At 61.6% G+C, this 57,671-nt stretch carries 47 protein-coding genes and 1 other RNA gene (2 of these 48 running past the window's edge); 29 read left to right on the top strand and 19 right to left on the bottom strand.

Annotated features, from left to right (window positions below; all coding sequences use genetic code 11):
* Positions 1 to 102, bottom strand: partial view of a hypothetical protein gene (locus JFN90_RS07225; protein WP_199394442.1) — the beginning only. Its footprint begins 198 nt before the window's first position; 102 of the gene's 300 nt are visible here — the first part of the coding sequence; the start codon lies at positions 100 to 102; its stop codon lies beyond the left edge, outside the window.
* 538 nt (positions 103 to 640) lie between these two features.
* Between JFN90_RS07225 and acuR the strand changes: the two genes are divergently transcribed.
* The 8 genes from acuR to JFN90_RS07185 all read left to right on the top strand — a co-directional run bounded on the left by acuR (position 641) and on the right by JFN90_RS07185 (position 6,802).
* Entirely contained in the window at positions 641 to 1,276 is a 636-nt protein-coding gene (acuR, locus tag JFN90_RS07220) for an acrylate utilization transcriptional regulator AcuR (protein ID WP_199394441.1), read from the top strand.
* Between the two features lie 144 nt (positions 1,277 to 1,420).
* Positions 1,421 to 2,425, top strand: a complete 1,005-nt coding sequence (locus JFN90_RS07215; protein ID WP_199394440.1) for a YhdH/YhfP family quinone oxidoreductase — start codon at positions 1,421 to 1,423, stop codon at positions 2,423 to 2,425.
* 90 nt (positions 2,426 to 2,515) lie between these two features.
* Complete coding sequence (gene smpB / locus JFN90_RS07210) at positions 2,516 to 2,989, top strand: SsrA-binding protein SmpB (protein ID WP_199394439.1); 474 nt, start codon at positions 2,516 to 2,518, stop codon at positions 2,987 to 2,989.
* Positions 2,990 to 3,009: 20 nt separating this feature from the next.
* Positions 3,010 to 3,360, top strand: a transfer-messenger RNA (tmRNA) gene (gene ssrA, locus JFN90_RS07205).
* A gap of 321 nt (positions 3,361 to 3,681) precedes the next feature.
* Positions 3,682 to 3,921 (top strand): GIY-YIG nuclease family protein, encoded by a 240-nt coding sequence (locus JFN90_RS07200; protein ID WP_199394438.1) that lies wholly within the window; start codon positions 3,682 to 3,684, stop codon positions 3,919 to 3,921.
* A 104-nt stretch (positions 3,922 to 4,025) separates the two neighbouring features.
* On the top strand, positions 4,026 to 4,943 hold the full coding sequence (locus tag JFN90_RS07195; protein WP_199394437.1) for a DMT family transporter: 918 nt from the start codon (positions 4,026 to 4,028) through the stop codon (positions 4,941 to 4,943).
* Positions 4,944 to 4,984: 41 nt separating this feature from the next.
* Positions 4,985 to 6,319: a chloride channel protein gene (locus JFN90_RS07190; RefSeq protein ID WP_199394436.1), complete on the top strand. Its 1,335-nt coding sequence runs from the start codon at positions 4,985 to 4,987 to the stop codon at positions 6,317 to 6,319.
* A 39-nt stretch (positions 6,320 to 6,358) separates the two neighbouring features.
* Positions 6,359 to 6,802, top strand: a complete 444-nt coding sequence (locus JFN90_RS07185) for a hypothetical protein (RefSeq protein WP_199394435.1) — start codon at positions 6,359 to 6,361, stop codon at positions 6,800 to 6,802.
* Between the two features lie 90 nt (positions 6,803 to 6,892).
* Here the strand turns inward: JFN90_RS07185 and JFN90_RS07180 are convergent, their stop codons facing one another.
* On the bottom strand, positions 6,893 to 7,180 hold the full coding sequence (locus JFN90_RS07180) for a TFIIB-type zinc ribbon-containing protein (protein ID WP_199394434.1): 288 nt from the start codon (positions 7,178 to 7,180) through the stop codon (positions 6,893 to 6,895).
* Positions 7,181 to 8,062: 882 nt separating this feature from the next.
* Between JFN90_RS07180 and JFN90_RS07175 the strand changes: the two genes are divergently transcribed.
* Entirely contained in the window at positions 8,063 to 8,563 is a 501-nt protein-coding gene (locus JFN90_RS07175; protein ID WP_199394433.1) for a hypothetical protein, read from the top strand.
* Between the two features lie 855 nt (positions 8,564 to 9,418).
* Here the strand turns inward: JFN90_RS07175 and JFN90_RS07170 are convergent.
* A complete protein-coding gene (locus JFN90_RS07170) occupies positions 9,419 to 11,038 on the bottom strand; it encodes a methyl-accepting chemotaxis protein (protein WP_199394432.1) in 1,620 nt (539 codons plus the stop codon).
* 454 nt (positions 11,039 to 11,492) lie between these two features.
* Here JFN90_RS07170 and JFN90_RS07165 point away from each other — a divergent pair, with 454 nt between their 5' ends.
* Positions 11,493 to 12,023: a hypothetical protein gene (locus JFN90_RS07165; protein WP_199394431.1), complete on the top strand. Its 531-nt coding sequence runs from the start codon at positions 11,493 to 11,495 to the stop codon at positions 12,021 to 12,023.
* 267 nt (positions 12,024 to 12,290) lie between these two features.
* Here the strand turns inward: JFN90_RS07165 and JFN90_RS07160 are convergent, their stop codons facing one another.
* Entirely contained in the window at positions 12,291 to 13,190 is a 900-nt protein-coding gene (locus JFN90_RS07160) for a YceI family protein (RefSeq protein ID WP_199394430.1), read from the bottom strand.
* A 366-nt stretch (positions 13,191 to 13,556) separates the two neighbouring features.
* Between JFN90_RS07160 and JFN90_RS07155 the strand changes: the two genes are divergently transcribed.
* The 3 genes from JFN90_RS07155 to JFN90_RS07145 all read left to right on the top strand — a co-directional run bounded on the left by JFN90_RS07155 (position 13,557) and on the right by JFN90_RS07145 (position 20,379).
* Positions 13,557 to 14,051 (top strand): cytochrome P460 family protein, encoded by a 495-nt coding sequence (locus tag JFN90_RS07155; RefSeq protein WP_199394429.1) that lies wholly within the window; start codon positions 13,557 to 13,559, stop codon positions 14,049 to 14,051.
* A 203-nt stretch (positions 14,052 to 14,254) separates the two neighbouring features.
* Entirely contained in the window at positions 14,255 to 16,942 is a 2,688-nt protein-coding gene (locus JFN90_RS22510) for a putative bifunctional diguanylate cyclase/phosphodiesterase (RefSeq protein WP_199394428.1), read from the top strand.
* 272 nt (positions 16,943 to 17,214) lie between these two features.
* Positions 17,215 to 20,379: a PocR ligand-binding domain-containing protein gene (locus JFN90_RS07145; protein WP_199394427.1), complete on the top strand. Its 3,165-nt coding sequence runs from the start codon at positions 17,215 to 17,217 to the stop codon at positions 20,377 to 20,379.
* A gap of 23 nt (positions 20,380 to 20,402) precedes the next feature.
* On the opposite strand, the gene JFN90_RS07140 is transcribed toward JFN90_RS07145, so the two are convergent.
* Positions 20,403 to 20,732: a hypothetical protein gene (locus JFN90_RS07140; protein WP_199394426.1), complete on the bottom strand. Its 330-nt coding sequence runs from the start codon at positions 20,730 to 20,732 to the stop codon at positions 20,403 to 20,405.
* Positions 20,733 to 20,908: 176 nt separating this feature from the next.
* Between JFN90_RS07140 and JFN90_RS07135 the strand changes: the two genes are divergently transcribed.
* Both JFN90_RS07135 and JFN90_RS07130 read left to right on the top strand, forming a co-directional pair.
* Complete coding sequence (locus JFN90_RS07135) at positions 20,909 to 21,457, top strand: flavodoxin family protein (protein WP_199394425.1); 549 nt, start codon at positions 20,909 to 20,911, stop codon at positions 21,455 to 21,457.
* A 302-nt stretch (positions 21,458 to 21,759) separates the two neighbouring features.
* Complete coding sequence (locus JFN90_RS07130) at positions 21,760 to 22,482, top strand: YkgJ family cysteine cluster protein (protein WP_199394424.1); 723 nt, start codon at positions 21,760 to 21,762, stop codon at positions 22,480 to 22,482.
* Positions 22,483 to 22,601: 119 nt separating this feature from the next.
* On the opposite strand, the gene JFN90_RS07125 is transcribed toward JFN90_RS07130, so the two are convergent.
* Positions 22,602 to 25,223 carry a CHASE domain-containing protein gene (locus JFN90_RS07125; RefSeq protein ID WP_199394423.1) on the bottom strand — a complete coding sequence of 874 codons (2,622 nt, stop codon included), beginning with the start codon at positions 25,221 to 25,223 and terminating at the stop codon, positions 22,602 to 22,604.
* Positions 25,224 to 25,452: 229 nt separating this feature from the next.
* On the opposite strand from JFN90_RS07125, the gene JFN90_RS07120 reads away from it, so the two are divergent.
* The 3 genes from JFN90_RS07120 to JFN90_RS07110 all read left to right on the top strand — a co-directional run bounded on the left by JFN90_RS07120 (position 25,453) and on the right by JFN90_RS07110 (position 27,180).
* Positions 25,453 to 25,935, top strand: a complete 483-nt coding sequence (locus JFN90_RS07120; RefSeq protein ID WP_199394422.1) for a VOC family protein — start codon at positions 25,453 to 25,455, stop codon at positions 25,933 to 25,935.
* A 69-nt stretch (positions 25,936 to 26,004) separates the two neighbouring features.
* Positions 26,005 to 26,310 (top strand): hypothetical protein, encoded by a 306-nt coding sequence (locus JFN90_RS07115; protein WP_199394421.1) that lies wholly within the window; start codon positions 26,005 to 26,007, stop codon positions 26,308 to 26,310.
* A 30-nt stretch (positions 26,311 to 26,340) separates the two neighbouring features.
* Positions 26,341 to 27,180, top strand: a complete 840-nt coding sequence (locus JFN90_RS07110; RefSeq protein WP_199394420.1) for an SDR family NAD(P)-dependent oxidoreductase — start codon at positions 26,341 to 26,343, stop codon at positions 27,178 to 27,180.
* Between the two features lie 133 nt (positions 27,181 to 27,313).
* Here JFN90_RS07110 and JFN90_RS07105 read toward each other — a convergent pair whose 3' ends face one another.
* From JFN90_RS07105 to JFN90_RS07055, 11 genes are all read right to left on the bottom strand, one after another.
* Entirely contained in the window at positions 27,314 to 27,568 is a 255-nt protein-coding gene (locus JFN90_RS07105; RefSeq protein WP_199394419.1) for a DUF6504 family protein, read from the bottom strand.
* Positions 27,569 to 27,571: 3 nt separating this feature from the next.
* Positions 27,572 to 28,009, bottom strand: coding sequence for a phosphate-starvation-inducible PsiE family protein (locus tag JFN90_RS07100; RefSeq protein WP_199394418.1), 438 nt, complete (start codon positions 28,007 to 28,009; stop codon positions 27,572 to 27,574).
* Between the two features lie 70 nt (positions 28,010 to 28,079).
* Entirely contained in the window at positions 28,080 to 28,583 is a 504-nt protein-coding gene (locus JFN90_RS07095; RefSeq protein ID WP_199394417.1) for a peroxiredoxin family protein, read from the bottom strand.
* A 133-nt stretch (positions 28,584 to 28,716) separates the two neighbouring features.
* On the bottom strand, positions 28,717 to 29,298 hold the full coding sequence (locus JFN90_RS07090; RefSeq protein ID WP_199394416.1) for a PEP-CTERM sorting domain-containing protein: 582 nt from the start codon (positions 29,296 to 29,298) through the stop codon (positions 28,717 to 28,719).
* 83 nt (positions 29,299 to 29,381) lie between these two features.
* A complete protein-coding gene (locus JFN90_RS07085) occupies positions 29,382 to 29,522 on the bottom strand; it encodes a hypothetical protein (protein WP_199394415.1) in 141 nt (46 codons plus the stop codon).
* A 169-nt stretch (positions 29,523 to 29,691) separates the two neighbouring features.
* A complete protein-coding gene (locus JFN90_RS07080; RefSeq protein WP_236018905.1) occupies positions 29,692 to 31,098 on the bottom strand; it encodes a phytoene desaturase family protein in 1,407 nt (468 codons plus the stop codon).
* A 284-nt stretch (positions 31,099 to 31,382) separates the two neighbouring features.
* Positions 31,383 to 32,315: a methyltransferase domain-containing protein gene (locus JFN90_RS07075; RefSeq protein WP_199394413.1), complete on the bottom strand. Its 933-nt coding sequence runs from the start codon at positions 32,313 to 32,315 to the stop codon at positions 31,383 to 31,385.
* Positions 32,316 to 32,563: 248 nt separating this feature from the next.
* Positions 32,564 to 32,857, bottom strand: coding sequence for a MoaD/ThiS family protein (locus JFN90_RS07070; protein WP_199394412.1), 294 nt, complete (start codon positions 32,855 to 32,857; stop codon positions 32,564 to 32,566).
* 192 nt (positions 32,858 to 33,049) lie between these two features.
* The gene (locus tag JFN90_RS07065; RefSeq protein ID WP_199394411.1) at positions 33,050 to 35,947 is read right to left on the bottom strand and encodes an FAD-binding and (Fe-S)-binding domain-containing protein; all 2,898 of its coding nucleotides are present in this window, start codon (positions 35,945 to 35,947) and stop codon (positions 33,050 to 33,052) included.
* Between the two features lie 13 nt (positions 35,948 to 35,960).
* Positions 35,961 to 37,049 carry an enolase C-terminal domain-like protein gene (locus tag JFN90_RS07060; protein WP_199394410.1) on the bottom strand — a complete coding sequence of 363 codons (1,089 nt, stop codon included), beginning with the start codon at positions 37,047 to 37,049 and terminating at the stop codon, positions 35,961 to 35,963.
* Between the two features lie 58 nt (positions 37,050 to 37,107).
* Complete coding sequence (locus JFN90_RS07055; RefSeq protein WP_199394409.1) at positions 37,108 to 39,723, bottom strand: glycoside hydrolase family 15 protein; 2,616 nt, start codon at positions 39,721 to 39,723, stop codon at positions 37,108 to 37,110.
* A 258-nt stretch (positions 39,724 to 39,981) separates the two neighbouring features.
* Between JFN90_RS07055 and JFN90_RS07050 the strand changes: the two genes are divergently transcribed.
* The 3 genes from JFN90_RS07050 to JFN90_RS07040 are packed head-to-tail and all read left to right on the top strand — an operon-like array spanning position 39,982 to position 44,139.
* Positions 39,982 to 42,807: a cation-translocating P-type ATPase gene (locus JFN90_RS07050; RefSeq protein ID WP_199394408.1), complete on the top strand. Its 2,826-nt coding sequence runs from the start codon at positions 39,982 to 39,984 to the stop codon at positions 42,805 to 42,807.
* Entirely contained in the window at positions 42,804 to 43,454 is a 651-nt protein-coding gene (locus JFN90_RS07045; RefSeq protein ID WP_199394407.1) for a potassium channel family protein, read from the top strand. Before JFN90_RS07050 ends, JFN90_RS07045 begins: the two co-directional genes overlap by 4 nt.
* Before the next feature lie 10 nt (positions 43,455 to 43,464).
* Positions 43,465 to 44,139 (top strand): potassium channel family protein, encoded by a 675-nt coding sequence (locus JFN90_RS07040; protein WP_199394406.1) that lies wholly within the window; start codon positions 43,465 to 43,467, stop codon positions 44,137 to 44,139.
* Here the strand turns inward: JFN90_RS07040 and JFN90_RS07035 are convergent.
* A complete protein-coding gene (locus JFN90_RS07035) occupies positions 44,136 to 47,162 on the bottom strand; it encodes an ABC transporter substrate-binding protein (RefSeq protein ID WP_199394405.1) in 3,027 nt (1,008 codons plus the stop codon). The two genes, JFN90_RS07040 and JFN90_RS07035, sit on opposite strands and share 4 nt — an antisense overlap.
* 39 nt (positions 47,163 to 47,201) lie before the next feature.
* On the bottom strand, positions 47,202 to 47,594 hold the full coding sequence (locus JFN90_RS07030; RefSeq protein WP_199394404.1) for a PilZ domain-containing protein: 393 nt from the start codon (positions 47,592 to 47,594) through the stop codon (positions 47,202 to 47,204).
* Positions 47,595 to 48,038: 444 nt separating this feature from the next.
* Here JFN90_RS07030 and JFN90_RS07025 point away from each other — a divergent pair, with 444 nt between their 5' ends.
* From JFN90_RS07025 to JFN90_RS06990, 8 genes are all read left to right on the top strand, one after another.
* The gene (locus JFN90_RS07025; protein ID WP_199394403.1) at positions 48,039 to 48,416 is read left to right on the top strand and encodes a DUF1294 domain-containing protein; all 378 of its coding nucleotides are present in this window, start codon (positions 48,039 to 48,041) and stop codon (positions 48,414 to 48,416) included.
* An 86-nt stretch (positions 48,417 to 48,502) separates the two neighbouring features.
* The gene (locus JFN90_RS07020; protein WP_328755404.1) at positions 48,503 to 50,119 is read left to right on the top strand and encodes a PAS domain-containing sensor histidine kinase; all 1,617 of its coding nucleotides are present in this window, start codon (positions 48,503 to 48,505) and stop codon (positions 50,117 to 50,119) included.
* A 394-nt stretch (positions 50,120 to 50,513) separates the two neighbouring features.
* Positions 50,514 to 52,127, top strand: coding sequence for an ammonia-forming cytochrome c nitrite reductase subunit c552 (locus JFN90_RS07015; protein WP_199394402.1), 1,614 nt, complete (start codon positions 50,514 to 50,516; stop codon positions 52,125 to 52,127).
* A gap of 284 nt (positions 52,128 to 52,411) precedes the next feature.
* A complete protein-coding gene (locus JFN90_RS07010) occupies positions 52,412 to 53,020 on the top strand; it encodes a CheR family methyltransferase (RefSeq protein ID WP_199394401.1) in 609 nt (202 codons plus the stop codon).
* 3 nt (positions 53,021 to 53,023) lie between these two features.
* Entirely contained in the window at positions 53,024 to 53,620 is a 597-nt protein-coding gene (locus JFN90_RS07005; protein WP_199394400.1) for an MBL fold metallo-hydrolase, read from the top strand.
* Positions 53,621 to 53,685: 65 nt separating this feature from the next.
* Entirely contained in the window at positions 53,686 to 57,117 is a 3,432-nt protein-coding gene (locus JFN90_RS07000; RefSeq protein ID WP_199394399.1) for an MCP four helix bundle domain-containing protein, read from the top strand.
* Between the two features lie 53 nt (positions 57,118 to 57,170).
* Positions 57,171 to 57,527 carry an STAS domain-containing protein gene (locus JFN90_RS06995; RefSeq protein WP_199394398.1) on the top strand — a complete coding sequence of 119 codons (357 nt, stop codon included), beginning with the start codon at positions 57,171 to 57,173 and terminating at the stop codon, positions 57,525 to 57,527.
* Positions 57,524 to 57,671, top strand: the 5' portion of a protein-coding gene (locus tag JFN90_RS06990) for a chemotaxis protein CheA (protein ID WP_199394397.1). It continues 1,961 nt past the right edge of the window; 148 of the gene's 2,109 nt are visible here — the first part of the coding sequence; the start codon lies at positions 57,524 to 57,526; the stop codon falls past the right edge of the window. The genes JFN90_RS06995 and JFN90_RS06990 overlap by 4 nt, the downstream gene beginning before the upstream one ends.

Here is a 57,671-nt window from a genome sequence, read left to right as displayed (position 1 = left end):
CTCAATGTTTTGGGGTGCGGTGAGCACAGGAGGCAAATCCGCTGCGAAAGCGGTAGTGGTGGAGAGGATGACTGCGACGACCAGCAGAGTTATCTTGCCCATGTTTTCTCCTCAATGGGAAACGTTCACTGTCACAGCAAATTAGCTGCAACGGTTAAGGCACTATAACTCAGCTGATAGTTCAATAAAAGTCTTTTTGTGAACTACTTAATTATTGGGTATTATTGACGGCAGTGCTTTTGGCCAGGGTAGGGCGGAGCTGCTGTGACTTGACTGCAGGGCGGGATTCAGTTGGAAGGGGACGCAGCTGGGTTTCTGAGATTCATCGAATCTAGGAAGTTCTGGGGGCACGCTTGCAATGTTGCAAACTTAACGGCAAGAACATCAGGGATCGCAACTTTGTAAGTCTGGCCCCAGATATCACTAAATATCAAAGTGGCAGTTCCGTAGATAACTTAATTTTCTGCTTAGGGACTTCAGTTTTTACGCTTTGGACGCCCTTGATCCTCGTCAAATGTTCAATCTGAAAGCGCCGATACACGGCACGCTGCCTAAGGCGCAGAAGACGATATTGAAAACTGGGGCATCGATTTTATTTTCAAGTTGACATTTAGTAGACGGTCGGTCTATATAATTAAGCATGGAAACTATGGAGAAACAAACACGTCGTCGCGGTCGCCCTCCCAAGGAAGGTGGAGGTTTCAGCGAAACACGGGAATTACTGCTCCAGGCTGGAGTGGAAGTTTTAACCGAAAAGGGTTTTTCTTCAGCAGGAATTGATGAAATCCTCCGTCGCGTTGGCGTACCCAAAGGATCCTTTTATCATTTTTTCGGCAGCAAAGAAGCCTTCGGAACAGAATTGCTTACGCGCTATGCCGCCTATTTTGCACGAAAGCTGGATCGCTTTCTTCTTGATACCACTATGCAGCCGTTGCAACGGTTGCAAGCCTTCATCGATGGTGCGCGCAACGGCATGGCACGTTATGAGTATAAACGGGGCTGCCTGGTTGGAAATATGGGGCAGGAGATGGGGGCATTACCTGAATCTTTCCGAGGAGAATTGCGAGAGGTTTTCCAGGACTGGCAGGATCGTGTCGCCCATTGCCTCGGAGAAGCAAAAGAACTCGGGGAAATTCCCGAAAATTCGGACTGTCATCAATTGGCAGCTGTTTTTTGGATCGGATGGGAAGGAGCGGTTTTGCGGACCAAATTGGAGGGTGCTCCCGATGCGCTTGACCTCTTCACGGATTTTTTCTTCGCTGCGCTGCGACGCTGATTTTTTTTGCCAATAAATAGACGATCGGTCTAATTATTGGCTCTGCACGTTCGTTTAAAACAAGCCCCTTTGCTGGTGAAGCAATCGGCAAACAACCTCCACTTTCTTGGCGGGGGTACCTACAAATAGAGGAGAGACAAGGACATGGCAACGCCAACAAAGTTCAAAGCGCTCGTAGTCGAAAAAACAGATGATGGGCAGTTCGTGCGGAAAATAAGGGCGCGGTGCATTGACGACCTGCCGCAGGGAGACCTTGTGGTGCGAGTCAGCTACTCCTCCCTCAACTACAAAGATGCCCTCTCGGCTACGGGGCACCCGGGGGTCACGCGCCTGTTCCCGCACACTCCCGGCATAGACGCTGTCGGCGAAGTGCTCTCGTGTGAAAGTGGCGCTTTTGCCGTCGGAGACACGGTTGTTATCACCGGTTACGACCTGGGAATGGAGACGGACGGTGGTTGGGGGGAGCTGATCCGCATACCGTCGAGCTGGGCGGTGCGACTTCCTGATGGTTTGACCCAAGCGGAAGCCATGGCGCTTGGCACCGCCGGATTTACTGCCGCACTATCGGTATTGAAGCTTGAGCGGGCCGGAGTCACCCGCTCAGACGGCGATGTCCTTGTCACCGGCGCAACAGGTGGAGTCGGCACCATCGCTGTGGCAATCCTGGCCCGCGCAGGATACCGGGTAGTGGCCTCTACAGGAAAAAGTGCCGATGAGCAGTTTCTTCGTAACCTCGGAGCGGCGGAGATCATACCCCGCGATCAGGTTTTAGCAGGTTCGGAGCGGCCGATGATGAAGGAGCGATGGGCTGGATGTGTGGATGTCGTTGGAGGTGATACCCTGGCGGCAGTTGTCAAGTCAACCCGCTACGGCGGCGCTGTTACCTGTTGCGGCCTGGTGGGATCAACAGAACTCCCCGTAAATGTCTATCCCTTCATATTGCGCGGGGTCAGTCTCATCGGCATCGATTCGGTCAAATGCCCGGCGGATATCAGATTACAGGTATGGGAAAAGCTTGCCGAGGAGTGGAAGCCGGCTCACTTGCAAGAGATGGTAACCGAAGTAAATCTGGATGGACTGGAGGAAAAGATTGCAGCGATCCTCAAAGGTGAAATCAGCGGCCGGGTGGTGGTCAGGATGACGGCATAACCCGCAAGTCTACCCCGGAACTCGAGGCCCTAGATCCCTTATGTTTTTCCTCCTGTCCTTTTGCAGGCGATTCTGGTACTATGGATCGTTATGGGCGAGAAGCTGATTTGCAACAACAAGAAGGCCTTCCATGACTACTTCATCGAGGAACGTTTCGAGGCGGGCATGGTGCTGCAGGGGACCGAGGTTAAGTCCCTGCGCAACGGCAAGGCTAACCTGAACGACTCTTTCGCCATGGTGAAGAACGGCGAAGCTTTCCTGCACAACTTCCACATCAACCCGTATGATTTCGGGAACCGGGAGAACCATGATCCGGACCGGATGAGGAAGCTGTTGTTGCACAAGAAGGAGATCGTCAAACTCTTCTCCAAGATCAGGGAGCAAGGCTACACCCTGATCCCGCTTCGGGTGTACTTCAAGGACGGCAAGGTGAAGACCGAGTTGGGGCTCGCCAAGGGCAAAAAGAACTACGACAAGCGCGAAGTAATGAAGGAGAAGGACATGCGGCGTGACGTTGTGGTCGCGCTAAAAGAAAGAAACCGCGGATCCAGGGACAGAGACTAACTTAGAAATTCAGGTTTTACGGGGGTGTAAAGGTTTCGACGGGGGTAAGAAGCTAAGGTTGCATGCCGAGGTCCGGGTGGCTCGTTAAACAATCCGGGACGCTTTAAGCGCCGACAATTACGATTACGCTTTAGCAGCTTAATAACCTGCTAACGTTCTACCCCGTTTCTCCCACGGGTGGGGATAGAACGTCATTTAGTGGGATAGTTTCAGGGAGAGTCCGTGGCCCTGCGGCGAAATTTAGCGGAATCGGCAATCGGGAATCCCGGCCTGTGGAGTCCCGAGCGGCTAAAGTAAAAACAGGTATAAGCATGTAGACGCCTTATGTGTACGATTCTCGGACGCGGGTTCGATTCCCGCCACCTCCACCAACCTTCGCCAAGGCTTCGGTTGGCACGCCATTAAGTGTGCCGGCCGAAGCCTTTGGTTTTTTGGCGAAGGTTGTCCACCGTAGCTGTCCGCCGCAGTGAAGCGAAGGCAGACGTTTAGCGAAGGCGGACCCTTGCCACGAAGTGACCCAGCCGCACGTCACATCCCCAAGGCTTCGATTGCACGCCAGTGTCAATTGAAGCCTTTTGCTTTTGCGAAGGTTGCCGAGCGAAGCAAAGGCACCCCCCACAATCCCATCTGGACGTTCAAGCTAGATCGGTTAAACTTCCCCCGCCCCCCCCAAAAAAACCCGGAGGCCGCCCATGAAATACGTCTACCTCCTCCAAAGCCTCTCCCACCCCAATGAGCACTACGTCGGCCTCACGAAAAACCTAAAATCCCGTCTCGCCTCCCACAACGCCGGCCAATCCCCCCACACCTCCAAGTACCTCCCCTGGAAGTTAATCACCTATCTCGGCTTCACCGATGACGCCAAGGCAGCAGCCTTCGAGAAATATCTGAAAACCGGCTCCGGCCTCGCCTTCAGAAAAAAGCACTTCTGATTCCCGCGACGTCTTTCCCTGTCACCCCTTGACTTTGCAAGCAAAAGCAGGGACACTAGCCGGCCGCGACCGCGCCGCGACACTTTTACCGCTTAAGGAACAGCATGCAGCCCAAAACCATCAAGTCCGACCTCTTACTCCTTCTTATTGCCGCCATCTGGGGCGGCGGTTTCGTCGCGCAACGCAAAGGACTCGACTTCCTGGGCCCATTTTCCTACAACGGCGTCCGCTTTGCGCTCGGGAGTCTTTCGTTGCTCCCCCTGGTATTTCTGAATCGCCGCCGGCAGGGACCTTACCACGGCAGCCTGCCGCAAGCCGGTAACCGCGCGCTGCTTTACGGCGGCCTGATGGCCGGGGGCGCTCTCTTCATGGGCGCTTCGCTGCAGCAGGTCGGCATCGCTTACACCACGGCGGGCAACGCCGGTTTCATCACCGGTCTCTACGTCGTCCTCGTTCCGTTGCTGGGAACTTTCTGGGGGCAGCGGCCCGGCGTCGGAACATGGCTCGGCGCCTTCCTCGCTGCCGTCGGCCTTTTCTTTCTCAGCGTCACCGACCACTTCACCATCGGCATCGGCGACCTGTTGGAGCTGATCGGCGCCGTTTTCTGGGCGATGCACGTGCTCCTGATCGGCTGGCTCTCGCCACGCCTGGACCCTTTCAAACTTTCAGCACTGCAGTTCGCAGTCTGCTCGGTGCTTAGCCTGATCACCGCGTTCATCTTCGAGTCGATGACGCTTACCGCAGTCTTTGCCGCCTGGCGTCCCATCCTTTACGGTGGCCTCATCTCCGTGGGCTTTGCCTACACCATGCAGGTGGTGGCGCAACGCGATGCACATCCCGCCCACACCGCGGTGATCCTGAGCGCAGAGGGCGTCTTCGCCGCCATCTGGGGGTGGTTCTTCCTCGGCGAGGTGTTGGGAGCCCGCGGGTTGTTAGGGTGTGTCCTGATGCTTGCCGGCATCCTCTGCTCGGAACTCTGCAACCTTGTCATACAGTTGAGGAGTAGCGCCAAGGCGGCGTGAACGCTGTTGCCGCTTAAATTCTGGAACCAGAAGGTTGAACCATGAACAATGAAGAGCATGAGAGGGTAGGGGAGAAAGAGCCCGTGCATGCCAGGGACTACCTGCGCTACCTGAGGAAGTTGCGCGAGAAAAGCTACATGCAGTTCACCATCTGGACGGCGGCACTTCTGGTCGGATGCGCTGCCGTTCTTTTTGCACGCCTCATCTCCGCTTCGCAGGCCTTCTTTTTCACCCTGTTTCACGGCCACACCTACCTCATGACCGCAGCCACACCGCTGTTGTTCGTCGCTGCGACACTCATCGTGCAAAAGTTCGGACCCGAGGCTCGCGGCAGCGGCATTCCCCAGGTGCTGGAGGCAATAGACCGGGCGAACGGCGACAAGGTCGAGCCGCCCTGGCACAGCCCGCTGGTTTCGCTGCGCACGGCGGCGGTGAAGGTGATATCGAGTTGCGTCGGTATAATCGCCGGGGCTTCCATTGGGCGCGAGGGCCCCACCGTCCAGATTTCAGCCTCTGTCTTCGCTTTTTTCGGGCGCATGACGCGGAGGGTTCTGCCCCAGGTCGATTTCCAGACCTTTCTGACGGCAGGTGCCGCAGCGGGAGTCGCGGCAGCATTCAATGCACCTTTGGCCGGCATTGCCTTTGCCCTGGAGGAAGTGACCGAGGGGGCGTTCGGGCGTTTCCGGGAAATGGTGATGCTGGCGGTAATCCTCTCCGGTATCGCGGCAATGGCTATCTCCGGGAACTACCTCTATTTCGGACATCCTGCTGTCACGCTTACCCCGAACCTGCTCGTCCCGGAAACGCTGGTCTTCGGAATTGTCGGTGGGATCATGGGAGGGGCATTCGCCCGGCTGCTTGCCTTCCCGGAGGTGTTCGGTCTCCCCGCCCAGCCCTGGAAAAGGGCCCTCTATTGTGGCATCATCTGCGCCGCGATCGGGTTATTGACCGACGGAGCTTCTGCCGGATCGGGATACGAAGTCACCCGCGGCTTCCTCGAGAGTTCCTCCATCGAAGAGTGGCCCGCAGGGCTCGGGATTGCGAAGTTCGCCACCACGGTCCTTTCGTATCTTTCCGGAATGGCCGGTGGCATCTTTTCTCCCTGTCTTTCCATCGGGGCCGGCTTCGGGTTCACCGTCGCGAAGCTGTTCCACTTGCAGAACTTCAAGGTTTGCGGGCTCCTCGGCATGGTCGGGTTTTTTTCCGGCGCCATCCAGGCCCCTCTCACCGCGGTGATCATCATCATGGAGATGACCGACGAGCACAGCCTCATCATCCCCTTCCTGCTGGCCGCCTATCTCGCCCGGAGAATTGGAAAGGTTTTCATGCCGGTTCCGCTGTACCGGTTCCTCGCTAGCAAGAATCAGAAGGGGTAACGGCCGGTTCCATCACCCAGGCCCAGGAGGTCCACGTAAATGCGAAAACTCTGGCTCTTTCTGTTGACGATCTTTTGCAGCGGCTGCACGACGCAGGGCGATGTGGACAGTGAACGGTTGAAGTCCCTGCCGTATCGATATTCGCAGTTTGACATGGCCTTGGCGTGGGAGATCAAATCGGCGGGCATGGAGACTGTGGTCGAGGGCGTGGGCAAAAATCTCCGCTACGCCTTCATGGAAGGGGTCGAGATCTGGGTCGCTGCGGTCGATGCCGCAGGCAAAACAAGAGCGCGTAACGTCTGCTTCGTCATCCCCCGCCAGGTGAAACAGGACGGGACCTTTCCCTTCAGCGCAAAGCTGCCGATTCCTCTGGAGCCTGGCATGCTGCTGAAGTTCACCTACAAGTACAACGGTTCCGATGGCGGTGACGGTGGCGTGAACTGGATGCAAAGTTTCGAGTGGACTGTGCCTTCACAGGTGTGATTGCAGCTTTGCAGAACATCAGGAGGTTGGGGCGTGGCTGCGACGTTGCAATCTCGTGCAACTTCGCAGGCCCGCCCCGTGATGAATCAGCTAATCAAACAACTCGGACAGCCATGACTTTCTCTTGTGATAGCCATTTTGCTGGTAGCTGTGGCTGTCATGATGGTCTTCCCTGTGATGCTGCCGATGTGATGGCGCTTGGTATTGCTGTTGTTCCATAGGCACAGTGGTTGTTGCCGGCGCAAATGATCGATCAATGATCTTATCCAATTCGCCCCTGTCAAGCCAGACACCCCGGCATTCGGGGCAGTAATCGATTTCCACTCCCTGTCGCTCAGCTATTTTCAGATCGACTCCTGGACATGTCGGACATTTCATAAAACTCTCCTTGTTGTGATCTTGCGCAATCCCCTGCGACACGTTCTGGCCGCAATCGCTCCACTCATGCCCAATAGCAGGTAACCCACCGCAGGGGACTGCCGGGATCCGCCTTTTAATGTGGTGTGGCCGGTCATGCTCCCTGCACCGGGTGCAGCGACAATAGCGGCGTTTTAACAATGATGGGTGCGTGCGGCGTGATGTTCTGGAGGGACGAAAATTCTGTCCAGGATGCGTGGCAGTGCAAGATACGGTTGATTGGACAGCGGTTTTTCGGAGATGTCGAAGTCGTGGGGATAGGTTGCAGATGCTGGGACGTGACCAGCACAGCAGCAGGCGGTTTCACAATTGTCGGAATCGTTCCCGGGGCATTCGTCGCACTGGTTCATCTCGACGCTACTGTGATTGGTATGTGCTGAGAGGTCTTCGCAGGGGTGCCCGAAGCAGAGGGCGGGAAGGAACAGATAAGCTATGATCAAGATGACAGATACCAGTTTCATCAGATGGCCACGCTCGTCCTTGTTTCCCACCGTTAAAAATGCTTCAGCTTGAGCATTTCGTACTATAGATGAAATCTTGCGGATTGCAAGGTCGCAGTTCCCGCCGGCGCATCGTATGTAGGGCAAAACCTGAGAGGCGCTACTCCGTTCCTTGACACTCCTGCGGGATTCGGTATATTGGTTTCCGTTAATAAATCTCAAGGGGGTGCCTATGCCTTACCAGTACGACTTCGTCGATGTGAATTTGCGAAAGCAGACTTACCCTCAAATATTCGTAACTCTAAACGGCTTTGCGGACGGACTTGATGCCTGCAAAGAGTACAACGAGAACCGGCCGGAGCACATCTATGCCGGGCAGAGGTTCCGGGATCATGTTGTAGGCATGAAAGAACTGAGCATTGGCGCTGACCGCGGGGACACCCTGCTCCAGCAACAGCGCCAGGCAATTCGGGATCTCGCCGAGCTGGAAATGCACTCCTCCGTCAGCTACATGAAGACCATCGCGATCCACAAGAAGGACCCCACCATCCTCCATATCCTGAACCTGCCAGTAAAGGAAATGCACCAGAAGAGTGCCAAGAAGTCGCAGTCTCCGCATCAAGTCGAGATACGTCTGGAGTTGAAGCGTATCAGAAACGAGTCCGGAGCCATCACCATCATCGGAACCCACGTCAGGAATGGCGGGCCATATTTCATCAACCTCTGTAAAGGGGAGCCGACCTCGGAAGAGAGCTGGTACAACCCGGGGGGGCATTACAATAATTGCAGCAAGATCGTCCAGAGGAACCTGGAACCTGCCAACAAGTACTACGTCGGGATGAGGAGCGATCGTCCCGAGGGACTGGGGCCTTGGTCACAGCCGGCATCCATCATCGTGTTGTAAGCTTTACCTTCTCCCTTACTTCGGCCTGCCGACATAACGGCAGGCCGAAGTTGCCTCTCCTCCCCGCTCTCCACACCAGAAGGATCTAAACCTAAGAGCAAATCCCCCCCTGACCCCCCTTCGCAAAGGGGGGGACGCGGTGCCACCTGCTCCGCTGCGTGGGCTGCGTGGGCTGCATCTGCCGTCCTTCCCGGAATTATCTGCAGAACCGGTTAAAGCTTTTCGAGCTACCGAAAGCGACTCTTGCCGCAAATATGATGGCTAACCTGCGTTTGAAACGCACTTAGTGGTGAAAAACTGCGGAAAAAATTTTTATACGGCAGGACAGTGTCGTTTTTGCCCAGGTCACAATTGATAAATTACGCGGACCTGAATTTGAACCCAACTTAGTTGCATTCAATTTCAACTTAGTTGTTTTCAAGCTCACCTCAGGTGAAATTTCTCAACGAGTAAAATGCGAAAACGAAAGTGACCGGAGCTAAAAACAAACTGAGTTGAATTTAACTCTTGTAAATGTTTTTTAAACGCAGGTGTGTGAAATTCGCGTACATGAAAAAATGCGGAAACCTTTCGGACCAGTGTTTGAAACTCACTTAGTTGAAATTCCACCTCGCAAAGATGTTTTTTCCGATATGTAAGTACATTTCACGCCCATATGAAAGTGCGAAAATTACGCGGACCTTGTTTCAACCCAGCCTGACATCAGAAAAACTTTTCTAACTTGCAAAAAAAACGCAGGCACAAAAAAAGTGGCGAAGGGGGTTCATTCGCCACTTTCATACTTCTGCTCAGGGTTTGTCCGTAATCCAGCTACGATCAGCTTGGACTAAAAGCCGCCGATGGCGACCATCAAGGTTAGGCGACCTTGAACTGCCGGACCATGTCCTGGAGCCTGACCGACATGGAGGCAAGGGCCGTCGCGGCGGTGGCGGTTTCGTCGGCACCTTGCGCGGTTGCCTGCACGATAGTCGTGATCTGGGTCATGTTGGAACTGATTTCGCTGGTGGTCGCGGTCTGCTCTTCGGCGGCTGTGGCTATCTGGTTCGCCTGCATCATGACGGCGTGTATCTGCTCGAGGATGGCTTCCAGCGCCTGCCCGGAACGGGAGGCCTGTTGCGTCCCGCGTACCACTTCCTTGCTCCCCTCCTCCATGGCCTGAACCGCGCTCTGGGTTTCACCCTGGATGGTGCGTATCATCTCTGATATCTCCCTGGTGGCGCGCGTGGTGCGCTCGGCCAGGGCCCTCACCTCGTCCGCGACGACGGCAAATCCGCGTCCCTGTTCACCCGCCCTGGCCGCCTCGATGGCAGCGTTGAGCGCGAGCAGGTTGGTCTGGTCGGCGATGTCCTCGATGGTCCCGACGATGGCCCCGATCTGGTCGGAACGCTCCCCGAGCGATTCCACCGTCCTCACCGCCCCCTGCACCCGCTCGGCTATTACTCCCATCACGGCCACAGTGGCCTCAACGACCCCTGCGCCGTCGACTGCTGCCTGGTTGGCGCCTTGAGCGCCTTGAGCGGCGAGGTGGCAGTTTTGGGCTATGTCGTTGGAGGTCGCCGCCATCTCTTCTCCAGCGGTGGCAACAGTATTGGCCTGGGCGACGATCTTTTCGGTCCCCTGAACCATCTGCTGCGCCGTTGCCTGCAACTGCGTCGACGCCGAGGCCACCCTGTGGGCATCGCCGGACAAATCCTGCATGATGGACTGTATCCTGCCGACGAAATCGTTGATGTGATCGCTTAGCCGGCCCAACTCATCCCTGGAGTGATAGTTGATGCGCCGGGTAAGATCACCCCCGACGATGACGGCTATGGCACCGCTTATCTGCTTCAGCGCGCCATTTATCCCCGAGGTGAGGAAGGCACAGATGCCGACGCTCAGCAAAAAGGCGATGCACCCGGTGATCAGCATGGTGGTAATGGCGGCAGTGCCCGCTTCCTGTGCAGACTTCACCCTCAAGTCGGTCCGCTTGGCGTAGTAGTCCATCAGCGCCTCGGCCGCGGCCACATATTTTTGCCTGGCCGGCTCCCCCTCGCCGGCAATAGCGGCCTTGAACTTGGCGGCGTCTCCCGAGGCCGCAATGGCCATCAGTGTTTCATTCACTTTTGCGCCTGCGGTGAGTGCGCTGTCCAACTCGGCTACCAGCTTCTTGCCGTCGGGAGTCTTGGTGTTTTTTTTCAGCGCGTCGAATGCCTGGTGGTATCCTTTGCGGTGCTCCTCGATGTGTTTGACGATCTTGTCCCGGTCCGCTGGTGTGTCGGCCAGGACGAGTCCCCTGATTTCTTCGTCGACCCCTTGCAGGTTAAGAAGTACTTTGCCGGCATTCGCCGTGAGCCCGCTGATGCGGTTAACGTTGCTCAACTGGTCGGCACTGCTGTAGAGCCCTTTCATTCCCGCCCCCACAACAACGAACAGAAGCAACGACACGGTTCCAAAGCCAAGCAGTAACCGTTTTGCGATTGTGAGGTTTGCCATAAATCCTCCTTAGTAGCACCGAACATGAAATTTTCAGTCATAGTGACGCACCCATACCTATCGACACTTCTTTATGGGTACTTTAGTCAACAATTCCTCCGGGCTGATTCATATTTTCCCAAAGTACAGCGAACCGACTGCCTGTTTTCAGGGGCGAGCAAGGGGGATGCGTCAACGACTCCAGAGAAAACACCTCCAGACTCGGAGTTTTGTTGTTTACTTATTAAATATAATAGTGTATACGCTTTTGGCAGCGTGAGAGGGAAGCGCACCAGCCGATGCATCCGCGCAATTCCCGTACGCGAAGAATCGAAGTAAGTGGGGCCCCGAATGGGCCTGGGGTTCTGCAGCCGTCGCACGCGGGGTGAGGTGGACGGCGTTGAGGGATGCCATGTTGCGTTCTCTGCCACTGCCTCTATATTCCGCCTTGCAGGCGGCCCTCAAACAGGTTCACATGCTGTCCTCCGCGATCCTCGCCGGAAGCGGCGCCTGTCTTCTCTACATGCTCCACATCTACACGGCCTCCTCGCAGCGGATGGAAACGGCCGTCCTCAACCAGTCCACCATCGAGCTGGTCCAGTACCTCCTTCTTCCCAGCGCCACCTTCTGCATCGCCACTGGTGTTCTCATCTCCCTGGCCGACAACCGCGCCGTGTTCTCCTGCCATTACATGATGACCAAGACGATGAACGCCGTCGCCATCGCAGCCATCGGCGCTATCTCTTACTTCGGGCTGGGAAAACTCGCCTCCGCTGCCTCGGACGTGCGCGGGGTGTTGGTGGGGGGGCGCCTGTTCCAGGCCGAGGACCTGCTGGGGGTAACCAACCTCCTCGCCGCGGTGCTTATGGGGACCATCCTGTTTGTGCTGTACAACGTGGTGCATCGTCCCTGCGGGGATGGAGAGGGGTGCAAGGTGTGCAGTTGCAATGGGGTCCGGTGCGGGGAAGATGAGGCTTCGGTCAGTGATCCTGGTGACGCGCAGTAGGGGCTGAAGGCGAAGGCAAATCCCCCCTGTCCCCCCTTCGCAAAGGGGGAGACGTGAGTGCTTGTGCAGCGCTTCGTTGCTAATGCTCTCCTGCTCCGGGATTCTATTCCTGCTCCACAGAATCCCGCTCCTGTTGTACAGAATCCCGCTTCTGTTCCACTGAATCCGCTCCTGTTGCACAAAACTCCGCTCCTGTTGCAGAGAACTCCGCTCCTGCTCTCCCGAGTTCCGAGAGAAACTTCAATTCCCGACCATCCTTTCTCCCAATCACCTTCGCAGTGCCAGGATGAATAGCTCCAGCGTGATCAGGTCGTGCACGAGATGCATGCCGAGACGCTCGAAGAGTTTTGCTGAGCCGTAGCCGGCGTCCCAGAGGGTACGGTCGATGTCGAAATGGGCATGGGCCTTGACTGTGCCGTCTTGCTGGGGCGCCACTACGGCGGGAAAACCGACCGGACGGGTAACGCCCCGGATGGTGAGTTCCCCTATCACCGTCCCTTCGGGCGCTTCTGAAAAATCGCCGCTGTCAGGCTCCCAACGGGTGAGCCGGAACGTGGCGGTGGGGAAGCGCTCGACGGCGAAGAAGTCTTCGGACTTCAGGTGCCTGACCAGCAGATCACGCCAGTACGGGTCCTGCAGGTCGCGGTTTTCGATGCTGTTCATGTCCAAAACGATGGAACCGGCGGCGAGCCTGCCGTCGCGGATGACGAGTTCACCACTTTGCACTGCGATGGTGCCGTGATGGCGGTTGTTCAGGTTGCGCCCGATCCATTCCAGGGCGCTCTTTTCGGTGTCGATGGCGTAACTGCCGTCCGCCACCGCGGCGTCGGAACGGACGTGCGGACCGGTCTCGATGGGAAGGTTGGCCGCTTTCAGGGCGGCGAGTCCTCCTTTCAACACGGAAACATTTTGATACCCCGCCTGGACCAGGCGCTCACGCGCCACCTCGGCGGTAAGACTGCTCCCGGTAGCGTCGTAGAGGATCAATCCGGTGCTCCGATCGGGAGCCAGTTCCGCGATGCGGTCCAGGAACACCATCTCGTAAATGCAGACGTTATGTGCGCCTGCCAAGTGGCAGGCGGCGTAATCCTCGGGCGTCATGACGTCGATGACGAGGGCACCGGAGGTCATCTGTTCCTTCAGTTGGGCACACATGGTCGTTTTCATGTCTTCATCCCTCTTGTCGCCAACTGCAATTACTTCAGGTGTTGATCTATAAAAGACATTTTAGCACTTTGCCGGTAAAGCTCTCAATTTCGGCGCGGACAGCTAGTGCCGGAAAGACAAAGCCTCAACGCAAAGACGCAAAGGCGCGAAGACGCAAGGCAAAGCGAAATTCCAAAAACGATAGCTGTGCTCAGATAAAAGACCAAGTGGCCCAGTGCCGGGCACAGGCTAAGTTAGATGCGTACTTTTCTTTACCTATCGGTACTTTTTGTTATTGTTTCCAGGTCGGCTGTGTCTGGCGGGTCCGATCCGACTGCTCTCCTGTGTCAGGTGCACCCTCGTCATCTTCACTTTTAGGAGGACGCTATGAGGAAAAAGTTGGTTGTCTGTGCCGTAATCCTGTCGGTAGCAGGTTCGGTCGTCGCCGCCGATCGCCCGGTCGCTCCCAATGGCATCGCTCTGTATCCCGATTACCTCTCCTGGAAAGTGGTCGCTCCCTCCTACCGGGAGGACAAGGGGCAGATCAGGGTGATCACGGGGAACGAGATCGCCGTGGCGGCCCTCAAGGCGGGAACCAAACCACTGCCCGACGGCAGCGTGCTGGCCAAGGTGGCCTGGAAGGCGGAGAAACATCCCAACTTCCCCGTGGCTTCGGAGCCGGGCGCGTTCGTGCAGGTCGAGTTCATGGTGAAGGCCGCCAGGAAGTACAAGGAGACCGGAGGGTGGGGCTTCGCTCGTTTCGTCGGGAACACGTTGCAGCCGTACGGGAAGGATAAAAGCTTCGTGGTGGAGTGCTTCGGCTGCCACACGCCGGTGGCGGGCAACGATTACCTGTTCACGAAGATGGTCAAGTCGCCGTAAGGTTATTAAAAAGTAAAGGGGGGGACGTTAGGGCACGTGCAGCGTGCTGCGCTTTTGGGAATCACAGATTTGGCAGTTAGCACAAACTTTTGTGACACATCCACTTAGCATGATTGCTGAATATAGGAAATCCTTGCTATGAGGTCGGTCGCGTGATATAAACCTTTCCAGTTGGAAATAAGACAAAAAAGGTCCTGTTTAAAGTGGAAAAGAAAAACTGTATCAGCATCGGCACATCGGAAATCCCCTGGCGGGCAAAACTCGAGGCCACGGTCAAGGCTGCGACCGGGTACCGACTCTCTCTGCGGACCTTCATCCTGGCGTCGTCCCTCACCGTTTCTTTCATCAGTTTCGCCTCCGTCCTCGGCATCACCTCGCTGGTCTACCTCGACACCGTCAAACGCAGCGCCACGAGCCTCGCCTACGATCAGGCCCAGCAGGTTCATCGTTCCATTCCGCTCTTGATGGGGAAGGGGGCCACCCGCTCCGAACTGCTGAGCCTGTACAACGTGCCGGCCAAGTCCGGGGCGCTGGGGAGCCACACGGTGGAGCTGTACCGCACCCCCGTTGTGGAGGCGCTTTACGGGCGGGTCGCGCTTGCACCCGACCCGGGCGTGGAACAGGTTTTCAAGAGCGGCAAGGTCTTGGAGCGCGGTCAGGGGCACGTGGTCGAGGCGATCTTCCCGCTCACCGCTACTGAAAAATGCCTCGGCTGTCACGGCAACGCCCGCACCGGAACCCTGCTCGGCGCGCTCAAGGTGCGGCAGGATATCGAACCGATGCTGCGCCATGCCCGTCAAAAACTCTTCCTCCTCTTTCTTTTGCTGTCCCCGATCCCGGTGCTGATGGCGCTGTTCATCGCACGCCTGGTCAACGCCCGGGTGGTTCCCTCCATCAACGAGCTCGGTGACAAGGTGATCCAGGTCAACAGCATCCGCGACCTGACCCGGGTGGAATTTTCCGACGTCGCCCCCGGCTTCACCGAATTGGACCGGATCTTCGGCGAGGTGTCCAAGCTGGTGGACAAGATCCGGGCGGTGTCGGTGGACAAGGAGATCCTCGAGCTGGAGATCCAGATGCTGGAGAAGTTCATCATCACTTCGGAGGTGATCCGGGACTGGAAGGAGCACGTTGCCTGCCTCCTTTTGGAGATCAACCAGGTGGTGGACGCCTACATGCTGTTCTGCATCTTCCAGGTGGACGAGGAGCTCTACGATATCGAGATCTTCTGGCGCTCCCAACCGAGCGAGGCGACCAGGAAGCAGGTCGAGCAGGAGGTGCTGCGCAAGATCCGCAAAGAGAACGCCCGCCTGGCGGAGAGTTCCGCACTGCAGGTGATCCACAACGTCGCCTCCGATCAGACCCCGCTCGCCCTGGAGCAGGGGGACATGGAACTGCAGACCAAGTCGCTGATCCTCGACTCGCCGCAAATAGGCGGGGTGGTGGGGATCGGGGTCCAGTCCGAGTACGCCTGGAATACGACCCGGGGCCTCGTGATCGACAGCATCCTGACCACGCTCTTGAACGTGATCGGCTCCATCAAGGCAATCCACAAGTACACCAAGGACCTGGAATACTACGCGACCCGCGACCCGCTCACCGACCTGTTCAACCAGCGGGTGTTTTGGGAACTCATCTCCTACGAGATCGGCCGGGCCGATCGCCACGGCTACAGCTTTGCCCTCCTGGTGATCGACCTGGACAACTTCAAGCATATCAACGACACCTGGGGACACGCGATCGGCGACCGCTACCTGGCGGCCTTTGCCGAAGCCGTCCAGCACGCCCTGCGCAAGGGGGACATCTTCGCCCGCTACGGCGGTGACGAGTTCGTGATCCTGCTCCCGGAGTCGGACGAGGAGCAGGCGGCACTGGTGGCGGCGAGGATAAGGAACATCACCGAGGATCTCTACGTGACCACGCCGGATGCGGCCAAGGCGAGGGCGACCGCCTCTATCGGGCTGGCCATGTTCCCGCTGCACGCGGTGACGGAAAAGGACCTGTTCCTGTTCGCCGACAACATGACCTACAAGGCGAAGGGGGAGGGGAAAAACCGGGTCAGCATCCCGACCGCGGAGGATGTGGTCGAGGTGTTCCGAATGGTGGGAGAAAAGGCCAGGATGGTGCAGGACGCCGTCGACGGCCGCAGGGTGATGCCGTATTTCCAGCCCATCGTCGCGCTGGGGCCGGGAGGGATCGAGTGCTGCGAGGTGCTCTGCCGCATCGAACTGAACGGGGAGGTGATCGCCGCCGGCGACTTCATCGAGACCGCCGAGAGCCTCGGCATCGTGGGCAGGCTGGACGCCATCCTCCTGGAGAAAGCGTTCGCGATGGTCGAGGAGCAGGATTACCGGGGCAACCTCTTCGTGAACCTGTCCCCGAAGTCGATGATCCTGAACGAGTTCCTGCCCAACATCATCGGCCTCGCCGACAAGTACCGCATCGACCGCAGCAGGGTGGTCTTCGAACTGACCGAGCGCGAAACGGTGAAGAACCTGACCTTGCTGGAGAAGTTCGTCTACGACCTGAAAAGCCAGGGCTTCAAGTTCGCCATCGACGATTTCGGTTCGGGTTTCTCCTCGTTCCAGTACATACGGCAGTTCCCCATCGACTATGTGAAGATCGAGGGGGTCTTCGTCCGGAACATGCTCAACGATTACCGGGACATGGCGTTCGTGAAGACCCTCGCCATCCTCGCCAAGGAATTCAACATCAGCACCATCGCCGAATACATCGAGTCGGAGGAAATACTGGAGGCGGTGAAAAGCGTCGGCATCGACTATGCCCAGGGCTACCATCTGGGCCGTCCCTCCCCGCAACTCACGAACAAACAAGAACAAGGCTCAATTTACAGGGATGAAAAGGATGAAAGGGATAAAGCTTATGGGTAAAGCTGTCTGCGGGTACTCAGAGTTTTCGACGCACCGTTTTTGAAATAGCAGTCACGCAAACATCTCTTTACCTTTGCCTGCATCCGCTTGGTCCCTTCATCCCGGTGAACTCAATCTCCAGTTTTTCAAAGCAGGAAAATCGAACTTGCTTTACGATTTCCCTATCTCTGTTATCTTATCTTGGTTCTTCATTAATTGAGACCTCGCAGCTATGTCAGGCCCTGAGACAGTAACCTGCTCACCATGACGTCGCATCGACCAAAGGATAGGGTATGCTCAAACGTCTGATCCCCATCGTATGCCTTCTCGCCTGCGTCGCTACGGCACCGGCCGCCGATTACTCCCGGAAAACCCTCGTGGTTGGCAGCGAGGAGAATTTCCCTCCCTTCTCCACCGGCAGTACCGACGACACCGCCGGTGGTTTCGCCGTGGAACTGTGGAAAGAGGTCGCCCAGGAGGCGGGGCTGAACTACCGCATCAGGGTGAGGCCGTGGGGCGAACTGCTCCAGGAGTTCAAGGACGGGAAGGTCGACGTCCTGGTCAATATCGCCACCTCCGGGGAACGCCATCGCTATACCGATTTCAGCGTCCCCCACGTCACCGTCAACGGCGCCATCTTCGTACGCAAGGGGGATGTGCGCATCAGCTCCGAGGCGGATCTGGCGGGAAAGTCCATCATCGTGTTCAAATCGGACCTGGCCCATGAATATGCGGTATCCAGGGGGTGGGAAAAGCAACTGGTGTTGGTAAGCGACGCCCGGGAGGGGCTCAGGCTCCTTTCCTCCGGCAAGTACGACGCCATGCTGGTGAGCAAACTTGCCGGGATGCAGACGCTGCGGGAACTGCGCATCGCCAACGTCCGCGCCGTGGATACCAAGGTGGGGTACGCGCAAAAGTTCACCTTCGGCGTGCACAAAGGGGAGGCGGACCTCCTCGCCGCGCTGAACGAGGGGCTGGCCCTGACCAAGGCCGACGGCGATTACGACGAACTGTACCAGAAGTGGTTCGGGGTTTATGAAACCAAGGAGCCGACCTTCCGGGACATGTTGAAGTACCTGCTTCCCTTCGCACTCCTGGTGGCGTGCGCGGTCGTCTATCTCTTTTACCGGCGCAGCTGTGAACGCAAGGCGTCCGAGGCGGCGTTGCGCGAAAGCAAGCTGCGCCTGGACACCATACTCGACAATGTCGGCGCCTACATCTTCATAAAAGATACCGAGTATCGTTACACCTATGTGAACCGCGAGGTCTGCGAGCTGTTCGGTCAACCCGAAGCCATGATCGTCGGCAAGACCGATGCCGCGTTCTTCTCCGCGGAATCGTTGCAGGAGATCATCGCCAGCGACCGCCCGGTGCTCGAGGAGGGGGTCACGGTCCGAAGGGAAGAGACCAATTTGGCGGCCGAGAACGAGCAACCGCGCAGCTACTGGACGGTGAAGCTCCCCTTGCGGGACGAACGTGGCGTCATATACGGGCTTTGCGGCATATCGAGCGACATCACCGAACTGAAGCTGCTCGAGGACCAGGTGAGGAAGAAAAGCGTCCAACTCGAGGAGGAACTGGCGGAGCGGGAGCTGACGCAGGAAACGCTGCAGGAGCAGACGGCACTGCTCGAAGAGCAGACCGCGATGCTGGAGGAGGAGATCGAGGAGCGCAGGAGGGCCGAGCTCGCGCTCAAAGCGAGCGAGGAGACGATCCGGCACAAGCTGAAGGCGATCCTGGAACCGGAAGGGGACATCGGCGCCCTGGAACTCTCGGACATCATCGACAGCGAGATGCTCCAGACCATGATGGAGGATTTCTACCGGATCACCGGGATGCTGGGGGCGGTCCTCGACGTGTCGGGCAAAGTGCTGGTCGCGGTAGGGTGGCAGGACATCTGTACCAAGTTCCACAGGGTCCATCCCGAGGCGTGCAAGAACTGCCTGGAAAGCGACACCATCCTGACCGAAGGGGTGGCCGCGGGAGACTACAGGCTCTACCGCTGCAAGAACAACATGTGGGACATGGTGACTCCCATCGAGGTCGGGGGAAAGCACGTGGGCAACGTCTTCATCGGGCAGTTCTTCTACGAGGACGACCCTCCCGACCTGGAGCTTTTCCGCGAGCAGGCCAGGCGCTACGGGTTTGACGAGACGGAGTACCTGGCCGCGCTGGACCGGGTGCCCCGCTTCACCAGGGAAACGGCTGACGCGGGGATGAAATTCTACGCCGAGCTGACCCGGATCGTTTCTACGCTCAGTTTCACTTCGTTGAAGGTGTCGAGGATGCTTTCGGAGCGTATCCATCTCGAAGAGCAGCTGCGGCAATCCCAGAAGATGGAAGCGGTAGGGCAACTGGCCGGCGGCGTCGCGCACGACTTCAACAACATCCTGCAGGTGATCACCGGCTACGGCAACATGCTCAAGATGAACCAGGGCCTCGGCGCGACCCAGCTGGAATGGGTGGATCATATACTGACGTCGTCCGACCGGGCGGCGCAACTCACCAAGGGGCTGCTGGCGTTCAGCCGCAAGCAGGTGATCCACCTGGAATCCGTGGACCTGAACGACGTCATCGAGAACTTCAAAAAATTCATCCTGAGGGTCATCGGAGAGGATATACACCTGAAGACGGTAACCTACGGCGACCGCCTCGTCGTGCATGCCGACGTGGGGCAACTCGAGCAAGTGCTGATCAACCTGGCGACCAATGCCCGGGATTCCATGCCCAGAGGCGGCATGCTGACCATCGAGACCGGGCTGCAGGCGGTGGAGTCGCCCTTTGATCACGAGTTTGGAAGGGCGGAGCCGGGACGATACGCCGTGGTAGCGGTGTCGGACAGTGGCAGCGGCATGGACGAGGAGACCCGCAAGAGGATTTTCGAGCCGTTCTACACCACCAAAGAAGTCGGCAAGGGGACCGGTCTGGGCATGGCGATCGTCTACGGCATCGTCAAACAGCATAGCGGGATCATCAACGTCTACAGCGAACCCGGGCACGGTACCACCTTCAGGATCTATCTGCCGGTCCACGAGGCGGTACCGGGCGCGGCGGACGCCCAAGCCGCGCCGGTGGAGGCACCCAAGGGGGGAAGCGAGACGATCCTTTTAGCCGAAGACGATGCGGAAGTCCGCAAGCTCGTGGTGTCCATCCTTGGTCAGTACGGTTACCAAGTGATCCAGGCGGTGGACGGGCAGGACGTCGTCGAACAGTTCGCCGCCAACAGGGACCGGGTGGCGTTGATCCTCATGGACATGATCATGCCCAAAAAGAACGGCAAAGAAGCCTACCAGGAGATCTCGCTGCTGCAGCCGGGCGTGAAGGTGCTGTATTCAAGCGGCTATACCGCGGACTTCATCCAGAACAGAGGGGTGTCGGAAGACGGGATCGAACTGATCATGAAACCGGTACAGCCGATGGAACTGCTGCGCAAGATCAGGGACATGCTGGACCAGTAGAAGGGCAGCGGCGCCGGGACGGTTCAGCGGGTTAACGGCCGGGTTTGCAGGACGCTGTCCTGTTGCTTGGCGCGCCTGGCGGCGCGGTCCTTCATCTGATCCATCTCCTTTTGCACCTTGACTTCTCCCAGGTGCTCCAGTTCGGTGGCGCAGGTGTAATAACAGTATGACGAGCTGCCATGGGAATAAATTTCCTTGGATCTCGCGTAGCGATCTATTTTTGCCTGGAGTTCGCTTACTGGCATGTTCAACAGTTCGTCGTACTCGACAGGCGGGCAGTCGCACTCCTCGGCACGGGCCGCAGCGGTGGTGATCAGCAGCAACAGCGACAGCAATAAGGCGGCTTTTTTCATGGTGTCCTCCTATGGCGAGACTATGTGCAGTATTGGCCTCGGCAAATGTTAGCAAGGGGGCGGTGTTCCGCAAGGGGGGGAGTAGTTCTCAGGTCGCCTGGGAACATTGCCCTTGACTTTGACTGACCGGTCAACTAATGCAGAAGCGATGACATTTTCACAGGAGGGAGTTTTTTATGGCGAAGAATATCCTGGTACTGGCTGGGAGCCCCAGGAGAGGGGGGAATACGGATCAGCTGGCCGACGCCTTCACGGCAGGCGCGGAGCAGGCGGGACACACAGTGGTGCGGTTCCGGACGGCGGATAAAAACATCAAGGGGTGCATCGACTGCAAGACCTGCTTCAGCAAGGGTACGGCCTGTTCCATCCCGGACGACTTTGCTGAACTGGCGCCGCTTCTGGAGCAGGCCGATGTCCTGGTCCTGGCGACCCCGCTTTACTGGTTCTCATTTTCTGCCCAGTTGAAGCCGGCCATCGATAAGATTTACTCCTTCTTCATCGGGAACCGGCCGCTGAAGATCAAGGAGTGCCTGCTTTTGGTGAGCGGCGGCGACAAGGAAGAGAGGAAGTTCGACGGTATCGTTAAGTCCTACCAGCTCATCGCGGAGTTCCTGGGATGGCAGGACAGTGGCACGCTGATCGTGCCGGGTCTGCATGGCAAGGATGATATCCTGAAGAGCGATGGACTGCGGCAGGCAGAAGCGTTGGGCAGGGGCATCGCGTGATCGGAGTCGCTTGATGGCAGAAAGGGCGCCGGACTCCGGCGCCGGTTTGCTGAGTGGTACTGGCGTGGCAGTAAAGCAAATCCACGAAGCAACCAGCCCACACCCCACAGCCCCCACAGATCCACCCTTCCAGCTCCTCATCCCAGTCTGCCCCTAGCTCTTCTCACTGAGAAGCCAGCTCTTCTTGCCCTATCCCCCTCAATATGCTATGTGCTCAGGTGCGCTGCAGTGACAGTAGGCGAGCGACTGCGGTCAGCAACATAGATTCCGTCCGGCAACGACGGCGACGAAGGATAGGTACCATGACAGCCAATGACGACGCCTTGCGGCAGTTGCTCGACCAGGCGAAGCAACAGCAGATGTTCCTGGAAATGTTCGTCCGCTCCTGGGTCGACGACTACCGCTCCGGCGGCGGCACCGTCTTCTGCGGCAAGGGATGCCGCAACTGCTGCAGCCTCGCGGTGCACACCGGCTTTGCCGAGGCGCTGGCGGTGGCAGGACAGTTGGACGAGGAAAAGGGGAGTGCGGTTGCAGCATACGCGGTTAAGCTGCGCGAACTCGCACGGGGAATTGACGGACTGACCCGGTACCTGCGCCTGCACCGGGATGAGATGGGGTCCTGCCCCCTGTTGAACGGGGAAGGTGCCTGCAGCGTTTATCCGGTGCGCCCGCTCACCTGCCGCTCGCTCATCTCGACCCGCGAAAGCGCCTGGTGCGGAGCGGATTTGACCAAAATCGGCACGGAGGAGCGGGAGGCTTTTCTCGCCGGGCTGGATCGGAAGGTGGTCTCGTTCCCGAGCCACTACGTGGCGGTGCTTCAGGAAAGCGGCAAGGAGTTGGAGGAGGCGGGGGCGCAACAGATGCGGACTATGCTTGGCTTCTCCCTCTACGGCAACCTCGGAGTCCTGGTCCATCTATGCCGGGCTCATGATCTGGCCGGGGCTGCCCTGCGGGGACGTGGCGACGCCGAGCGGGTCATCGCCGAGGCCGGGTTCGATAATCCGCTGCTGGTGACGGTTTCGTAGCTGAAGAAGCTAAGGCAAATCCCCCCTATACACCCTTCGCAAAGGGGGGGACTCCGGGGCATGTGCGGCGCTTCGTGGGCGTTATGGTCTGCTTTTTAAGGTGTTTGGGATTGGGTTGGCTAAGAGGCTTTCCGCATCACTTCCCTGAGCACCTTCAGGGTGTAGGGCTTCTGGATGAAGCCGGCCAGTTCGCTGTCGCCGAATTTTTGCACCACGTCCTGCTGGCTGAATCCGCTGGACATGATCACCTGCACCTGCGGGTTAATGAGCTGCAGGCGCCGGAGACATTCTTCTCCATCCATCCCGGGCATGGTGAGGTCGAGGATGACCGCCTTTACATCGGGGTTGTCACGGTAGAGGGAGAGGGCTTCTTCTCCGCCTGCGGCCGTTAACGGGGTGAAGCCCAATTCCACGAGCATCCTCGTCGCGATGCTGCGCACCGTATCCTCGTCGTCGACCAGTAGTATCTTTCCTTCTCCCCGCCAGTTGTCCTGTACCGGTTCCGCCTCGACCGTTTCGGTGGCGGCTTCACTTGCCGGCAGCAGCACCTTGAACGTGGTGCCCCGCCCCGGCTCGCTGTAGATCCGGATCCCCCCGCGGTGCCCCCGGACGATGCCGTGCACCGCCGCCAGGCCGAGACCGCGGCCGGTGAACTTGGTGGTGAAGAAGGGATCGAAGATCTTCTGCTCTACCTCTTCATCCATGCCGCAGCCGGTGTCTACCACCTCCACAAAGACGAAGCGCCCAGACGTCATGTACTCGCCCAGGATGAGGTCCTTCAGGCTGTCCTGGTCCAGAGTCGTGGAACCGGTGCGGATGGTGATCTCGCCTTTCTGTTCCCCTATGCTTTCGCCGGCGTTTTGCACCAGGTTCATCAGTACCTGGCGCATCTGGTTGAGATCTGCCTCCACCATGGGAAGGGGGCTGGCCAGGTCCAGCTTCACGTTCGCGTTGGCGGCGGAGGTTTCCAGCACGTGGCGCAGGTCTTCGATGAGCCGGTTCAGGTCCGCTTTCTCGACCACGAATCTCCCTTTTCCCGAGTAGGCCAACATCTGCTTGGCGAGGTACGCGGCCCGGTTGGCGGCGGTCTCTATGTTCCTCAGGTTGGGCGTGATGGGGGAATCCTCCGGGAGTTTCATCAGCGACAGGTCCACGTTGCCGATGATGGCCATGAGGATGTTGTTGAAATCGTGGGCGATGCCGCCGGCGAGGACACCGAGGCTCTCCATCTTCTGGGCCTGCAGCAACTGCTGTTCGTAGCGGACCCGTTCCTCCTCGGCCTTCTTACGCTCGGTGATGTCCTGGCCGACGGCCTGCACCTCGGCAAGCCTGCCCTGTTCGTCGAAGATCCCCCTGTTGGTCCATTGATGCCAGAGCACGCTGCCGCCCGGGCCGAAGAAGGCCAGTTCCCGCGTTTCGGTCCGGTGCTCCGGGCTCAGATCGCCGAGGAAGTCCCGCACCGGAGAGCGGTATTCGGGGAGCAGGAACTCCAGGAAATTTCTGCCAGTCATCTCCGCCTGGTTCATGTGGGCGCCTTTGGCCAGCGCGGGATTGACGTAGGTGAGCGAGCCGTCGGGAAGATAGGTGCAGATGTAGGCGGGACTGTCCTCGGAGATTTTGCGGTAGCGCTCCTGGCTTTCCCTCAGCGCCTGGGCCGCCCTGATGGCACTGGTGTGGGCATGGCGGAGCATGAAGGCGATCACGGTGAGCAGGGCGCTGACGACGAGCCCGCCTACGAGGTAGCTGCGTGACTGGCTTTTACCCTGCTCCAGCGCGAAGTCCGGGAGTGACTGGAAGGTGAACAGCCATTCGCGGCCGAACCTTTGCACGGTGCGGCTGCTCTGGAAACCGGGGTGGTAGTTCTGGGGAACGCGAACCTTCCAGTCCGCGATACTGTCGAACAGCAGAGTGGCGTCGCTGACCTTGTTTTCGGTGTAGATCCGAAAGCCGATGCCTTGCGGCGGCTTGGGGAACGTCGCCGACATCAAGTCCCTGATGCGGATCGGGCTGTAGGCCCACCCTTTGAGCGCATCCCTGCGCTGCCCCGTGGTTGCGTTGGGCAGCATCCGGTCATAGACCGGGAGGTACATCAGCAAACCTTTTTGGCGGTCCTGTTCCGTTTCCTGTACCAGGAACACGGGGGTGGTGAGGGCGGCATCCCCGGTGTCGCGTGCCTTGGCCATGGCGTTGTGACGGTTGGACTCGGAGAACATGTCGTAGCCGAAGGCCCGCTGGTTGCGCCAGTCGAACGGTTCCAGGTAGACGATGGCGGAGTAGATGGGGCGCTCTCCCTCGGGCCAGATCCGGTAGGCGGGGAACCCTTCCGAGCGCATGCGCCGGATGTGGCTTTCCCTGTCCTTCGGGTACACCACCTCGGAAAAGCCCAGCCCCTGCAGGCCGGGATAGTTCTGCTCCAGGGCAAGCGACATCGTAAAGCGGTGCCATTCGTCGCGGGTGACGCTTTCGCTGGCGTTGAACAGGCCCGCGGCTCCGCGCAGGGCCTGCTCGTCGTCGATCATCCGGTTCAGGAACCGGTCTACGATCTCGACGCTTTTGTCATGGAAGGCGGTCTGGAAGCGGGAAGTGAGGCTGCGGTCGTATTGACGCCAGAAGAAAAGGGTCATGAACAACGACAGGGTCAGCACCAGGTAGGGAAGCAGGTTGACGGCTTTTCCCCATGGGGAAAAGCCGCGCGGGGGCGAAGCGGCACCTTCGATTGGTTGGGCGCTCTCAGTCGGCATCCGTGTACCCCGGCTCCCTCACGTGTGGTTCTTCCGGCCTGGTCGCCGGGATGAAGATTAACTTTACAGAAGTTGAAGCTTAACTTTACAGGAGTTGCCGCCAAAATCAATGTGCGCCAGGAGGGGCGCCCCCCCCCTCCTGGCGCGACTATTGACATAGTGTGGACCGAATCCTATCCTGAAGAGTAAGTCGGGGGCGCGGAAATGCCCGACAGATAGGAGGTTTATCATGACTAAGCCTATTGCGGAAGGATTCCACAGTGTCACACCCATGTTCATGTTCAAGGATTGCCGCAAGGCGATAGAGTTTTACCGCAACGCCTTCGGTGCCGTAGAGAGATACACAATGCCGGGACCGGACGGGGGAGTCATGCACGCCGAGCTCATGGTGGGCGATTCCATCATCATGATGGGGGACGAGTTCCCCGGTGAAAACTGCAAGAGCGCGGAAACCTTAGGGGTGTCGCCGATCAGCTTCTATCTTTACGTGGAGAACGTCGATGCGGCCTTCAGGCGCGCGCTGGAAGCGGGAGCCATCGAGAAGATGGAGGTTCAGGACATGTTCTGGGGAGACCGGGCCGGTTCGCTGCAGGACCCATTCGGCTACAACTGGATGCTGGCGACCCACACCAGGGATCTGACCCCGGAAGAGATCAGGGAAGGCGCCAAAGCAGCCTTTGCACAACAGCTACCTAACGAAATCAAATCGTAACGCCCCGATGGCTTCCGGCACCGGGGGAGGTTCTCCGGGTGCCGGAAGCGACGGGAAAGGTTGTGAATCATGAAAAGCATTTTGCAAATGATGGCCGTCACCCTGATCATGGGAGCGCAAATCGCCGGTGCGGAGAGCAATTGGTACACGGGGGACGAGCGCTGCCGCCCGCCCAAAGACGACGGCACCTATTCGGCGCCCTACGACGCCAGGGAGCACCCGGGGGATTACCCGACCTTTCCCGGCGCGGACAAGCCGGGGTGGTTTTGCAGCTATCAGCGGGAGGACGGAGTACTGGTTCAGCACGGCACCAGCTTGACGCCGCAACAGCAATGGCTGGCGGTCTGGGCCGCCGGCGCCAACAACATGAACTAAGAAGAGTAGGCCTCAGCGAGGAGGTCCGCCATGAAAGACCTGGAAGGATTTGTAATTTTGATTACCGGTGCGACCGACGGCCTGGGTGAAAAGGTCGCCACCGATTTTGCCGCCCTTGGGGCGACGCTGTTATTGCACGGCAGAGATCCTGAGAAAGGCAGGCGGGTGACCGCCGCCATCAGGGAGAGTACCGGCAGCGACCGGCTGCATTATTACAATGCCGACCTTTCTTCGCTGGCGGCGGTGGAGGCGTTGGCCGACGCTGTCGCCGCAGACTGGCGCGGACTGGACGTGCTGATCAACAACGCTGGCGTCGGTGCGGGGCCGGATCCCAAGCTGCGCGAGGCGAGCCAGGACGGCTTCGAGCTCCGCTTAGCGGTCAACTACCTGGCGCCGTTTCTGCTCAGTTACCGGCTGCTGCCGCTATTGCGTCTTCGGGCCGAAGAGGTGGGGGGCGCGCGCATCGTGAACGTGGCCTCGGTTGCCCAGCAGGAGCTGGACTTCGCTGACGTGATGCTGGAGAAGGATTACGACGGCATGCGCGCCTACGCCCAAAGCAAACTGGCGCTGATCATGTTCAGCTTCGACCTGGCGCACGAACTGGCAGGAAGCGGCATCACCGTGAACGCCATGCATCCGGCATCACTCATGGACACCAAGATGGTGCGGGAGTGGTTCGGAACCGCGAGGACCACTGTGGAGGAAGGGGCACGCTACCTGGAACGGCTGGCGGTGGACGACGAGTTGCAGGGTACAACGGGGCTCTATTTCGACCAGGGGAGCCCGAAACGGGCGGCGGAGCAGGCCTATGATGTCGAGGCCCGCCGGCGGCTGAGGGAGCTGACGTTGAAATTGATCAGCCTCCGCTAAAGCTTCGGCTGACACGTCAGCCTTCGGCCTTCGGCCTTCGCCAAGGCTTCGGCCGACACGTCGCGACCTTCGGCCTTCGCCAAGGCTTCGGCCGACGGGTCGGCCATCAATCCGGACGGTAAGTCCGACACTATCATTCCTCGCGGGGCGGCACCAGCTCCCAGCGGTCTTGGTCCAGATCGTGACGGAGCAGGTGCTGACCTCCTTCCTCTACCAAAACCTTGAAGTAGTTGCCGTCCTGGTCGTACCAACGATCGACGATGTCGATCACGTGGTAGGTCCGCTCCCGCCACGTGAAGCTGGTGGGACGCTCGTCGGCCTTGTAACCGGCATAACAGGTGACGGTTACCGGCTCTGCGCTACGATTCGCTGCCGCGTTGTCTGCCATCGGTTACAGTTCCCTCCGTGCGGCGGCCGGCGAAAACCTCACCGCCACGATGCGGATCAAGGCCAATGAAAGCACCAAAGCGATGGTCATGGCGACTTCCTGCCACTCGATGTCCTTGTACCAAAACGCCATCACTTCTGTCAGCACCGTGACGATCACGGTATCGATGATGTAGGTCACCTTCACCCGCCCCTCGGTGGAATAAGCCAATGCGGTGCGCAGAACCTCGATGATGGCAAGCACGGTCAGAAGGTCCACCATGATCTGCTTGGAGGCGCCGTGGAAGTCCTGCTGGAAAACCAGGCGCAGGTCGTAGACCGTGCAACCCACGCCGGCGACGATGGCAAGCAAAATGGCAATGATCAGTAAGCACAGCACCGCGCGGGCCGACATCTCGTAAAAGCGGTTCAACTTCAGATCAACACTGTTTTCTCTCCACATGACAGCTTCTCCTTTGGTTTCGTTTGCGGCGAACGTACCAGAGGAAGGTTACGGAGTGTTGAAGAGAGTTTTACATTTGCGTGACAGTCTCTTCCTGCAGTTTGACAATCTGTGCCAGGAGCTTGCCGGTATCGGGGAAGCCGCGCTGGATGTGACGGATGATGCCTGCCTTGTCGATGACGAAGGTGGCGCGACCCGCCCCGTAAAGCTTCTGTACCTTGCCGTCTTCGTCGGCTACAAGCGGGAAAGAAAGGCCGTGCTCCTTGGCGAATTCGCCGTGCGTCGCTACCGTGTCGCTGCTCACGCCCAGGACCTGGGCGTCCTGCTTCTCAAAAAGGGGCTGCTCTTTTTGAAAAGCCTGCATCTCGCTGGTTCAGACCGGGGTGAAATCGGCGTAGTAAAAGGCGAGCAGCACGTATTCCTTGCCGGCGTAGTCGGCGAGGCTCACCGTCCCGTTGGTTGATTCCGCCTGGAACTCCGGTGCTTTTTCCCCCACCCGCGGCAATCGCGATCCGATACTCCCGATGGCGGCCAGAGCCGAGGTTGCCATGCTGCCCAAGATCGATCGTCTCATCTTTTCCCCTCCCATTGAATGTGCAGAGCGTGGGCCGCAGCGGCGCCACCACGCGAGTGTACCAGAAAACACAAAAAAACCAGCATCCTCGCGGAGACTGGTCGGAAATGATGCCAACTGCGGCACGGTTAGCTTATCTGTGCGCGTTTTTCCTGCGCCACAACGTCGCCCCGCACATGCCGACAAAACCGGTGGCCAGCAGCAGTGCCGTCGAGGGTTCGGGAACAGGGCTCGGGCCGCACTTCACGGACACGGTCCATGTTCCCTTGTTGAAATTCCCGCCGGAACCCTGGCTGTTGAAGCCGTCGTCATAGGAGCCGTCCGGGGAGTTCTCCGAATAGACGGTGTCCCCGGTGCCGTTGGGAGTATCGGAGAGCCAGATCCACCAGCCGTAGGGGGTGCCGTCAGCTTTGAGACCGTCAAAGATCTGCAGCTCAGCGAAATAGCCGTCGGCCATGTTCATGGTTTGATAGCCGTCAGACATGATGAATGAGATCATTTCCGAACTCTGGTTATCGGCAAAGCCTCTTTCCCCGTAGCTCAAAGGATGGTCGGTCAACAAAGAGATGGTGATGTGGTTGTCCGGAGTATAGGTGGGTCCGCTGAAATAGTCGAAGGGGAGCCCGACGTATTCGTAATCGTAGAGATGGGCGTGCGCGGCTGCCGGCAGAAGCAACAGCACCAGAACTGCGGCGGCGAGAAGCTTGGTCCTCATTTGTGACCTCCTTTGCTGCTGTCAGTCGTGCACCGATACTGCGATTATATTTTTCCAATAAAATTAGGGCAACGATTAAGGCATTAAACCTCGGACGTTGGGGAGCTAATAAGAGAGGCCGGGTCCCCCGAGGGAACCCGGCCTCTGTGCTTTCCCATCAGGTAGATGACGCCCAGTCCCCGTTGCAGCATGAGGCGGATGATCCCGTAACCGTCGTCACTCATAATGCCTCCGCTAGGAACGAACCCGAAGCCGTTACGCAAAGTACCCGGAGTATTTGCGAAGCACGCAGAGAAAAGTCCTCAGAGATGCAACATCCCGCCATGAACCAGTTTTTGCTTTTCTTCGTGCCCTTTGCGCATACCTGGCGTTCTTTGCGTAACCGCTTTGGATTTACTCCAGATCACGGAGGGCGAGGGTGGCGGCGTGGTAGCCGCACATGCCGTGCACGCCTCCGCCGGGGGGCGTTCCGGAGGAGCAGAGGTAAACGCCGGGAAGCGGGGTCCGGTACGGTGCCAGCAGTTTGGGGCGCGCCAGGAACTGGCGCAGGTCCTGTACGCCGCCGTTGATGTCTCCTCCGATGATGTTGGCATTGTATTTTTCGTACTGCAGGCAGTTGCGGGTGTGGCGCCCGAGGATGAGATCGCGAAATCCCGGTGCGAGACGCTCGATCTGGGCCTCGATCCTGTCGGTCATGTCGAGGGTGGAGCCGTTGGGGACGTGGCAGTAGGCCCAGGCGACGTGCTTTCCCTGCGGCGCCCGCGAGGGATCCACCAGGGTGGGCTGCGCCACCAGCACGAACGGCCGCTCGGGGTGCACGCCGCGCCAGATCTCGGCCTCGCCGGCGGTGATCTCTTCGGCGGTCCCGCCGACATGGACGGTGGCGGCGCGGCGGCAATTGGCCATGGTCCATGGAATCGGTCCGTCCAAGGCCCAGTCGATCTTGAAGACGCCCGGGCCGTAACGATAGCGCTGCAACCTGCGCAGGTACCCGGCCGGAAGCCGTGGTCCGGCGATGGCCTCGAACTGGCGCTCGGTTATGTCAAGCAGGACGATACGGGCGGCGGGGAGGTCGGCGAGGCTTTTGACTGCGCAGCCGGTCACTATCTCGCCTCCCATGGAACGAAGGCAGGAAGCGAGGGCGGCGGCGAGGCTGCGCGATCCTCCCTCCGCCACCGGCCAGCCCACCGCGTGCCCGAGCGTCCCGAGGATCATGCCGAAGGCGGAGGTAAGCGGATGCTCGAGGGGGAGAAAGGCATGGGCGGACATGCCGCAGAAGAGGGCGCGGCCGGGTGCATTCTTGAATACGAGCCGGGAGAGCAGGTGCGCGGGGAAGAGCGCCTTGACGCCGAAGAGCGCGGTGGCGACGGGGTGCCGGGGGAAGTGCAGCGGCGCCAGCAGGTCCGGAGCGAGGTCGTCCCAGCGCTCGACCAGCGGCGCGAACAGCCGGCGGTAGGAGGCGCCGTCCTGTCCCAGCAGCGAGGCGGTCTGCTCGAGGTCCTGCAGCAGCAGGGCGGCCTCACCGTCCGGAAGCGGGTGGGCTAGTTGCACTTCCGGGTAGAGCCATGCCAGGCCGTGCTCGGACAGGGGGAGTGATTTGAAGAAAGGGGAGGCGACGCCTAAGGGGTGGATGGCGGAGCAGACATCGTGCAGGAAACCGGGGAGGGTGAGCTCTTCGCTTCGGGTGCCGCCTCCGATGGTGGCGGCGGCCTCCACGACGGTGACCGAGAGGCCGGCCCTCGCCAGGGTCAGGGCGGCGGCCAGGCCGTTCGGACCGGAACCCACTACGACGGCATCCATATCGCTTCCTTGGGACATCTGCAACCCCTTGTCTGCCCATTTGAAAACACGAGGTTCAAGTCTAACAAACCGAAAACCATTGGCCACGGAGAAAATCTGAGGAAATCTGAGAAAAGCTAAAGGCGCAGGCAAAACCGTTCACAGGGCTTGCGGACCTTAGCGCTTCAGCGCGGAGGCCCGAGGAAATCTGAGAAAATCTGAGAGAGGCAAAGCTGAGAGAGCAAATCAAAGAAAAGTGAAGGGCGGAAACCTAATTCTCAGCAACTTACCCGCGTCTGAAGGGGTCAACGGAGGGCGAGGAGGGTCTGGCTGGTGAAGGTCTCGCAATGGTTGCGGTGGGAACGCATGTGCCATTGCACGGCGCGGGCGTCGGCGATGCGCCAGGGGGGCGCCAGGATCTTGCCCTTTCCCTCCAATAGGGCGCGCACATTGTCGATGCCCCTGCCGGCATAGGGACCGGTGGCGGTGCCGCCCAGCCACCTTTCCTCGGGGATGTCGCTGCTGGTCCAGGAGAAAGGGGAGGCCAACAGCAATCGGGCGTCCGCGGCGCGGCTGACGCGGTTCATCTCGTAGAGGTGGGCGAGCGGATAGCCGACGCGGTCCAGCACGTTCAAGGATGATACCCTGCCGAAGCTACCCTTGGCGAAAGGGAGCCGCAGGGCGTCGGCGACCACGAATTCCGCGCCTTCGGAGGGGAGATGGTCGGGCAGAACGATCTCGAAGGTCTCGCGCAGGTTTCCCTCCAGGGGGAGCGAGTACTTGAGCCTGCGTTCGCGTGCCAGGCGGCGGGCGGCCTTCACGAAACTGAGCGACAGGTCGCAGCCGACGGCGGTGGCGCCTGTCGCCGACAGTTCCAGGACGATTCTTCCCACCGAACATCCGGCGTCCAGAGATGGCGTGTCAGCGTGGGCCAGTGCCCCCGCCCAGGCCGCGACCGCGGCGGCGTTGCCGGCGTCACCGTGCAGGTCGGCATAGTGGCTCCAGAGGTAGCGGTTCAGGGTCTCGCTGTCCTCGTAGCGCCAGTACCCATCGTTCTCGGCGCCTGGCAGGAGCATGGCGACGCCGTCCTCGATGGCAAAGCGCCGTGCGCACCCCATGCAGCGGAGGCTGCCGTCGATGATGTCATCCCCAGTTTGCCGCCGGACCGACAGCTCCAGCCGGTGCTCTTTGGGGAGGCAGGAGGGACAGATGAGATGGGGGAGCAGAAAGGCTTTCATGGGCAGCTACGGTAACACATTGATCGGCTGTGATCAAACAGGCAAAACCATAGGCAGGGCCTGCGGCCAAACAGCAAACCACTCACAGGACCGCGGGCCATAGCGCGTCAGCGCAAGGCTCGAGAACATCTGAGCAAATCTGAGAGAAGCAAAACGGGAGAGAGAAAAGGCAAAGCTACCTGCTGTGGGGGGAGGGGAAGAGCGCCGGCCGCCGCTGTGTTCGGCGGCCGGTTCACATTGGGGTACGTCTACTTGTGGGCGTGACGGATGCCAAGCATCATGCGGCCGGGGCCGGGAATGCCGGTGGGGACGAAGGCAACCTGGTCACCGGGATGAACTTCGTGGTCCAAGGCATACGCCTTGTGGTTCACGAAAACCGCCTCGATCTTCTCCATGGGAAGACCAAGCTCCCCGGCGATGGCCGCCGCGGGACATCCCTCCTCGGGGACCGCTACCTCGGCCTGGGAAGAAAGACCATGGTCTTTCCTGAAGGTGTGCAGCAGGCCGAACATCCGTACCGTCGTGTTTGCTCTCGATAACATGTCTGACTCCTCTCGTTGGTTGTGACATTGCAGGCGGTGCTTCACCGTTTCATGCTGCAACTGACTGAGAGTGAGGCATCGGCCCCTGTCTTAAATCGAACGTTTGTTCGATTTAAGACTTTACACCTTTTTGTATTACAAACAAGAGGAAAATGTCGTGAGGACGCAGGAGTGTCTCCTGTGACTCCTGGTTCACCGGCTGCGGTTCAGTGCCAAAAGGAGCAACTCGGCCAGGTGCAGGGGCTTGCGCTGGGTCGCCTGCAGGATCTGGGTGCGGCAACTGAAACCGTCGGCGACGATGTAGTCGCCCTGACGGGCCTGCCTCACTGCGGGGAGAAACCCCATCTCGGCGATGCGCATGGAGATCTCGTACTTCCCTTTCTCGAAGCCGAACGAGCCGGCCATGCCGCAGCATCCCTGCTGCGGCTCGAGCACGGTGAGCCCCATCTGCTTCAGCAGCTCGTGAGCGGCCTCCGGGTTCAATAGCGCCTTCTGGTGGCAGTGGGCCTGGTACACGATGGTTCCGGAAAGCTTGGGCGGGGTGAGGCTTTCCCTCTTCATGAACTCGGACAGGGTCACGGTGAGGCTGGTAACCCGCTTGCCGTCCTCGTGCTGCGGGTAGAGCTCGGACAACTCGTCCCGGAAGACGGCGGCGGTGCTCGGCTCCAGGATCAACACCGGGATGCCCTGGCGCACGTAGGGGCTCAATAGCTCCACCGCCTTGAGGATCTTCTTCCTCGCGTAGCTGAGCATGCCGTAGTCGATGGGGGGACGCACCACGGGGGGACGCTTTTTCGGGATGATCACCTGGTAGCCGTAACGGGTGAGGAGCTCGAAGGCTGCCTTCAAGGTCTCGGGGAAGAAGCAGTCGTTGAAGATGTCGGGATAGAGGACGACGCGCCGACCTTCGCTGCGGCCGCCGTGTTTGCCGCTTTTGTACCAGGAGGTGAAGGTCTCGTCGGCGAAGCGGGGCATGCTCCGTTCGGGCGCGATGCCGCCCAGCGCCTTGGTGATGCCGGAGAGCACCGGGGTCTGCCCCATGAAGTTGGCGAGGGCCGGTACCTTGGCGCCCAGGGAACCCCAGATGCCGAAGAGCCCCATGGAGTAGGCGGGGAGCGGACGGAGCCGGCGCCGGTAGTGATGGTGCAGAAACTCGGCCTTGTAGGTGGCCATGTCCACGTTGACCGGGCAGTCGGTCTTGCACCCTTTGCAGGAAAGGCAGTATTCCAGGGATTCCAGAACCTCCTTGCTGTGCCAGCCGTCGGAGACGAAGTCGCCCCGGAACATCTCGAAGAGCAGATGGGCGCGGCCGCGGGTGGTGTGCTTCTCCTCCAGGGTGGCCAGGTAGCTCGGGCACATGAAGGCGTCGTGGGTGCGGCGGCACTTGCCGACCCCGACGCAGCGCAGGATCGCGCGCGGGAAACTGCCGTCGTCGTGGGGGAAGCGGAACCGGGTCTCGGGCTGCCAGGGGTTGTACGCCGGCCCCAGCCGCAGGTTCTGGTCGGGACGGAAGGGCTCCACGACCTTGCCGGGGTTCATCTTCCACTGCGGGTCCCACAGTTCCTTGAAGCGCCGGAACGCCTCCATGAGTTCGGGGCCGTACATCTTTTCGAGATAGATCGCCTTGGACTGCCCGTCGCCGTGCTCGGCGGAGAAGGAGCCGCCGTAGCGCACCACGAGATCGGTGGCCTGGTCCAGAAAACTGAGGTAATTCTGCACACCTTGGTGGGTAAAGAGGTCGAAGGAGATGCGGCAGTGGATGCAGCCGTCGCCGAAGTGACCGTAGAGCGAGGCGATCAGGCCGTGCTCCTTCAAAAGGTCGTGGAAATCGCGCAGGTAGGGACCCACCTTTTCCGGCGGGACGGCGGCGTCCTCCCATCCCGGCCACCCCAGGGGCACCCCGGGGACGTTGGCGGTGGCGCCAAGCCCCGATTCCCGCACATCCCAGACCATCTTCTCCTCCTTCGCGTCGGAAAAGAGCTTCATGCTGGGGGCGTCGTCCCGCTTGCCGATCTTCTTCATGGCCAGGCGCGCCTTGCGATCGGACTCCTCCTTGGTATCGCCGCCGAACTCGGCCAGGAGCCACCCTTTGCCCGGGGGGAGAAGCTCGATGTCCTCGGGGTGCAGTTTCTTCTTCTTCATGAACTTGATGAGGAGCTCGTCCAGCCCCTCGAGGCCTACCGGGCCGAACTCCAACAGGGCGCCGATGTCGTCGGCGGCGCTGTAGACGTCGGGGTAGCCGAGCACCAAAAGCGTCCGCGCCGGCGGGCTGTGCACCAGTCGCACGGTCGCCTCAAGCACGGTGACACAGGTTCCCTCGGTCCCCACCAGGGCCCGCGCCACGTTGAACCCGTTCTCGGGGAGGAGGTCATCCAGGTTAAAGCCGGAGACGCGACGCGGGATCTTGGGATAGCGGCGCCGGATGTCCCTGGCGTAGCGGTCGCGGATGTCGCGCAGCCCGGCGTAGATCTCGCCGCGCCTCCCGCCCGCGGCGATGATCCGCTCCAGTTCCTCCTCGCTGGTGGGGCCGACCGTCATGCGCACGCCGTCGTAGGTGACCACGTCCAACTCCAGCACGTTGTCGGCGGTACGCCCGGCCATGACCGAGTGGATGCCGCAGGAGTTGTTGCCGATCATACCGCCGAAGGTGTTGTGGTCGTGGGTGGCGGGGTCGGGGCCGTAGGTGAGATGCACCTTCTCGGTCTCGTCGCGCAGTTGGTCCAAGACCACCCCCGGTTGCACCCGCGCGATCCTTTTTTGCGGGTCGATCTCCAGGATGCCGCGCAGGTACTTGGAGTGGTCGATGACCACGGCGACGTTGCAGGTCTGGCCGCACAGGGCGGTGCCGCCACCGCGCGAGACCACCGGGGCGCCGTGCCTGTGGCAAACCTCCAGGGTCTTTATCACCGCGTCGGTACTCTTGGGCAGCACCACGCCGACCGGTATCTGGCGGTAGTTGGAGGCGTCGGTGGCGTAGAGCGCGCGGCTCGTGCTGTCGAAACGGACCTCTCCATCAACGACCGCGCGCAGCTCGGCCTCCAGGGCGTTGGCGTTCAGCGTGTCGGTGTCTTTACTTTCTGGTTCCCTCATCGCTCCTCCTCGGTCAGATTTTGAATCTCGCCGCCTCGTTCATCCGGAGCGCGAGGCCGTGCCCGGGGCGTTCCAGGTCCGGCGCCAGGGTGCCGTGCCACGGTTCGATGACCCCCTCGAACAGCATCCGCTCGATGCGGACGTGGTCGTGGAAGTATTCCAGGTGGCGAATCGGGGTCGCGCCGCAGCAAAGGTGCAGGTGCAGCGCCGGCGCGCAGTGGGAGGACATGGGGAGCCCCCAGGCGCCACACAGGGCCGCGGCCTCCATGAACCCGGTCACCCCGCAGCGGGTGGCGTCGGCCTGGAGCACGTCGACGCAGCCTCCGCGCAGGAGGTCGAGGAAGTAGCCGAGATTGAAGCCGTATTCCCCCGAAGAGATCTCCATCCCCTCCGGCGCCAGGTCGCGTACCAAGTGCAGCCCCTCCCGGTCCTGGTGCGGCACCGGCTCCTCGAACCAGGTCACCCCCTGTGCCGCGAACTGCGTCGCCAGTGCGAGCGCCTGCTTGCGGGCATAGCCGCCGTTGGCGTCCACCATGAGTTCCGCTTCGGCCCCGATCGCCTGCCGGGCCGCCCGGACCCGCTCCGGGTCCGCCTGGGCATCACGCCCCACCTTCATCTTGACCCGGCTGATCCCCTGTCCCACCCACCCCGAGAGCTGCCGCTGCAGCTTGTCGACCGGATAGGAGGTGAAGCCGCCGCTACCGTAGACCGGGACCCGCTCGCGCGCCTCGCCCAGTAGCGAAACCAGCGGCACCCCGAGCAGCCGGGCCTTCAGGTCCCAGAGGGCGGCGTCCAGGGCCGAGACCGCCATCATGCCGATCCCGGCGTCGCCCAGGTTGCGCAGGGCGCCGGTCAGGAGGAGCCAGGTACCGGTGATGTCGAGCGCGTTACGCCCGCACAGCAGGTCGCCCAGCTTGTCCTTGATCAGCGTCGCGGCCGCAGGGGCGGCGTAACTGTAGCCGAACCCCTTCTCCCCGCCGCAGTAGATATGGGTCGCCACCAGCACGGTGTCTTCCCAGAGGTAGGTGCCGTCGGATTCGCGCTCCTCGGTGGGGATGCGGTAGCAGTTGACCTCCACCCGTTCCACGATGGCCTTTTTCATGCCGATTCCTCCCGCGGCGCAGCTATTTTCACCAGCCGCCGCACCTGCTCCGCCGCCCTCAGCGCCTAAGGGGCGCCTCGAGCCTCCAATCGTACTGCGCGTACTCGAGTTGGAACGATTCCGGGTGCTCCCGGATCTCGCGCGCGGTGTCGGCATCGGTGTAGCCGGCCACGAACACCGCCACGTCGTGCGCCGTCCTGCCGGGATCGTCGAACCACTTGAAGATGCGGGGAAGCACCAGTTTCCTGCCGGCTAGATCCAGCCGCGCCTGCCGCTCGAGGTAGCGCCGCAGGGCCGCCGAGAGGTCGTTGTCCAGGGTGGCCGGGGTAAGGACGGTGATGGGAGGGGAAGAGGCGGTGCCGGTGTGGACCGCGAAGAGCACCCGGGGATCGCTGGGACGGATGGAGCGGCGCAGGCGCGGGTCGCCGGGAGGGAGGGGGGGGAGGAGCCACCCCGGCGCCGGGCGGTTGCCGCGCAGGATGCCGTGCAGGATCGCCTCCGCGCTGTATTCCTCGCGGCCGATGCGGCACCCCGCCTTGCGGTAGAACTTGGGGATCTCCTTAACGGACACCCGGGGCTTGAGCGCGAGCACGGCGTGGATCACCACCAGGCTGTGCATGTTGCACCAGAAGCTGGTCCTTACCGGGTTCTCCTTCTCCTCGAGGCGGTCCAGGTCGAAGGAGGCCAGGGAGGCGAGGGCCTGCGCGATTTTCTCCTGCATCCCCCCGGCGGCGAGACTCCGGTAGTCCGGATACCCGTCCTGGGCGTAATCCCGGGCCACTTCGTCAAGCAGTGCCGCCAGTTGCTCCGGGGTGGCGGCGGTCGGCCCACGGGGCGCCTCGGGAAGGACGCGCTCCGGCGGCTCCGGCCGGCGCAGGGCGTCCGCCTTGGCGTTGGCGAGCGCAGTGGCGGCGACGATGTAGGCCTCGTGGCTGAAGGCCTGGGGGAAGTTGCCCAGTTGCTCCTGCCAGAGCGGATCGTACTCCTCCGCCAGGAGGTGGAGGTGGCCCCCCACCTGGTCCACGCGTCCCAACAGGAGGTCCGCCTCATCGATCTCCCCCTGCTTGGCGAGGTTAGTGATCAGCCAGAGGGTGCAGGCGAGGAAGGTGCCGTCGCGTCCCGGGAGGCGGTCGTCGGCGCGGTAGCGGTAGAGGAAGCCGTCGTCGCCGAGGTCCATGCGCAGCGCCTCCACCGTGGCGAGCATGCGGGGATCGTCGAAGGAGATGAAGTCGCTTATGGACATGAGGAGCGCGCTGCCGTCCAGGACGTCGCTGTCGTACCACATGGTGAAGGCCTGGCGCGCATCGCTCCAGCCGTGCGCGTGCACCTCCTCGCCGATCTCGGCGCGCGCCGCCTCCCACCCCTCTCCCGGCGGCAGCTCCAGGTGCCGTGCGATGCGCAGGCCGCGGTCCAGGGTCACCCAGCACATCGCCTTGGAGTGGACGTAGTGCCGCGGCTCGCCGCGTATCTCCCAGATGCTCCAGTCCGCCTCGCGCCAGTGGTCCCGCGCGAAGTCGCACATAAGGCGCAGCCCCCGCCACATCTCGGGGGTGCATGTGCGGTTGCGGCTCAGCGTGAGGTGGGCGGCGATGAGGACGTGGCCGTAGATGCTGAACTGCTTCTGCTGCGCCGCCTGGTTGCCGATGCGCACCGGGACCGAGCCGCGGTACCCCTGCAGGTGTGGCAGTTCGAATTCGGAAAGCTCGCCGGAGCCATCCATGCGGTACATCACCTGCAACTCGTTTCTCCCGCTCTTCAGGATCACCTCTTCCAGCCAGCGGAGGTAATTCTGCACCTCGTCGAAGTGCCCCACCTCGAAGAGCGCGGTGAGCGCCATGGCGGTGTCGCGCACCCAGGAGTAGCGGTAGTCCCAGTTGCGCACCCCCCCGATCTCCTCGGGGAGCGAGGTGGTGGCCGCCGCGGCCATGGTCCCCTGCGGCTGGAAGCAGAGGAGCTTCAGCACCAACAGGGAGCGGATCACCGGGACCCGGTGCGGGCCGAGTTCGTTGAAAAAGCCGGTGCCGCTGCCGTGCAGCCAGCCGCGCCAGAAGGCAAGCGTTTCCACCAGGAGCTGCTCGGCTCTCCCTTCGGTGAGCAGATCGGGCTCACTGGCCCCGAAGTGCAGCCGGAGCACCGCGCGCTCCCCCTGGCGCAGATCCCAGACTCCCTCGGCGTCTCCCCCGTTGGCGGAGAGCGCGCCGGTGCAGGAGAGGGCGACGACGTGGTCGCCACCGCGGGCCACCACGCCGCGCCCGGGGTGAAGCGTCAGTTCCGGGGTGACGCGGCCGTAGTCGAACCGGGGGGAGAAACGGACCCGGATCCTGACCGACCCGCGGTCGACCTTGATCAGGCGCAGCAGCACGAAGTCACGCAGGCCGTCCTTGTCCTTTGGCTCGGGGAGGGTGAGGAAGTCGGTGAGGGTATAGCTGCCGCTCCTGGTGCGGAAGCGGCCGGTGAGTACGTTGCTGTCGTCGAGGTAGGAGAGGTTGGAATCCCATTCTCCTTCCGGGGTGACGGAGAAGGTGCCGCCCCGGTCCCGGTCCAGCAGTGCCGCGAAGACGCTCGGGGAGTCCATGTGCGGCAGGCAGAGCCAGTCGATGGCCCCGTCGCGTCCCACCAGCGCTACCGACTGCAGGTTACCGATGATGCCGTAATCGCTGATACTGTTGCTCATCTGGGACCCCTTGGCGCTCATGTGCGTGCCGGCTGCCGCAGGCACATTGGTGCAGTATAGCGGAGTAAAATTAAAAATCACCAATATAAATGCGTAAGTCCCGAGTCATGTGCCGGCCGCTTGCGCCGTTGCCGGATGGCACCTTCACATGAGTCCGGGTTTGACTCCCTTCTAATTGCCATTACAGTTTAAGCGTCCCACTTGCTGACATGTCCTTGTGATCTCGGCCCCGCCCGCGGCGGTGACCGGGGCGTGACGATGAATGGTGCTCATAACCAGCTGCATGACGACCTCCCCTGGCATGAACTGCCGGTGCCGGAGCTCCTTGATCGCTTGGGGACATCAGCCGCCGGGCTATCCGCACCGGAGGCCGCGGGCCGCCTTGCCCGCTATGGCCCCAACACCATCCGCGCCGCCGTTGCGAAACCCCTCTACCTGAAACTGCTCGCCGACTTCAGCCACCCCATGGCGCTCTTGCTCTGGGGGGGAGGCGCCATGGCCTGGCTGGGCGGCACGCCGGAGTTGGCCGTCGCCATCTGGTCCGTGGTCTTCATCAACGCCGTCTTTTCCTTCTGGCAGGAGTTCCGCGCCGAGCAGGCGGTCGAGGCGCTGCAGAAGCTGTTGCCGGCCCAGGCGACCGTGCTGCGGGACGGGGCGGAGCGGCAGATCCAGGCTCGTGAGCTGGTCCCCGGGGATTTGGTCCTGGTCAATCCCGGCGATCGCATCAGTGCCGACGCCCGCGTCATCGAGGAGTGGGACCTGCGCGTGGACCAGTCCACCCTCTCGGGCGAAGCGCACCCCGCCCGCAAGAGTGCGGACCCCCTCTCCGGCCAGCCTCTGTCGCGCACCGAACTTCCCAACCTCATCTTCGCCGGCACCTCCGCCGTGGCCGGGACCGGCCGTGCGATTGTATGCGCCACCGGCATGCGCACCGAGTTCGGCCGCATCGCCCACCTGGCCACGGCCACCTCGGAAACCCCGTCGCCACTACAGGTAGAGATAGACAGGATGACCCGGGTGGTCACCGCACTGGCGTTAGCCATCGGCACCATCTTCTTTGTGCTCTCGGTGGTGGTGCTGGGGCGCGAGCTGCACACAGGCTTCATCTTTGCCGTGGGCATGGTGGTCGCCTTCGTGCCGGAGGGACTGCTCCCCACGGTCTCCCTCTCCCTGGCCATCGCCGTGCAGCGCATGGCGCAGCGCAACGCACTGGTGAAGAAGCTGTCTTCGGTGGAGGCACTTGGCTGCTGCACCGTGATCTGCACCGACAAGACCGGGACCCTGACCCAGAACGAGATGACGGTGCGCGAGATCTGGGTGGACAGCGCCGCGCACCAGGTTTCCGGAGTGGGGTACGCCCCGCGCGGGGAGATCGGCCAGGGAGCCCCGAGCGCCGACCTTCTGCGTCTGCTCACCGCCGCGGCCCTGTGCAACGATGCCCGGCTGGTCGAACCGCAGGGGGAGGGGGAGCCCTGGCGCATCATCGGCGATCCTACCGAGGGGGCGCTCATCGTGGCGGCGCTGAAGGGCGGGGTCGACCCGGAACGGGAGGGAAGACTCCTACCCCGGCTGCGCGAGATCCCCTTCGACTCGGTCCGCAAGAGGATGACCAGCGTACACCGCGAGGGGGAGGGGGAGACCGCCTTCGTCAAGGGAGCGCCAGCCGAGGTGACGGCCCTGTGCGGCTCGTTGGTACGGGAGGGGGAGACGCTGCCGCTGGATGCGGCATTGGCGGCCGGGGTGCTCGCCCAGGTGGACGTCTACGCGCGCCAGGGGTACCGCGTGCTGGCCGTGGCGGAACGGAGCCTGCCTTCGGGCATGACCGAGTACACTGCGCAGAGCGTGGAGAACGGGCTCACCCTGCTCGGGCTGGTGGCGATGAACGATCCGCCCCGCCCGGAGGTGGCGAGCGCGGTGCAGAAATGCCGCAACGCCGGGATCAGGGTGATCATGGTGACTGGCGATTACGGCCTTACCGCGGAGAGCGTGGCGCGGCGTATCGGCGTGTTCGGCCCCGACGAGCCATGCCGGGTGGTGAGCGGCGTCGAGCTCGACGTCCTGGACGCCCCTGCCCTGGACCAGGCCCTGTCCGGCGCGGTGATCTTCGCCCGGGTCTCACCGGAGCACAAGCTGCGCGTGGTGAGCGCGCTGCAGCAAAAAGGCGAGATTGTCGCGGTTACCGGCGACGGCGTCAACGACGCGCCGGCCCTGAAAAAGGCCGATATCGGGGTCGCCATGGGGCTTTCCGGGACCGACGTGGCCAAGGAAGCGGCCGACATGATCCTGCTGGACGACAACTTCGCCTCCATCGTCAACACCATCGAAGAGGGGCGCGCCGTCTACGCCAACATCAGGAAGTTCGTCACCTACATTTTCACCAGCAACATGGCCGAGGCTTGGCCCTTCATCCTGCAGATAACGCTCAACGTCCCGCTCGCCCTCACCGTGATGCAGGTGCTCGCCATTGACCTCGGGGCGGACATCCTCCCGGCGCTCGCCCTCGGCACCGAGCCCCCGGAGCCGGGGATCATGGAGCGGCCGCCGCGCCCCCGCAGCGAGCGGCTGGTGAACCGGGCGCTGCTGATGCGCTCCCTGGTCTGGCTCGGGTCGCTGATGGCGCTTTGCTGCCTGTTCGGCTTTTTCCTCGTGTACCGCGACTACGGTTATGCCGACCTGCGCCACCTGCCGCGTCTCGATCTCGTCCCGTACCACGAGCGCCTTCTCTCGGCGGACGGTCAGGTCTATGTCCTGGCCAGCACAATGTTCTTCGCCGGCGTGATCGGAGCGCAGATTGGGAACGCCTGGTGCTGCCGCAGCGAACGGCTTTCCGTGCTGCGCATCGGCATGTTCGGCAACCGCCTCCTCGTCGCCGGCATCGCGGTGCAGCTTCTGTTCTGTCTCGCCCTCATCTATCTCCCACCGCTGCAGCGCCTGTTCGAGGTGGCGCCCCTGCCGGCCTACTTGTGGGGGGGGATCGCCTGTTATCCCGTGCTGATCTTCCTCGCCGAGGAAGGGCGCAAACGGTGGCTGAGGAAGCGGGGGGCGCAGCGTGCGGCCACGGGAGCACCTGGAGGTACCACATGAAAGTGATCGTTATTGGCTGCGGCAGGCTGGGCGCCGCGCTGGCCGGGGAGTTGTCCGGGCGCGGCATCGAGGTGGCAGTGGTGGACCGCGATGAGGCTGCCTTCGAACGCCTCTCCCCCTCCTTTACCGGGAACCGGGTGACCGGGATGGGCTTTGACCGGGAGGCGCTGGTGCAGGCCGGCATCGAGAGCGCCGACGCCCTGGCCGCCCTCACCGCGAGCGACGAGGTAAACGCGGTCAGCGCGCGGGCGGCGAGGCTCCTGTTCAAGGTGCCCCGCGTGGTGGCCCGGCTCTACGACCCGGGCAAGGCGGAGGCCTACCGGCGCCTGGGGATTCCCACCCTCTCGCACGTGACCTGGGGAGTGGGGCGCATCATCGAGCTTTTGTGCTACTCGCCGGTGGAGCAGGTGGAGAGCCTCGGCGGCGGCGAGGTGGAGCTGGTGCAGGTCGAGCTGCCGCCGCTGCTGGCCGGCCGCAGCGTCCAGGAGCTGACCCTCGTCGGGGAGATCATGGTGGTCGCGGTCACCAGGCAGGGGAGGACGCTCATCCCGACGCCCGGCACCCTGTTCCAACTCGGGGACCAGGTGCACCTGGCCCTACTCACCTCATCTTCGCAAAGGCTCAAGCACCTGCTCGGCCTGGCATAAGGAGGGCGCAATGTTCGTGATCATCGTCGGGGGTGGCAAGGTAGGTGCACACTTGGCGCGGCTCCTCGCGCGGGGGGGGAAGCGGGTGCTTGTGGTCGAGGAGCGGCGCGAGCTGTGCGGGGAACTTTGCGACGAGCTCGAAGGGGTGCAGGTGCTTGAGGGGAGCGGCTGCGACCCGCGCATACTGGAAGAGGCCGGGGTGCGCGATGCCGACGCTGTGGCGGCGGTGACCGGTTCCGACGAGGTGAACCTGGTGGTGGCGGGGCTCGCGCACGCCGAGTTCCGGGTGCGCCGGGTGATCGCCCGGGTGAACGATCCGAAACACCTCTGGCTCTTCACCCCGAAGCTTGGCGTGGACGTGGCGCTGAACCAGGCGGACATACTCTCCCACCTGATCGCCGAGGAGATGTCGCTGGGCGAGATGATCACGATGCTGAAGCTCAGGAAGGGGGAATACTCGCTGGTGGAGGAGAAGGTGCACCCCCGCTCCGGGGCGGCGGGGCGCTCCATCATGGAACTCGCCCTTCCGGCCGAGAGCGTGGTCGCCGCGGTGATCCGGGGCGGGAGGTTGATCGTGCCGCGCGGGAGCCTGGTGCTTGAGCCGGGGGACGAGGTGCTGGTGCTGGCGCACGCACGGGAAATCCCGAAGCTGTCGGCGCTTTTGGGGCCGCCCCAGGCGGGCTAGTCCGTGCCGGCGGGCGGCGGGAGCACCTCCCGCAACACCCGCGCGACCTCCTTCACGGTGTAGGGTTTGCTGAGCGTGGCGCGGAAGCCGTGCTTTTGGTACTCGGACATGACCGGGTCGTTGGAATAACCGCTGGAAACGATCAGGCACGCCTGCGGGTCCAGCTCCAGGATGCGCTGCGCCGCCTCCTTCCCTCCCATGCCGCCGGGAATGGTCAGGTCCATGATCACGGCATCGTAACGCTCCCCCTTTTGCCGCGCCGCGCGGTACAACTCCACCGCCTCGCTCCCATCGCAGCAGGTGGTGGCGCGGTACCCCAACTGGTCCAGCATGGCGCCGGTGAGATCCCTGATCAGCTCCTCGTCGTCCATCACCACCACGCTCCCCCCCCCGGCAGGGGCGTGGGCCGTCTCCTGCTCTTTGGCGAGCCGCCCCGCGCTTTGCCCCAGCGAAGGAAGATAGATGGTGAAGGTGGTGCCGCGCCCCAGGGATGAATCGGCCAGGATTACCCCGCCATGCCTGGTCACGATGGAATGGGTCGAGGCGAGCCCGAGGCCGGTGCCGCTCGCCTTGGTGGTGAAGTAGGGGTCGAAGATCTTCTTCAGGTCGCTCTCCGATATGCCGCACCCCTCGTCGCTGATGTCGAGCCGTACGTAGTTCCCCGGCGCGAGCCCGAGCCGGTTCTCCGGCTCCAGGCGCTCGTTTTTGCCGGCGATGGTCAGGGTGCCGCCGCCGGGCATGGCGTGCACCGCGTTGATGATGATGTTGTTGAAGGCCTGATTCATCTGCCCTTCGTCCGCCTCGACGATGTCCAGCGTATCGGGTATCTCGATCCTCCCCTTGACGTTGGTCCCCCGCAGCACCAAGGAGAGCGATTCGGCGGCCAGCTGCTTCACGGAAAAAGCCTTCTTGATGGGCTGGCCACCGCGCGCGAAGGTCAACAGCTGCCCCGCCAGTTCCGCCGCCCTCTGGCACGCCTTTTCCGCCTTGCCCAGCGGCCCCTTGGCCTTGTGCTCCTTCTCCAGCACCATCTGGGCGAAACTGATGTTCCCCACGATGCCGGTGAGGATGTTGTTGAAATCGTGGGCGATGCCGCCGGCCAGGACCCCCAGGCTCTCCAGCTTCTGCATGTTGAGCATCTGCGCCTCGATGCGTTTGTTCTCGCGGTCCAGGCGCTTCTCCTCGGTGATGTCCTGCACCATCACCAAAAGGTGTGCCCGCTCCTCGACCTGGAAACGGGCCAGGTAGCAGCGCAGGGTGAGCTCCTTGCCGAAGGTGGATGTCATTTCCGTCTCCAGCGCCCGCGCGGCGCCGTCGGCGAGGACCGGCTCCGCCTGCTGCAGTATGCCTCCCTCTCCGCGCCAGGAGGCGATCTGCCTGAAGTTTTGCCGCAGCAGTTCGGTAACGCTGCCGCCGATGATGTCGGCCGAGGCCTGGTTCGCCCTGATGCATTGGCCGCTCTCGCCGTCGAAGACCACGATCCCCATGGGGGACTGGGCCAGGAGCGTCTCGACCAGCATGAGCGCCTTGCCGCGCGCCTGCTCCGCCTCGATCCGGTCGGTGATGTCGGAGATGATCCCCACCAGGGCCCTGAGCGACCCGTCCGGCGCCTCCAACCTCCGGCCCGAGAGGTAGCCCCAGAAGTACCCCCCGGTGCCGCACAGGTAGTGACGCTCGGTAGAGGTTCCCTTTACCTCGCCTGCCACCAGGCGTCGCATCAGCTCGCTCCCCTCCGCTAGCTGTTCCGGGTGCAGGTGGCTTATGTAGCTGGAGCCGATCAGTTGCTCCATGCTGCAGCCGAACATCTCGGCCATGCGGTTGTTGGCGAAGCGGATGATCCCCTGCGGATCGACCATGATGATGCCGGCCTGGGAGGTCTCGAAGATCACCCTCAGTTGCTCCTCGCTCTCCTTCAGGGCCGCTTCGGCAGCCTTGCGCTCCCCGACCTCCGCCTGGAGCACCGCGTTCAGCTGCCGGAACTTCATGACGATGGTGCAAAGGACCGCGATCACGGCGGCGCAGACCAGCAGCGCACCCAGGAGAAGCCGGTAGTTGCCACCGGGCGCGGCATCGTAGATGATGCCGGTGGGGTCGAAGCCGGCGGGGAGCATCTTCATGCTGGCAAAGGTGTCAGCGATGTGGCGCCAGCGGGTGGGACTCTGGTAGCCGACCTCGACCAGGGTGGGCTGGATCAGCGCCTCCATCTGGTTTGCCTCGAAGATGAGCCACTCGCGGCTGCGCTCCCGTGAGTACTTGGCGAGGATGAGGTCGGCGATCTCCGCTTTGTGCGACAGGGCGTAGCGCCACCCCTTGATGGTCGCCTCCCGGAAGGCCTTCACAAACGCCGGACGCTGGGTGACCATGGCGCGGGTGGTGAAGAAGTTGTCGCCGTAGAAGTCGATGCCGTAGGTGAGCGGGGAAAAGACCAGGTAGGGCTCGCCGGCCTGCTCCAGGATATAGGGCTCGTTGAAGTTGTAGGCCATCATCACGTCGGCCTTGCCGGCGATGAGGTCGCGGGCGTCGCCGCGGTGCTCCACCTTGACGATGTCCTTCTCCTCGATGCCGTTGTTCTTGAGCAGGGTGAGCATGTCGCCGTGCTGGTTGGAGTACATGAAGCGGCGGCCCTTCATGTCGGCCACCTTCTGGATGCCGGTCTTGCGCGGGGTGAGCAGTATGGCGGGGGAGTGCTGGAAGATCTGGCCCAGCACCACGAGGTCGTCGCCGTGGGCGCGGTGCAGCAAGAGCGCCGAGGTACCCACGCCGAAGTCGGCGCGCCCGGAGGTGACCTCGTCCTCGACCTCTACGTCGGGTCCCCCCTCGCGGATGGTGACGTCGAGCCCGGCTTCACGGTAGAAACCCTTCTCGAGCGCGGCGTAGTAGCCGGCGAACTGGAAGTGGTGCAGCCACTTGAGCTGGAGGGAGACAGGCTCGTTGGCCAGGGCGGGGTGAGCCAGCGCGACGGTCAGGGCCAGCGCGAGCAGGGCGGCCCACCCCCTGCTCCAGGCTCTTTGGTGAGGTTTCATGGTGCCATCCTCGCGGGGCGCGCGGTGGTGCGCCCGGGCTTACGGGGTGTTGCAGTAGTCGGCCAGGTAGCCGCGGATGCGGTCCACCTCGTCCCGGTCCTGGCCGGGTTCTTCCCGCATCAACTCCATCAGGAGGGCTATGCAGCCGCTGCCGTCCACGTCGTGGTCCACGAACTTAACACCGAGCAGTTCGTCGTTGACGTGCACCACCTCGGTCCAGATCTGCAGGGGGGGGCGGAGTGCGGGGTCAGGGTCGAGCTGGATGCGCAACAGACACCCGGTCCCGCCGGCGAGTGCCGCGGCGTGGCCCAGGTGGAGCAGGGCGCCGTTGAACGAGATGTTCTCCAGGACGCCGGTCAGGGACTGGCCGTGGTGCACCAGTTCGACCTTTTTGGAAGAGGGGGCCCGATAATACTGTCGCAGCTCTGTCATAGGGTGCAGACCTTTGGCAAACAGGATGAAGTGATTAGTTTCATCATCGGAGAAAACCTTGCCGCTCTTGAGAACTTTTAGCGGGAAAACCTTTTCACTGGACCGGCAGAACTTCAGTCACGACAATCGCCTGGCCCGTGCGGCGTATTATGCCACGCATTGGCGTTTTTTAGCTATTCAATTTGTCTAATCTCGACTTCAGAGGAAGGCGTTTTCCTTTTCATCGTCAGTTGGGACGGATGAAGAACTCCGGCAATAGTGCTTGAAACTGGTGTTGCCATCTTGTATAAGAAGCGAGGCCCGCCTATCTCTCCAATACCAGGCAGGCTCCCCGTCATTACCCACCTTACCGTCCGCGCACCGACTGCGGACGACGTTTACTACCTGGAACGCGTTTGATTTGACGGCTCTGTCGCGGTGCGGCGGCAGCCTGGAGCACCATCGATGGGATACGCCGAGGCACGAGAGCACCGGAAGCCACCTTCCTACCTTTGGGGTCCCGCCTCTTTGCTGCTGCTTGCCGCGCTGGTCCGGCTGGGGCTTTTCCCGGCGGCGCTTCTTTTCGCCTACCTGCTCGCGAGCCTCCTGGCCTTTCTCCTGTACGCCCTCGACAAGCAGGCCGCGCTACGCGGCATGCGCAGGGTCCGCGAGCGTACCCTGCACCTGGCGGCCCTCTTGGGCGGGTGGCCGGGGGCGGTCCTGGCGCAACGCGCGCTGCACCACAAGACGCAAAAGGGTTCCTTCCTGGTGCTGTTCCGCCTGACCGTCCTTGCCAACTGCGCGGCGCTCGCCCTCTACGGCTGGGCGGGCCCGGGAGCATGAGTGAGCATTTCTTCACCCCTTTCGGGTGCCGGTGCCGGCGCCCCTGCAGTTTTTTATTGTGAAATGAAGGTCCTCGTGGAGGGATAGTGCCAGGCTCAGATCAGCAGGGGATGGAATACGGGATGTTTACCCACCCGGTACAGGGCGAGCATCGGACGCTGTACCAGGAACTGGTGCTGGTGAACCGGACGCTGGAGCAGAAGGTCCAGGAGCTGAACCGCGCCCAGCAGCGGCTCATGGAGTACCGCAAGGTCTTCGAGTGCACCGGGGACTTCATTTACGTCTTCGATCGCGACTACCGTTACCTCATGGCCAACGAGGCCTACCGCGACAGCCGCAAAAGCCTGTTCCCGGACCTGATCGGCCGCACCCTCCCCGAGGTGATCGGGGCCGAGACCTTCGCCCGGATCAAGCCGCAGGTCGACGCCTGCTTCGCCGGCAGCGAGGTGAGCTACGAGGACAGCTACCATTACCTGGACAAAGGAAAACGCGATGTGCTGGTCACCTTCTCCCCGGTCTTCGACGGCGACCGCGTGGAGCGCGTCGCCTGCCTGATCAAGGACGTGAGCGAGCGCAAGCTCCTGGAGGAGCAGCTGCGCCAGTCGCAAAAGATGGAGGCGATCGGCACCCTGGCCGGCGGCATCGCCCACGACTTCAACAACATCCTCACCGTCATCGCCGGCTACGCCTCGCTGATCCAGATCAACGGGGAAGAAAGCGAAGCCGCTGGCATGGCCGGGGAGATACTGCTCTCGGTGGAGCGCGCCGCTGAAATGACCCGGAGCCTCCTGGCCTTCAGCCGCAAGCAGGAGGTGCACCTGGAGACGGTGGACCTGAACCGGCTGGTGGCGGAGCTGCAGAAAAGCCTGTCGCGGCTGATCAGCGAGGATATCGAACTGGTGGTGCGGATAGCGGGCGAAGAGCTTTGCTGTATCGCCGACCGCGGGCAACTGGAGCAGGTGCTGATCAACCTGGCGGTGAACGCGCGCGACGCCATGCCCGGGGGCGGCATCCTCGATATCCGCACCGACACCGCGGAACTGGAGGGGGAGGATCTTCCCGACGGCCGCTACGCCCTGATCACCGTCTCGGACAACGGCACCGGGATGGCGAAGGAGGTGCAGGAACGGGTATTCGAGCCCTTCTTCACCACCAAGGAGGTGGGTAAGGGGACCGGCCTCGGGCTCTCCTCCTGCTACGGCATCATCAAAAAGCACAACGGCGCCCTCTGCATGCAGAGCGAGCCCGGGGCCGGCACCAGCTTCCGGATCTACCTCCCGCTGTCCGGGGAGCGCCCCTGCCGGCAGCGCGAGGAGTGCGAGGAGCGCTTGAGCGCGGGGAGCGGCACGCTGCTCCTGGTCGAGGACGAGGAGACGGTGCGCGACATGACCCGGCTTTTGTTGGAGCGCCACGGCTACCGCGTCATGACCGCCCGCAACGGCCACGAGGCGCTGGAGCTGTACCGGCAGAACCGGGAGCGCGTGCAGGTACTTTTGAGCGACGTGATCATGCCGCGCATGAACGGCCGGGAGCTGTGCGAGCAGGTGCGGCAGTTGGCGCCGGGGCTTCCCGTCATCTTCATGAGCGGTTATCCCGCCGATGTCATGTCCGAGAAGGGGCTCTGTGGCGGCGGCGCCTACCTGCAAAAGCCGGTCAAACCCGAAGATTTGCTGGGGGCGCTGCGGCGCGCCTTAGGCGGCTGATGCGCCCGCCTTCCCGCCGCGCCCGGCGGCGGGAAGGCGCCCGTCCCCGCCGACCTTCCACATATACAGTCATTGCCTGTCCCCGCCTCAGTCATATCAGCTCCTTGCATAGCACAATTTAACGGCTACACTCATAGCGTTTCAATTTTACTCATCCTGTTCCGATCAGGGATAAGGGATGCCTTCCTTTTGCAACATGGGGCAGATCTCTCTGTCAGGGCTACTGCTCATTGCCAATAATATTGCTACCATCTGATACTGTGAGCGCTGCAATCTGAACAAATTTGACTTCCGTCAAATCTTTTCCCGAGTGTTTCGTGCATGAATGTGGCGCGTTTTGAATCTGCAATCGGCGCTTTTTGCCGGAATTTATCAACCACTGGAGGAGGAAACGATGCTCAAGAAGAACCTGGCTGTAACTGCGGCGATCGCCGGTGCGATCACGCTCTTGTCCATCCCCGCCCTGACGACGGCGGCCAAAAGCAAGCCGGTGCAGGTCGCCAACGACGGCAGGGCCAAGTGCTACGACTGTCATGACGAGGTGAAGGCGCTCAAGGAGGGCTCCAAGCACGCCAAGCTATCCTGCAAGGTGTGCCACGACAAGCTGGACGCGCACATGAGCGACCCGGAGAAGAACAAGCCGGTCACCGTCATCGACCAGGCGCTGTGCGGCAAATGTCACAAGGCGCAGTACGACAGCTTCTTCGAGGTGAACTATGAGGCCGCGGCCAGGAAGGAGAAGGGGACCCCGACCGGGCGCTCGCCGATGCAGGACAAGCTTCTGGCCGGCCACGGCTTCACCATCGAGCACGACGAGCCGCGCGGCCATGCCTTCATGGTCATCGACCAGTTCGCTGTGGACCGCTTCCAGGGGGGGCGCTTCCAGTTCAAGAAAGGGTGGCAGGGCGTGACCTCCACCGGCAAGACCTGGGACGTATTGACCGACACCGGCAAGAAGCTCCCGGAAACCGCCATGGCGGGCAACCCGACCTGCATCCAGTGCAAGACCTCCGACCACCTGTTGAAGTGGAAGTTCATGGGTGACAAGGATCCCAAGGCGAAGTGGGACCGCACCTCCAACATCGTCGACGTGGCCAAGGACACCAACAATCCGCTCGGCTGCGTGCACTGCCACGACCCGCACGGCACCCAGCCGCGCGTGGTGCGCGACGCGCTGATCCAGGCCATCGAGAAGGACCCCAAGGGGAACATCTTCGCCAAGAACGGCGCCACCGACCTGAAGGTGATCGACTTCCGGGGCTTCAGGAAGATCGGCATCATGCAAAAGACCGACTCCAGGATGATGTGCGCCCAGTGCCACGTGGAGTACAACTGCAACGCGGGGACCCAGTGGAGCGACGGCAAGCCGGTGAAGTACGAAGACCTGCGCACCAACCACTTCCCGCTCAAGAACTCGCTGCAGCTTTTGAAGCACTACCAGGACCTCGACTTCTTCGACTTCAAGCACGCCATCACCGGCGCGCGCCTGATCAAGTTCCAGCACCCCGAAACCGAGACCTACGCGGGGAGCGTACACGACAAGGCAGGTGTGCAGTGCCACCAGTGCCACATGCCCCAGAAGAAGGACAAAAACGGCAAGAAGTTCTCCTCGCACGGCGTGATCCGTCCCAAGAACCACGTCAAGGAGGCGTGCCTGGGCTGCCATCCCAAAGACAGCGTGGCCAAGAAGAGCTACGAGATCGACGCGGCGCAGAACTACGTCAAGGGCAAGATGCGCAAGGCCGAGTACTGGCTGGGGCAGCTGATCGACACCTACGCCGCGGCACAGCGCATGGGGGTCGCCCCGACCGTCCTGGACACGGCGCGCGCCAAGCATGAAGAGGCGCACGTCTTGTGGGAATACTGGACCGCCGAGAACTCCGACGGCTTCCACAACCCCGACCTCGCCCGCGAGTCCCTGACCGGCTCCATCGCCGCCTCCAAGGCGGGTGTCAAGCTTCTCAACGACGCCATGACCGTGGCGAAGAAGGACGAGCCCAAGAAATAGCGGCGACTGCAACCGCCGCGTAACCGGAAAGCCCCGCCTCCACAAGGAGACGGGGCTTTTTTTATTGGCTGATCCTGTCCAGGCACAGTCATTGGGCTCTTTATCTCAGTCACGGCGGAGGGGGGCACTGACAAAACGGGGTCATTTAGGTGAATTAAAATAATATAATCCAGTTAACGTAAACGCCTATTCAAGGAATTGAGGTGAGGCTCCGATAAACCTTGTCATGGGAGGTTTGGCAGCAAGCGCTTCGCTAACCTCTACACCCCTGTCAGGAGAGTGCCATGGCCTTCACCTTCTTCATGCGGGATCAGCCCACCCTTGAATACGCTGCCGACCACATGATCGGCTACGCGATGGGGAGAAGCCGCATCAAGATCTGGGACGCCGGCTGCGCCCTGGGGCAGGAAACCTACACCCTGGCCATGATCTTCGCCCAGAAGATGAATTCCTTCGGCTTCAAGAACCTTCGCATCGACGCCACCGACTACGACAGCGCCAACAACTTCGGCGACGTGGTCAGGGCCGCCACCTACCCCTACGAGGAACTGCAGCGTACCCCCGCGGAACTCTTCGACAAGTATTTCGAGCCGGCGGAACAACCGGGGCAGCACCGGGTGGTGCAGCTTTTGCGCGACCGGGTCAATTTCCAGTACCACGACCTCCTCACCCTGAAGGCGCCCGGGGGCGACTACTGCCTGGTGGTCTGCAAGAACGTGCTGCTTCATTTCCAGTACCAGGAGCGGGTCGAGGTCTTCAAGATGTTCCACCAAGCCCTGGCACCGGGCGGCTACCTCGCCACCGAAAACACCCAGAAACTGCCGGCCGAGGTGGCGCACCTGTTCGAGCAGGTGGTGCCTGACGCGCAGCTGTTCAAGAAAGTGGGAGGGTAGCCGGTGAAGATCGTGCCCCTGAGGAAAAATTCCGCGACCTACAGTTGCAACTCCTATCTCATCCTCGGGGACTGGAACCGGATCGAGGACGTCAACACCCTCGTCGACCCGGGGGTGGACGGCTTCATCCTGGACCAGATACGGGAGCTCTCGACGGGATTCGGCAAGGAGCCGGTGCAGCAGGTGGTGCTGACCCACAACCACTTCGACCACAGCGCCGGCGTCGCCGCGGTGAAGGAGGCCTTCGGCTGCAGGGTCTTCGCCTACGGCGACGGCCCCTTTGTGGACGAGACGCTGCACGACCGGCAGTTCTTGAAGGCGGGGGACGACTATCTCGAAGTGCTGCACACCCCGGGGCATTCCGGCGACTCCATCTGCCTGTACGCTCCCTCGCTGCAGGCGCTTTTCAGCGGCGACACCCAGGTAAAGGTGATTGCGGCGGGAGGAAGCTACTGCTGCGAATACGTCGATGGCCTGAAACGGCTGGCCGCGATGAAGATCCAGAGCATCTATTCCGGGCACGACCAGCCGGTAGTGAAGGGTGCGCGCCAGATGCTGCTGCAGAGCCTGGAATACGTGCTGGGGTCGCAAACGATTTGATTTTGGCAGCTTACCTGGACTGGACGGGATAACGCTTCAATAACGCAGGGCACAAGGAGGAAGGCATGAAGTGGTTCTATGATTTGAAGCTGGGGGCAAAGCTGATGACGGGTTTCATCGCGATAGCCGTCATCGCCGGGGCGATCGGATACTTCGGTATCCGGGAGATCCACAACATCGAGGCTGCCGACAGCAAGCTGTACGAGAAGATCACCATACCGATCGCGCACCTGCAGGACGTTTCCACCACCTTCCAGCGCATCCGCGTCAACCTCAGGGACCTGCTCACGGCGAAAACGCCGCAAGAGGAGCAGGCCAAGGTGGAGCGGATCAAGATGCTGCGCGGCGAGATGGACAAGGCCGCCGGCGAGTTCGAGAAGACCATCCTGACCGACGAAGGGCGCAAGCTCTACCAGGAGTTCAAGCAGGCCCGCGCCGGCTACGAACCGATCATCGACCAGATCGTCCGGCTGGCGCTTGCCAACCGCGACAACGAGGCCACCGCACTCATGACCGGCGACGGCGCCAAATTCTCCAGGATGGAGCAGGACGCCATCGACAAGCTGGTCGACGCCAAGCTGAAGCAGGCGAAGCTCACCGCCGACGGCAACGCCGAACTGGCCACATCGGCCACCAAGATCATGCTGGTGCTGATCGTGGTCGGCATGGCGCTCGCCATCGGGCTCGGGCTCTTCATCACCAGGATCGTGCAGCGCCAGCTGGGGGCCGATCCCAAGGAAGTGGGCGAGGTCGCCAACCGCGTGGCTGCGGGTGACATGAGCGTCGCCATCGACCTGAACGGGAAGCACGGTGATTCGGTCATGGCCGCCATGCAGAAGATGGTGGATTCCATCAAGGCGCTGGTCTCCGACGCCGCCATGCTCTCCGACGCGGCCATCGCAGGGAAGCTCGCCACCCGCGCCGACGCCTCCAAGCACCAGGGGGACTTCCAGAAGGTGGTGGCCGGCGTGAACGACACCCTGGACGCGGTAATCGGTCCCCTGAACGTGGCGGCCGAGTACGTGGACCGGATCTCCAAGGGGGACGTCCCGCCGAAGATCACGGACAGCTACAACGGCGACTTCAACGAAATCAAGAACAACCTGAACGTCTGCATCGACGCGGTGAACGCCCTGGTGTCCGACGCCGACATGCTGGTACAGGCTGCGGTGGCCGGCAGGCTCGCCACCCGCGCCGACGCGACCAAGCACCAGGGGGATTTCAGGAAGATCGTCTCGGGCGTGAACGACACCCTCGACGCGGTGATCGGCCCCCTGAACGTGGCCGCCGAGTACGTGGACCGGATCTCCAAGGGGGACATCCCGCCGAGGATCACCGACAGCTACAACGGCGACTTCAACGAGATCAAGAACAACCTGAACGTCTGCATCGAAACCCTCGACGCGCTCATCGCGGACATGAACAACATGTCGACTCAGCACGACCTGGGCGACATCGACGTCCAGATCGCCGCGGACAACTACCAGGGCGTCTACCGCCAGATGGCGGCGGGCGTGAACAACATGGTGAACGGCCATATCTCGGTGAAGAAGAAGGCCATGGCCTGCCTCGCCGAGTTCGGCCGCGGCAACTTCGAGGCGGAACTGGAGAAGTTCCCGGGCAAGAAGGCGTTCATCAACGACACCATCGAGCAGGTGCGCGCGAACCTGAAAGCGCTCATCGCCGACGCCGACATGCTGGTGCAGGCGGCGGTGGCCGGCAAGCTCGCCACCCGCGCCGACGCGACCAAACACGAGGGGGACTTCAGAAAGATCGTCGCCGGCGTGAACGAGACGCTGGACGCGGTGATAGGTCCCCTGAACGTGGCGGCGGAGTACGTGGACCGCATCTCCAAGGGGGACATCCCGCCGAGGATCACCGACAACTACAACGGCGACTTCAACGAGATAAAGCTGAACCTCAACAACTGCATCGACATCATGAACAACCTCCTCGTCGAGGCGAACAAGGTGGTGCAGGCGGCGGCCGACGGGCAGCTTGACCAGCGCGCCAACGCCGACCTCTTCATCGGCGGCTGGAAGGAACTGGTGCTCGGGGTGAACAACATCGTCACCAACATCGTGAACCCGCTCATGGTGACGGCCGACTACGTGGACAAGGTCGCCAAGGGGGTCATCCCGCCGGCCATCGTCACCGAGTACAAGGGGCAGTACAACATCATCAAGGACAACCTGAACGCCGTGGTCAAGATGATGAACGAACTGCTGGCGCAGACCGACGTCATTATCAGGGCGGCGGCCGACGGCGAACTGGACAAGCGCGCCGACGCCTCCCTGTTCGTGGGGGGGTGGAACAAGCTGGTTGCGGGCGTGAACGACACCGTGACCAACATCGTGAACCCGCTCATGGTCACCGCCGACCACGTGGACCGCATCGCCAAGGGGGACATGCCCCCGGCCATCGCGACCGAGTACAAGGGGCAGTACAACCTGATCAAGACCAACCTGAACATGCTGATCGAGGCGATCAACAAGATCACCGACGCGGCCAAGGAGGTCTCCAACGGCAACCTGATGGTCTCCCTGAAGGAGAGGAGCCCGCAGGACGAGCTGATCCACGCGCTCTCCAACATGGTGGGCAAGATCACCGAGGTGGTGACCGAGGTGAAGGGGGCTGCGGACAACGTGGCCAGCGGCAGCGTCCAGCTCTCCGCCAACGCTCAGTCGATGTCGCAGGGCGCCTCGCAGCAGGCGGCGGCGGCCGAAGAGGCATCCTCCTCCATGGAGGAGATGAGCGCCAACATCAGGCAGAACGCGGACAACGCACAGCAGACCGAGAAGATTGCGGTCAAATCCGCCGACGACGCCAAGGAAGGGGGCAAGGCGGTTGCAGAGACGGTGCAGGCGATGAAGGACATCGCCGGCAAGATCTCCATCATCGAGGAGATCGCGCGCCAGACCAACATGCTGGCCCTGAACGCGGCCATCGAGGCGGCCCGCGCCGGCGAGCACGGCAAGGGCTTCGCGGTGGTCGCTTCCGAGGTGAGAAAGCTCGCCGAGCGGAGCCAGGTCGCCGCGGGCGAGATCTCGGAGCTCTCCGTGTCGAGCGTCGAGGTTGCCGAGCGGGCCGGGGAGATGCTTTCCGCCATCCTGCCGGACATCCAGAAGACCGCCGAGCTGGTGCAGGAGATCAACGCCTCCAGCAAGGAGCAGGATACCGGGGCGCAGCAGATCAACAAGGCGATCCAGCAGCTCGACCAGGTGATCCAGCAAAACGCCTCGGCCAGCGAGGAAATGGCATCGACCGCAGAGGAACTTTCCTCGCAGTCGGAGCAGCTGCAGTCGACCATCTCCTTCTTCAGGGTGGACATGGCGGCCGGCGAGCGCCATGCGGCGCCCAAGCAGCTCACCAAGTCGGTGGCGAGAGGCGAGGTGAAGCAGGTGAAGCAGAGGCCGGCGACGCAGACCAAGAAGGCCATGGGGCATGACCTCGTGCTGGCCGACATGGACGGCGACAGCGACTTCGAGAGGTTCTAACCACGACGTGCCGGGCGGCTCTCTGTGCCGCCCGGCCTTGCAACGAGGCGGGCATGGAAGCGGCACAAGTGAAGATCTCCAAGAAGAAAGACCGCACGCTGGTCTCCTTCACGGGTGAGATGACCATAGGGAACGTGGGCGAGCTCAGGAAACGGCTCTTGCAGGCGTTCGCGGGGGGGAAGCCGGTGGAGCTTAGCCTCGCCGGGCTGACCGAGGTCGATGTGACCGGGCTGCAGCTTTTGTGCAGCTGCCACAGGACCTCGGTGCAGCAGGGGATCCCCTGCACGGTTACCGGCGGCAGCGAGGTGCTTGCCGCCATAGCCGAGGAGGCGGGGATGCCCAGGCACAAGGGGTGCGCAGTTGACGTCGATGGCAGCTGCATCTGGCGGATAGAAACGGAGACGATATGAGCGACGCTTTTGCCCAGGCATTCAAGGACGAGGCCAGGGAGCTACTGGCGGATCTGGAAGAGGCGCTGCTCGAGATGGAGGATAACCCCGCCGATCTCGGCCTCGTCGGCAAGGTCTTCCGGACCATGCACACCATCAAGGGGT

Origin of the sequence: Geomonas propionica, from assembly GCF_016458235.1 — a bacterium.
Taxonomy (GTDB): domain Bacteria; phylum Desulfobacterota; class Desulfuromonadia; order Geobacterales; family Geobacteraceae; genus Geomonas; species Geomonas propionica.
The sequence above is the reverse complement of the archived record's forward strand: the minus strand, read 5'-3'. Positions and strand labels throughout refer to the sequence as shown.

Excerpts from the sequence above, each read along its gene's own strand:
- JFN90_RS07015 (WP_199394402.1), top strand. The coding sequence starts at position 50,514 with ATGCTCAAGAAGAACCTGGCTGTAACTGCGGCGATCGCCGGTGCGATC.
- JFN90_RS07190 (WP_199394436.1), top strand. The coding sequence starts at position 4,985 with ATGAACAATGAAGAGCATGAGAGGGTAGGGGAGAAAGAGCCCGTGCAT.
- JFN90_RS07085 (WP_199394415.1), bottom strand. The coding sequence starts at position 29,522 with ATGAGTGACGACGGTTACGGGATCATCCGCCTCATGCTGCAACGGGGA.
- JFN90_RS07165 (WP_199394431.1), top strand. The coding sequence starts at position 11,493 with ATGCTGTCCTCCGCGATCCTCGCCGGAAGCGGCGCCTGTCTTCTCTAC.
- acuR (WP_199394441.1), top strand. The coding sequence starts at position 641 with ATGGAAACTATGGAGAAACAAACACGTCGTCGCGGTCGCCCTCCCAAG.
- JFN90_RS07055 (WP_199394409.1), bottom strand. The coding sequence starts at position 39,723 with ATGAGCAACAGTATCAGCGATTACGGCATCATCGGTAACCTGCAGTCG.
- JFN90_RS07145 (WP_199394427.1), top strand. The coding sequence starts at position 17,215 with ATGCTCAAACGTCTGATCCCCATCGTATGCCTTCTCGCCTGCGTCGCT.
- JFN90_RS07120 (WP_199394422.1), top strand. The coding sequence starts at position 25,453 with ATGACTAAGCCTATTGCGGAAGGATTCCACAGTGTCACACCCATGTTC.
- JFN90_RS07185 (WP_199394435.1), top strand. The coding sequence starts at position 6,359 with ATGCGAAAACTCTGGCTCTTTCTGTTGACGATCTTTTGCAGCGGCTGC.
- JFN90_RS07200 (WP_199394438.1), top strand. The coding sequence starts at position 3,682 with ATGAAATACGTCTACCTCCTCCAAAGCCTCTCCCACCCCAATGAGCAC.
- JFN90_RS07080 (WP_236018905.1), bottom strand. The coding sequence starts at position 31,098 with ATGGATGCCGTCGTAGTGGGTTCCGGTCCGAACGGCCTGGCCGCCGCC.
- JFN90_RS07090 (WP_199394416.1), bottom strand. The coding sequence starts at position 29,298 with ATGAGGACCAAGCTTCTCGCCGCCGCAGTTCTGGTGCTGTTGCTTCTG.
- JFN90_RS07035 (WP_199394405.1), bottom strand. The coding sequence starts at position 47,162 with ATGAAACCTCACCAAAGAGCCTGGAGCAGGGGGTGGGCCGCCCTGCTC.
- JFN90_RS07045 (WP_199394407.1), top strand. The coding sequence starts at position 42,804 with ATGAAAGTGATCGTTATTGGCTGCGGCAGGCTGGGCGCCGCGCTGGCC.
- JFN90_RS07155 (WP_199394429.1), top strand. The coding sequence starts at position 13,557 with ATGAGGAAAAAGTTGGTTGTCTGTGCCGTAATCCTGTCGGTAGCAGGT.
- JFN90_RS07000 (WP_199394399.1), top strand. The coding sequence starts at position 53,686 with ATGAAGTGGTTCTATGATTTGAAGCTGGGGGCAAAGCTGATGACGGGT.
- JFN90_RS07060 (WP_199394410.1), bottom strand. The coding sequence starts at position 37,049 with ATGAAAAAGGCCATCGTGGAACGGGTGGAGGTCAACTGCTACCGCATC.
- JFN90_RS07065 (WP_199394411.1), bottom strand. The coding sequence starts at position 35,947 with ATGAGGGAACCAGAAAGTAAAGACACCGACACGCTGAACGCCAACGCC.
- JFN90_RS07030 (WP_199394404.1), bottom strand. The coding sequence starts at position 47,594 with ATGACAGAGCTGCGACAGTATTATCGGGCCCCCTCTTCCAAAAAGGTC.
- JFN90_RS07180 (WP_199394434.1), bottom strand. The coding sequence starts at position 7,180 with ATGAAATGTCCGACATGTCCAGGAGTCGATCTGAAAATAGCTGAGCGA.
- JFN90_RS07070 (WP_199394412.1), bottom strand. The coding sequence starts at position 32,857 with ATGTTATCGAGAGCAAACACGACGGTACGGATGTTCGGCCTGCTGCAC.
- JFN90_RS07175 (WP_199394433.1), top strand. The coding sequence starts at position 8,063 with ATGAAAGAACTGAGCATTGGCGCTGACCGCGGGGACACCCTGCTCCAG.
- JFN90_RS06995 (WP_199394398.1), top strand. The coding sequence starts at position 57,171 with ATGGAAGCGGCACAAGTGAAGATCTCCAAGAAGAAAGACCGCACGCTG.
- JFN90_RS07215 (WP_199394440.1), top strand. The coding sequence starts at position 1,421 with ATGGCAACGCCAACAAAGTTCAAAGCGCTCGTAGTCGAAAAAACAGAT.
- JFN90_RS07125 (WP_199394423.1), bottom strand. The coding sequence starts at position 25,223 with ATGCCGACTGAGAGCGCCCAACCAATCGAAGGTGCCGCTTCGCCCCCG.
- JFN90_RS07075 (WP_199394413.1), bottom strand. The coding sequence starts at position 32,315 with ATGAAAGCCTTTCTGCTCCCCCATCTCATCTGTCCCTCCTGCCTCCCC.
- JFN90_RS07115 (WP_199394421.1), top strand. The coding sequence starts at position 26,005 with ATGAAAAGCATTTTGCAAATGATGGCCGTCACCCTGATCATGGGAGCG.
- JFN90_RS07110 (WP_199394420.1), top strand. The coding sequence starts at position 26,341 with ATGAAAGACCTGGAAGGATTTGTAATTTTGATTACCGGTGCGACCGAC.
- JFN90_RS07130 (WP_199394424.1), top strand. The coding sequence starts at position 21,760 with ATGACAGCCAATGACGACGCCTTGCGGCAGTTGCTCGACCAGGCGAAG.
- JFN90_RS07050 (WP_199394408.1), top strand. The coding sequence starts at position 39,982 with ATGAATGGTGCTCATAACCAGCTGCATGACGACCTCCCCTGGCATGAA.
- JFN90_RS07140 (WP_199394426.1), bottom strand. The coding sequence starts at position 20,732 with ATGAAAAAAGCCGCCTTATTGCTGTCGCTGTTGCTGCTGATCACCACC.
- smpB (WP_199394439.1), top strand. The coding sequence starts at position 2,516 with ATGGGCGAGAAGCTGATTTGCAACAACAAGAAGGCCTTCCATGACTAC.
- JFN90_RS07195 (WP_199394437.1), top strand. The coding sequence starts at position 4,026 with ATGCAGCCCAAAACCATCAAGTCCGACCTCTTACTCCTTCTTATTGCC.
- JFN90_RS07100 (WP_199394418.1), bottom strand. The coding sequence starts at position 28,009 with ATGTGGAGAGAAAACAGTGTTGATCTGAAGTTGAACCGCTTTTACGAG.
- JFN90_RS07025 (WP_199394403.1), top strand. The coding sequence starts at position 48,039 with ATGGGATACGCCGAGGCACGAGAGCACCGGAAGCCACCTTCCTACCTT.
- JFN90_RS07105 (WP_199394419.1), bottom strand. The coding sequence starts at position 27,568 with ATGGCAGACAACGCGGCAGCGAATCGTAGCGCAGAGCCGGTAACCGTC.
- JFN90_RS07160 (WP_199394430.1), bottom strand. The coding sequence starts at position 13,190 with ATGAAAACGACCATGTGTGCCCAACTGAAGGAACAGATGACCTCCGGT.
- JFN90_RS07135 (WP_199394425.1), top strand. The coding sequence starts at position 20,909 with ATGGCGAAGAATATCCTGGTACTGGCTGGGAGCCCCAGGAGAGGGGGG.
- JFN90_RS07170 (WP_199394432.1), bottom strand. The coding sequence starts at position 11,038 with ATGGCAAACCTCACAATCGCAAAACGGTTACTGCTTGGCTTTGGAACC.
- JFN90_RS07010 (WP_199394401.1), top strand. The coding sequence starts at position 52,412 with ATGGCCTTCACCTTCTTCATGCGGGATCAGCCCACCCTTGAATACGCT.
- JFN90_RS07040 (WP_199394406.1), top strand. The coding sequence starts at position 43,465 with ATGTTCGTGATCATCGTCGGGGGTGGCAAGGTAGGTGCACACTTGGCG.